Raw genomic sequence first — 54707 nt, forward strand, 5'->3', positions numbered from 1 at the left:
CCCTGGCGGCCAGGCGCGTGGCTGCCCTGACAACCGCAGTGGACAGGTTACAATTGCCCTTCCACAAGACCCGCGCCTGGCCGCCAGGGTCAATGAATCCTGCATTTTATCAGAGCACAGCCCATGAAATCGAAGATCAGAGCCCTCCTGGCCACCGCCCTGCTGAGCCTGCTGGCCACCACGGCGGCGCAGGTGCGGGCCGAGCCGGCGCGCGAATTCGTGCTGGCCAACGGCATGAAGGTGGTCGTCAAGGAAGACCGGCGCGCGCCCACTGCGGTGCAGATGGTCTGGTACAAGGTCGGCAGCATTGACGAACTCAACGGCACCACGGGGGTCTCGCATGCGCTGGAACACATGATGTTCAAGGGCACGAAGAACCACAAGGTCGGCGATTTCAGCCGCCTCGTGGCCGAGCTGGGCGGGCAGGAAAACGCCTTCACCGCCAATGACTTCACCGCCTACTTCCAGCAGATCGAAAAGAGCCACCTGGAAAAGGTGATGGCGCTCGAAGCCGACCGCATGGCCAACCTGCAATTCGACGCCAAGGAATTCGCCAAGGAAATCCGCGTCATCATGGAAGAGCGCCGCTGGCGCACCGATGACCAGCCCATGGGCCTGTTGAACGAAGCCCTGAACGCCGCCGCCTGGACCGCCCACCCCTATCACCACCCCGTGGTCGGCTGGATGGACGACCTGCAGCACATGACGGTGCAGGACATCGCCAACTGGTACCGCCAGTGGTACGCCCCCAACAACGCCACGCTGGTGGTGGCCGGGGATGTCGATGCCCAGCGCGTGCTGGCCCTGGCCAAAAAATATTTCGGCAAGATCCCGTCCCACCCCGTGCCCGTGGGCAAGCCGCAGAACGAGCCCGAGCAACTGGGCTTGCGCCGCGTCACCGTGAAGGCACCGGCCGAAAATCCCTATGTGGTGATGGCCTGGAAGGTCCCGGCCCTGCGCAATGTGGAAGCCGACCAGGAAGCCTACGCCCTGGATGTGCTCTCCGCCGTGCTGGACGGCTATGACAATGCCCGCCTGACCGCCAACCTGGTGCGCACCGCCAGCCAGGCCACCGCAGTGGGCGCCAGCTACAGCGGCGTGGCGCGCGGTCCGGTGCTGTTCACGCTGGAAGGCAGCCCGGCCAACGGCGTCACCACCGAACAGCTCGAAGGCCTGCTGCGCGCCGAGGTCCAGCGCATCGCCAGTGAAGGCGTCTCCGAGCAGGAACTGCAGCGGGTGAAGACGCAGCTGATCGCCTCCCAGGTCTACAAGCGCGATTCCGTCTTCGGCCAGGCCATGGAGATCGGCATGATGGAAACCACCGGCCTGGGCCAGAAGAACATCGACCGCATCATCGACCGCCTGAAAAGCGTGACCGCTGCCCAGGTGCAGGCGGTCGCCCAGAAATACTTCAAGGACGATACGCTCACGGTCGCCACGCTGGTGCCCCTGCCGCTGGACGGCAAGAAGCCCGCCGCGCCGCCACCGGGCTTGTTGCATTGAGGATTGACGTTTTTTGCACCATTAAGCCGGGCTCAATGCTGTATTGCATGGCATTAACGTCAGCTTAATGGTGTATCCAAGTCGCTGAGTTCTTCCTTTCCTGATCGATCGGCTTCTGTTCTTTACGGAGAAAACCATGCCCGTCATCGTCGTCGCCAATCCCAAGGGAGGCGTAGGCAAGACCACCCTGGCCACCAACCTGGCCGGTTATTTCGCAAGCCAGGGCCATGCCGTGATGCTGGGCGACATCGACCGCCAGCAATCTTCGCGCGCCTGGCTGTCGATCCGTCCGGAACAGGCGCGCCCCATCAGCACCTGGGACATCAGCGAGGACTACGTCGCCAAGCCGCCCAAGGGCAGCACGCACGTGGTGCTGGACACGCCCGCCGGGCTGCATGGCTGGCGCCTCAACGATACCCTCAAGCTGGCCGACAAGATCCTGGTACCGTTGCAGCCCTCGATCTTCGATATCCTCGCCACGCAGGATTTCCTGCGCCGCCTGGCCAATGAAAAGGCGGTGCGCGACGGCGAGATCGATGTCGGCATCGTCGGCATGCGGGTCGATGCCCGCACCCGCTCGGCCGAGCAGCTGCAGCGCTTCATCGAGGGTTTGAAGCTGCCGGTGCTGGGCCATCTGCGCGATACCCAGAACTATGTGCAGCTGGCCGCCCACGGCCTGACCCTGTGGGATATCGCGCCCTCGCGCGTGCAGCGCGATCTCGACCAGTGGCAGCCCATCCTGCAGTGGATAGGTGGGCAGCCTGTCCCTGCCCCTGAACAGAACGCATGACATCACGCTTGCCCCGTCGCTTTCGATTTCCGTTTCCATGAAAAACATCTTCTCGCTCCTGCTGTTCCCGCTGGCCTTGCTCTCCAGCGCACCCGCCTCGGCGGCCCTGGCCATCCAATCCTGGACCCAGCCCGATGGCGCGCGCGTGCTGTTCGTGGCCAATCATTCCATACCGATGCTGGATGTGAGCGTTCAGTTCGATGCCGGCCAGCGCCGTGATCCCGCCGCCAAGGCCGGCCTGGCCGAGCTGACCGTGGCCAGCCTCACGCGCGGCGTGGAGGCCGCCAACGGCGCCCCGGCACTGACCGAAGCCCAGATCCTCGACGGCTTTGCCGATGTGGCCGCCCAGCAGACCGGCGGAGCCGGGCAGGACCGTGCCGGCGTGAGCCTGCGCAGCCTGTCCTCACCCGCCGAACGCGATGCTGCGCTGGGTTTGCTGGCCCGCATGCTGGCCCATCCGGCCTTCCCGCAGGCGGGCCTGGAGCGTGACCGCGCGCTGGCCATCGCCAACCTGAAGGAAGAACTGACCAAGCCAGAAACCATCGCCGAGAAGGCCTTCATGGAAGCCGCCTACGGCAGCCATCCCTATGCCGTCGATGCCAGCGAAACCAGCCTGCAGGCCATCACCCGCGACGACCTGCTGGCCTTCCATCGCGCCCACTACGTGGCCAACCGCGCCGTCATCGCCCTGATCGGCGACATCACCGAAGCGCAGGCCCGCAGCATCGCCAGCGCCCTCACGCGCGACCTGCCGCAGGGCAGCGCCTTGCCGGCCCTGCCACAGGTGGCCGCACCCAAGGGCGTGGAGCGCCGCATCGCCCACCCGGCCTCGCAATCGCACATCCTCATCGGTGCCCCGGCCATCCAGCGCGGCGACAATGATTTCTTTGCGCTCACGGTCGGCAACTATGTGCTGGGCGGTGGCGGTTTCGTCTCGCGCCTGACCGATGAAGTGCGCGAAAAGCGTGGCCTCAGCTACAGCGTCTACAGCTATTTTTCGCCGCTGGCCCAGCCGGGGCCCTTCCAGATCGGCCTGCAGACCAAGAAGGAGCAGACTGCCGAAGCCCTGCGCGTGACCCGCGCCACGCTGGACAAATTCCTGCAGGAAGGCCCGACCGCCGCCGAACTGAAGGCCGCCAAGGACAACCTCGCCGGTGGTTTCGCCCTGCGCATCGACAGCAATGCCAAGCTGCTTGAGAATCTCTCGGTGATCGGTTTCTATGGCCTGCCGCTGGATTACCTCGATCACTGGATCGAGCGCATCCGCGCGGTGAGCGTGCAGGATGTGCGTGCGGCCTTCCGCAAGCATGTGCATCCGGACGCGTTGTCCACCGTCATCGTCGGTGAAGCTGCCGAGTAAATCATTTAGTTAGTTCATTTCATTCGAGAATCACGGGATCCCCCGGTCCCATCGACGGCCCCGCCGTCAGCAGCAAGGAAAGTCATGCGCAAGAGCAGTCCCCCCTCCCATGGCACGCCCTCCAAGGGCGGCAAGCCATCCCGGCCCGTCAACCGTGGCCCGCACCAGGTGCGCATCATCGGCGGCCAGTGGAAGCGCACGCCGCTGCCGGTGCTGGACGCCGAAGGCCTGCGCCCGACGCCCGACCGCGTGCGCGAGACGGTCTTCAACTGGATCACCCATCTCATCGATGGTGCCTGGGAGCAGGTGGCCTGCATGGACCTCTTCGCCGGCTCCGGCGCCCTCGGTTTCGAAGCGGCCAGCCGCGGTGCACGCCGCGTGGTGATGGTGGAAAACAGCGGCCCGGCCGTGCGCCAGCTGGAAGCCAACCGCGACAAGCTCAAGGCCGACAAGCTGGCCATCGTCCGCGGCGACGCCCTGGCCGCGGTGCAGAGCGCGGCCCAGCGCGAGCCGGGCGGCTACGGCCTGGTCTTCATCGATCCCCCCTATCACCAGGGCTGGCTGGAAAAAGTGTTGCCGGCGTGCATGCCTTTGCTCACCCCTTCCGGGCTGGTCTATGCGGAAGCTGAATATCCGCTCGATGGCGAGCAGGCCCCCGAATGGATGCAGGACTGGGAAGTGGTCCGCGCCGACAAGGCCGGCATGGTCTTCTATCATTTATTGCAACGCAAAAGCGGCACCCAAATTGAGGCATAATGCGCCTTCTGATTCAATAGCCGGAGAGGAGACACCATGGTCACAGCTGTATATCCGGGGACATTCGATCCGTTGACGCGCGGCCATGAGGACCTGGTCCGCCGCGCATCCGGATTGTTCGACAAGCTGGTCGTGGGCGTAGCCGACAGCAAGAACAAGAAGCCCTTCTTTTCGCTCGAAGAGCGCCTGTCGATTGCCAATGAAGTGCTGGGGCATTATCCGAACGTGCAGGTGGAGAGTTTCTCGGGTCTGTTGAAGGATTTCGTGCGCCAGAACAATGCGCGCGTCATCGTGCGCGGCCTGCGCGCGGTCTCGGACTTCGAATACGAATTCCAGATGGCCGGCATGAACCGCTACCTGCTGCCGGACGTGGAAACGCTGTTCCTGACCCCGTCCGACCAGTACCAGTTCATCTCCGGCACCATCGTGCGCGAGATTGCGCAGCTGGGCGGCGACGTGTCCAAGTTCGTGTTCCCGTCGGTGGAGAAGTGGCTCAAGGAAAAGATCGCCAAGCAATGAGGCTGGCGAGGCACAGGACGCAAGGCAAGCAAAAGGCAGGGCAATGATGTTTCAAGCAAGCGAGGTGCGGCAATGGCACTGATGATTACCGACGATTGCATCAACTGCGACGTCTGCGAACCGGAATGCCCCAACGAGGCCATTTACATGGGGCCGCAGATCTACGAGATCGATCCGGACAAATGTACCGAATGCGTCGGCCATTTCGAGGAACCGCAGTGCCAGCAGGTCTGCCCGGTGGCCTGCATCCCCTTCAACCCGGCCTGGCGGGAAAGCCGAGAGCAGCTGATGGACAAGTACGAACGCCTGCAGGCCGAGGCCAAGCGCAGCTGATCGACCGGCTGCGGCCGTGCTGCAAGTCAATGCCGTTCAGTGCTGCACTGAACGGCATTTTGATTTTGTTAATGCTCCTTCTGTCGAGCATTAAGCGTGGATTAATACCCGCTATCAGCGCCGGCCATCCATCCGTCTGCGGCTACGCAAGTACATTGGCTTACCTGCCGGATTGACCTACGCGCTTCCTCCTGAACAAGACATGCAACCCATTCCCAAATCCGCCGTCGCCGCCTTGCTGCTCAACACCTTCATCTGGGGCCTGTCCTGGACTGGCACGCGCGCGCTGGAAGGCATGGGCCTGCATCCGCTCTGGGCCACGGCCGCCATCTTCAGCGGCTGTGCGCTCTTGCTGCTGACCCTGCGCCATCGCGAACTGCCACTGCTGTGGCGCCATCCGGCCCTGCTGGGCGTGGGGCTGGCCACGGGCCTGACCAATGCCTCCTTCAACATGGCGGTGGCCTATGGCGACGTGGTGCGGGTGATCCTGCTGTTCTACCTGATGCCGGTATGGACCGTGATCCTGGCGCGCCTTGTGCTGCACGAGGCCATCACCCCGCGTTCGCTGGCGCGCGTGGCCCTGGGCCTGGGCGGCGCCTTCATCGTGCTGTACCAGCCGCGCCTGGGGCTGCCGCTGCCGCAGAGCCTGCCGGACTGGATGGCGGTGGCCTCGGGCCTGCTCTTTGCCGTGACCAACGTGCTGCTGCGCCGCCTGCACGGCTTCTCCGATGGTACGCGGGCCGTGGCGATGCTGGCCGGTAGCGGCGTCTTCGCCAGCCTGCTGGGCGTGGTGCTGTCGGCGGCCGGCATGGTGGCCTGGCCGCTGCCCCTGCCGATGGCGGCCGTACCCGTGGTGGCGCTGTGGGCGGTGCTGTTCCTGGTATCGAACCTGAGCCTGCAATATGGGGTGGCGCGCCTGCCGGCCAACATCGCGGCCGTCATCATGCTGGCTGAAATCCTGGTGGCGACCTTCTCGGCCTGGATGCTGGGCGCGGCTGAGCTGCGGCCGCAGGACCTCATCGGCGGCGTGCTTATCATCGCCGCGCCCTGGATCGTGCGCGATCGCCGTGTGGCCGCGCAGCCGGCCTGATCAGATGTTCAGTCGGCCGGTGCCAGCATGACGCGGTTGCGCCCGGCTTCCTTGGCCTGGTAGAGCGCCTGGTCGGCGGCCTTGAGCATGGCCTGCTTGACCTCGGCGGCGGGACGGCTGCGCTCCGGCGGTGACAGCGCGGCCGCGCCGATGGAGGCGCTGATGCGCAGCGGATCGCGCGAACCTTCGATCATCACGCCACGGCTGCAGATGCCGGCGCGGATGCGCTCGGCGATGCGTTCCGCGTCGTCCCGCGTGGCGTGCGTGAGCAGCACCACGAATTCTTCCCCGCCGAAGCGTCCCAGCGCATCCGAGAGACGCAGTTCCTTCTTGATGCGCGCGGCCACTTCACGCAGCACATCATCGCCGCTCTGGTGGCCGAACTGGTCGTTGACGCGCTTGAAATGGTCGATGTCGATGAACAGGCAAGACAGTGCCGAGCGGTCACGCTGGCTGCGCGCCACTTCTTCCTGCATGCGCTGCTCGATGTAGCGGCGGTTGTTCACGCCCGTGAGCGGATCGGTGAGGCCGATGTGCTTCAGGCGTTCGTTGTTGATGACGTTTTCCAGGCAGATGGCGGCGACAGTGGCCAGGCGCTGGATGAAGTCGGTGGCCAGGCTGCGGGTGAAGCGCTCGGCATAGGCGCTACCCAGCGACAGATAGCCCAGCAAGCGATGCTGGCGCACCAGCGGCAGCACCGCCACGCTCACCGGCTGGTAATTTGGGAACAGCGCGCCGTGCAGGGCCGGCACGTACTGGCCCAGGCGCGGCTTTTCATCTTCCAGCGGACCATCTTCGTCGATGAAATGCAGCGGGGCTTTCAGGAACAGCAGCTTGGGAAATTCGTTCACGCCGATCTGCAGGTCGCGCAGGATGCGCTGGATCGCGTAGTCGCCATCGATGAGAGACAGCGTCACCGTCTCCAGGCTGAACACGCCCGGCATGACGGTGAGGATGACGTCGATCAGCTCGCGGAATTCGCTGGCGCCGATCAGTTTCAGGTCGAAGGCCTGGTGGCGCTCGATGATGGACTGGTTGATGTGCGCCTGCTGCAGCAGCTCCTGCAGTTCGCTCCTCAGTTGCTCGTTGTCGGCAATCAGCGATTCCATATCGATGGTGGCTCTCATGTGCTCATCTGCATTTCCCGGCGTGCGGCCGGCCCCTTGCCCAATCCGGTTGCCCGGTCTCCCTGCGGCCAGTCACGCCAAGGGCGTGCGGCCGGACTGCCTGTGCTGCTGTGCTGCAATTGCCGTATTCCAATCCGATGTTATCGGCAGGGACGGCGGCAAATGAAGCCTGACCCTGTCATTCCTGTCCAGCAAGAAACGTTCCCGTCCGCTTGCCTGCTGGCGCCGGCTCAGGCGGCCAGGGGGGCGAAGAAGCGTTCGCCCATCTCTTCCAGCCCCAGCGTGCGCAGCACTTCCTGCAGGCGCTCGGCCGGGCGGCGGCGCGGCAGGTCGCGGTATTGCGCAATGATCAACTCGTTCTTCATCGAATGTTCCCAGCCCACCAGCTCGGTCACGCTGACCTTGTAGCCATGCGCTTCCAGCTGCAGGCAGCGCAGCACATTGGTGACCTGGCTGCCGAATTCGCGCGTGTGCAGCGGGTGGCGCCAGATCTCGGTGAGCGAATTGGCGAGCGACTTGCCCTTGTTGCGATTGAGCACCGAGGCCACTTCGGCCTGGCAGCACGGTACCAGCACGATGAAGCGCGCCTGTTTGGCCAGCGCGAAATGGATGGCGTCATCGGTGGCGGTGTCGCAGGCGTGCAGGGCGGTGACCACGTCGATCTTTTCCGGCAGGCTGGACGAGGTGGTGGAATCGGCCACCGACAGGTTCAGGAAGGACATGCCGCCAAAGCCCAGGCGTGCAGCCAGTTCTTCGGACTTGCGCACCAGCTCTTCGCGCGTTTCGATGCCATAGATGCGCGGTGCACCCTGCAGGCTTTTGAAGAACAGGTCGTAGAGGATGAAACCGAGATAGGACTTGCCCGCGCCATGGTCGACCAGGCTCACGTCGGGATGATCATCCAGCACTTCCTGCAGCAGCGGTTCGATGAACTGGTAGAGGTGGTAGACCTGCTTGAGCTTGCGGCGGCTGTCCTGGTTCAGCTTGCCGTCGCGCGTCAGGATGTGGAGTTCCTTGAGCAGTTCGATGGACTGGCCGGGGCGGATCTCATGCGCCTGCGGGGCGCTCTCGGCAGTGGGTTTGGCCCGGTTCGGCTGGCGGCCGGGGGCGCTGTTGGCTTGCTTGCTCATGGTGCTGCACTGGCGAAGGGCCGGCGCGCAGGCCGGCGGGGTGGATTCGGGGGCAGGGCGGCGAGCTCCGGAGCTCGGCAAAGGCCTGCCGTGGCCGGGCATTTTACCCGATCCCGATGTCAACTTCGTGAAGTGCTGCTGCCGTGCGCGGCATGTTGCAAGCCAGCAAACATGCGCGCACGGGCCGTTGCCGAGGCCTTACGCTACCCGTTCGATCACCAGCGCAATGCCCTGGCCCACGCCGATGCACATGGTGCACAGCGCATAGCGCCCACCGGTGCGCTCCAGCTGGTTGAGGGCGGTCGTCACAAGCCGTGCACCGGAAGCGCCCAGCGGGTGGCCGATGGCAATGGCGCCGCCATTCGGATTGACGTGCGCGGCATCGTCGGGCAAGCCGAGATCGCGCGTCACGGCCAGCCCCTGCGCGGCAAAGGCTTCGTTGAGTTCGATCACGTCCATCTGCGCCAGCGTCAGGCCGACTTGCGCCAGCACCTTGCGTGCCGCCGGTGCCGGGCCGAAGCCCATGATGCGCGGCGCCACGCCTGCCGTGGCCATGCCCAGCACGCGCGCACGGGGCTTCATGCGATACAGGTCGGCGGCCTTGGGCGAGGCCAGCAGCAGCGCGCAGGCCCCGTCGTTGACGCCGGAGGCATTGCCGGCCGTGACCGTGCCATCGGGACGCACCACGCCCTTGAGTTTGGCCAGCGTGGCCAGGGTAGTGTCCGGACGCGGATGTTCGTCGGTGGTGACGATGAGCGGATCGCCCTTCTTCTGCGGGATGGCCAGCGGTGCGATCTCGCCCGCGAAGAAACCGGCCTCCTGCGCTGCGGCCCAGCGTTGCTGGCTGCGCAGCGCAAAAGCATCCTGGTCGGCCCGGTTGATGTTGAAATCGGTGGCGACGTTTTCGGCCGTCTCGGGCATGGAGTCGATGCCGTACTGCGCCTTCATCAGCGGATTGACGAAGCGCCAGCCGATGGTGGTATCGAAGATCGCGGCACTGCGCGAGAAGGCCGATTCCGCCTTGCCCATCACGAAGGGCGCGCGCGTCATGCTCTCCACGCCGCCGGCGATCATCAGCTGCACCTCGCCCGACTTGATGGCGCGTGCGGCCATGCCCACGGCATCGAGGCTGGAGCCGCACAGGCGGTTGAGGGTCGTGCCCGGTACCTCGATGGGCAGGCCGGCCAGCAAACCGGCCATGCGGGCCACGTTGCGGTTGTCTTCGCCGGCCTGGTTGGCGCAGCCGTAGAGGATGTCGTCGACGCGGCTCCAGTCGACGCCGGGGTTGCGCTCCATGAGGCTGCGAATGGGCGCGGCCGCGAGGTCGTCGGCGCGTACCGCGCCGAGAGCGCCACCGTAGCGGCCGAAGGGCGTGCGGATGGCGTCACAGATCAATGCTTCCATAGGTCTCTTTCTTCCTGGATCAAGGGTTGCAGGGCCGGGCATCAGGCCGGAACGGCCGACGTGGCGGCGGCTTCGGCCTTCTTGCGATGGTCGATCACGCGCTTGGCCTTGCCCACCGAGGTGCGCTCGATCATGCCGGCCGGCACCACGGTCACCTTGGTCGAGATGCCGACATAGGTCTTGATGCTGTGCTGCAGTTCCTTCTCCAGCGCTTCCACGTGTTCGTTGGAGGCATCCTCGCGCAGCTCGGCGAAGACGCACATGCTGTCCATGTGGCCGTGGCGTTCGATCTGCAACTGGTATTGCGGGGCCAGTTGCGGCAGCTTCAGGATCAGCTCTTCGATCTGGGTCGGGAACACGTTCACGCCACGGATGATGAGCATGTCATCCGAACGGCCGGTGATCTTGCCGATGCGGCGCATCGAGCGCGAGGTCGGCGGCAACAGGCGCGTGAGGTCGCGGGTGCGGTAGCGGATCATCGGCAGCGCTTCCTTGGTCAGCGAGGTAAAGACCAGCTCGCCTTCCTCGCCATCGGGCAGCACTTCACCGGTATCCGGGTCGATGATCTCGGGATAGAAGTGGTCCTCCCAGATCACCGGGCCATCCTTGCTCTCGATGCATTCGCTGGCCACGCCCGGCCCCATCACTTCGGAGAGGCCATAGATGTCCACCGCATCGATGCCGGCGCGCTGCTGGATCTCGCGGCGCATGGCATCGGTCCAGGGCTCGGCACCGAAGATGCCGACCTTCAGCGAACTGGCCGCCGCATCCAGTCCCTGGCGCTGGAATTCCTCGATCACGTTGAGCATGTAGGAGGGCGTGACCATGATGATGCTGGGTTTGAAATCACGAATGAGCTGCACCTGTTTTTCAGTCTGGCCGCCCGACATGGGGATGACGGTGCAGCCCAGTTTTTCCGCACCATAGTGCGCGCCCAGGCCGCCGGTGAAGAGGCCATAGCCATAGGAAATCTGCACGATATCGCCACGCCGGCCACCGGCAGCGCGAATGGAGCGCGCCACCACGGTGGCCCAGGTGTCGATGTCGTTCTGCGTATAGCCCACCACGGTCGGCTTGCCGGTGGTGCCGCTGGAGGCGTGCACCCGCACCACCTGTTCGCGCGGCACGGCAAACATGCCGAAGGGATAGTGGTCGCGCAGGTCCTGCTTGGTGGTGAAGGGGAATTTGGAGAGATCCGACAGGCTCTTGAGGTCGTCCGGATGCACGCCGGCCTGGTCGAAGGCATTGCGGTAGTGCGCCACGTTGTCATAGGCGTGCTGCAAGGACCATTTCAGGCGTTGCAGCTGCAGCGCCTGCAGTTCGTCGCGGCTGGCGGTTTCGATGGGTTCCAGATCGCCGGGTTGTGGAGTGCGGGTGGTCATGGTGGTCTCCTGTCTCTGTTGGTATTGGTGTTCTTTTATGCGTGGCCCTGCTGCGCCGCCGGTAGTCCTGCGATCACCTCGCCCTTGATGCGATAGGACTTGCCCCGGAACAGCGCGATGACCTTGCCGTCCTGGTTGCTCACGGTGATGTCGTAGACGCCGGTGCGGCCGGCTAGCGTGCGCTCCTGCGCTTCTGCGGTGAGCACGTCGTCGCGCAGGGCAGGGGCCACGTAGTCGATGCTGCACCCCGATGCCACGGTGTTGAGATTACGGCTGTTGCAGGCAAATGCAAAGCTGCTGTCGGCCAGCGCGAAGATGAAACCGCCATGGCAGGTGGCGTGGCCGTTGAGCATGTCGCTGCGTACCAGCATGCTCAGGCGCGCGCGGCCGGGGCCGACTTCCAGCACCTTCATCCCCAGGGACTGGGAAGCGTTGTCGCGCGCGTACATGGCGCGCACCGTGGCCTCGGCCAGGGCTTGTGGATCCATCCCGGTGGATGGGAATGGCAAGGCGGTCTCACTCATGGAATTTCCTCCCGGAAGCTTGCAGTCGTTGGAGCAGGGGCGAGACGCGGTAGCGGTCTTCGCCATAGGTGGCACTGAGCTGGCGCAGCACGTTGGCCACCGTGTCGATGCCGATGGCATCGGCCCAGGCCAAGGGGCCGCGCGGATAATTGACGCCCTTCTGCATGGCCATGTCGGCGTCACTCCTGCTGCAGACGCCCTGGTTGACGGCGTCGGCAGCTTCGTTGACAAGCATGCAGACGGTACGCATGACCGCCATGCCCGGCACGTCCTGCAGGGGCGAGATGGCGAAGCCGCAGCTTTGCAGCACGCCTGCCACGGCCTGGTAGGCACGGTCGCGGCACTGGTCGGCGCGGGCCAGGCCCAGGCGGGGGGCCTGGCCATAGTCCAGGGCCAGGTCCACCAGCACCACGTCGGGCATGTTGTAGTCATAGGATTGCTGGGTGGCGGTGCGGCCCTCGGTGACGTAGAGGCGGCCGGGGCCGCCCTTCAAGAGCAGGTTGTCCGCGCGCGGCGCGCAGTATTCCACGCGCCCCTTGTAGCGGGCGCGGACCACTTCCACCAGGGGATGCGTGCCGAACAATTGCAGCGGCACCGTGGGGACGTCGAAGACCGGCTCGGTCGCGGGCGCTGGCGTGTCGGCTGCCTCGTCATAGCGATAGAAGCCGCGCCCGGTCTTGCGGCCCAGGTAACCGGCGTGCACCAGTTCCTGCTGGATCAGCGAAGGCGTGAAACGCGGATCGTTGAAGTAGGCCTGGAACACCGATTGCGTGACGGCGAAATTGACGTCATGCCCGATCAGGTCCATCAGCTCGAAGGGCCCCATGCGAAAGCCCCCCGCCTCCCGCAGGAGGGCATCGATGGTGGCCGGCTGCGCACCGCATTCGTTGAGCACGCGCAGGGCTTCGGCGTAGTAGGGGCGCGCCAGGCGATTGACGATGAAGCCCGGCGTCGAGCTGGCCAGCACCGGTACCTTGCCCCAGGCACGTGCGGTGTCCTGCACGCAGCGCGCCACGGCGCCATCGCTGGCCAGGCCGCGGATGATTTCCACCAGCGCCATCTGCGGCACCGGGTTGAAGAAGTGCATGCCCACCAGGCGCTCGGGATGGCGCAGCGTGGCGCCGATGTGGGTGATCGAGATCGAGGACGTATTGCTGGCCAGGATGCACTGCGCATCGACGATGGCTTCCAGCTTGCCGAACAGTTCCTGCTTGGCCGCAAGCTGTTCGACGATGGCTTCCACCACCAGGCGCGCGCCGCGCATCTCCTGCAGCGAGCCGGCCACTGCCAGGCGCTCGCTGGCGCCCTCGGCTTGCTCGGCGCTGATCTTGCCCTTGTTGGCCAGGCGGTCGAGGGTCGCGCGGATCTCGCCGATGGCCTTGGTGGCGGCCCCCTCGCGGCTGTCGTAGAGCTGCACCGGATGACCGGCCATGGCCGCCACCTGGGCAATCCCGGCACCCATGGTGCCACTGCCGATCACCGCCACCGCAGCGGTGGCGGGCAGGGCGCAGGTGTTCTCTGCTGCGCTCATGTCATTGCCCCGTGAATTGCGGTGCGCGCTTTTCCAGGAAGGCGCTCACGCCCTCGCGGTAATCGCGGCTGTGCCCGAGGGCGCGCATGGTGTCACGCTCCAGATCCAGCTGTTCGGGCAGCGTGTTGGCCGGGCTGGCATACAGGGTGGCCTTGGTGGCGGCCAGGCCCTTGGTCGGGGCGCGGGCGAAGTGCGTGGCCATGGCGTAGGCCTCTTCCATGAGCTTGTCGTCGTCCACGCACTTCCAGATCAGGCCCCAGCGTTCGGCCTGCTCCGCGCTGATCTTGTCGCCCAGCAGCGCCATGCCCATGGCGCGTGCCGTACCCACCAGGCGCGGCAGGAAGTAGGTGCCGCCGGTATCAGGGATCAGCCCCAGCTTGCAGAACACTTCCACGAAGCTGGCCGAACGCGCGGCCAGCACGATGTCGCAGGCCAGCGGCAGGTTCGCGCCCGCACCGGCGGCCACGCCATTGACGGCGCAGATCACCGGGAAGGGCAGCGCCCGCAGCGACTTCACCAGCGGACCGTAGTACTTGTCGATGGATTCGCCCAGGTCGACGGCGCCATCACCGGGTTTGACGGCGCGGTCGCCCAGGTCCTGGCCGGCGCAGAAGCCCCGTCCGGCGCCGGTGAGCAGCAGCACCCGCACGCTGGTGTCGGCCTGCAGCGCGGCGATGGCCTCGCGCAACTCCAGGTGCATGGCCACGGTGAAGCTGTTGAGCTTGTCGGGACGGTTCAGGGTGATGACGGCGATGCCGTCATGGTTCTCGAAGAGGATGGAGGAGTCGCTCATGGGCTCGGGAAAGTTCTGGGGCTGATCAAAGGGAGGGCAGCATCGTGCGGACGTGGCCGCCTCAGTTGTCCTGGTCGAAATCCAGCAGCAGCTTGTCGCTGACCGGGAAGGACTGGCAGCTCAAGACGAAGCCGCGCGCAATCTCGTAGTCTTCGAGCGCGTAGTTGGCATCCATGTCGACCTTGCCCTCGACCACCTTGCAGCGGCAGGTGGCGCACACGCCCCCCTTGCAGGAGTAGCGCAGGTCGATGCCGTGCTTCAGGCCTGCGTCGAGCACGGATTCCTTTTCCTTGTCCATGGTGAAGACGTTGTGATACCCGTCGACGATCACCGTGACCTCGCATTCCTTCTTGCCCACCACCGGGCGCGAGGCATGCGCGCGTGTCGGCGCGCTGGCGGCGAACAGTTCGGTCTTGATCTGCGCCTTGGGCATGCCATGCGCCTGCAGCGAGTCGGAGACGGCCTGCACCATCTCTTCCGGGCCGCACAGGAAGGCGGCGTCCACATCCTTGATATCGATCCAGGAGTCGAAGAAGGCATCGCACTTGCTGCGGTCGATGCGGCCGTTGAACAGTTCCACGTCCTGCTGCTCGCGGCTCATCACCCAGATCACGTTGAGGCGTTCGAGGTAGGCATCCTTGAGGTCGGTGATTTCTTCCTTGAAGATCACCGAGGAGGAAGCACGATTGGCATAGACCAACGTGAAACGGCTGTCCGGTTCGGCCAGCAGCGTGGTTTTGATGATGGAGATCATCGGCGTGATGCCGCTGCCGGCGGCAAAGGCCAGGTAGTGCTTGCGGTTGGCCGCATCCAGCGGGACGTTGAAGTGGCCCATGGGCGGCATCACCTCGATGCTTTGTCCCGGGACAAAGGATTCATTGGCCCAGTTCGAGAACAGCCCGCCCGGTACGCGCTTGATGGCCACGCGCAACTGCTTTTCCTGGGTCGCCGCGCAGATGGAATAGGAGCGGCGCAATTCCTCGCCCTCGATATGCGAGCGCAGCGTCAGGTGCTGGCCTTGCTGGTAGGAAAACGTGTCCTGCAATTCGGGCGGGACGGCGAAGGAGACCACGATGGTATCGCGCGTTTCCTGCTTCACGCCCGAGATGGTCAGTGGATAGAATTTGCTCATGATCTTGTGCCTTTGTTCTGGGACATTGAGCGCGGCTCAATGCGCCTTGAAGTAATCGAACGGCTCGCGGCAGTCCTTGCACTGGTACAGCGCCTTGCAGGAGGTGGAGCCGAACTGGCTCACGCAGACCGTCTGCATCGAACCGCAATGCGGGCATTGCACCCGGGGTGCTGCCTGTGGCCGCAGGCTGATGCCGCGAATGTCGATGACCTGCTGCGCCGGGGGCGCGATGCCGTATTGCTGCAGGTTGCTGCGGCCTTTCTCGCTCATCCAGTCGGTGTTCCAGGCCGGTGCCAGCTGCGTGCGGATGGCCACCTCGGCCAGGCCGTGCTGCTTGAGGGCGGTGCTGATGTCCTGTGCGATCACGCCCATGGCCGGGCAGCCGGAATAGGTGGGGGTGATGACCACGGTGCAGCGTGCTGCCTCGGCATCCGCCTCGGAGACCTCGACGGCGCGTACGATGCCCAGGTCGACCACCGAGATGACCGGAATCTCCGGATCGGGAATGGCTTCCAGCCATTCCCAGATGCTCGCCTGCAGGGTCTGCGCGCGGGAGGCCAGCTCGCTCACCAGCTCGCTCCCGGATAGGTGCGCTGCAGGAACTGCATCTCCGCCAGCAGGTAGCCCAGGTGTTCGGTATGCCGGCCCTGCTTGCCGCCGCCCTGCATCCACAGTCCGGACGCAGGCAGCTGCAGCGTGGCTTCGCGCATCACCTCGGTGACGTGCTGCTGCCACTTCTGCTGCAGCTCTCCGAGGTCCGGCGCGATGCCGTTGGCCTGCATGACCTGGTCCAGCGCGTCGGCAGTGAACAGTTCGCCGGTGTACATCCACAGCGCATCGATGGCGTCCTGCATGCGTCGGTGGCTTTCCTCGGTGCCGTCCCCCAGGCGGATCATCAGGTCGGTGCTGCGACGGACGTGATAGGTGACTTCCTTGAAGCACTTCTGCGCGATCTCGGCGATGCGGGCATCGCTGCTTTCGCACAGGCCTTCGAGCAGGAAGTAATGCCAGACATCGAAGAGGAACTGGCGCGCCAGCGTATCGGCATAGCTGCCATTGGGCAGCTCCACCAGCAGCAGGTTGTGGAACTGATGGGCATCGCGCAGGAAGGCCAGCTGGTCTTCGTTGCGTCCTGCACCTTCCAGTTCGGCGGCGTAGGCCAGCCAAAGGCGCGCCTGGCCGATCAGGTCCAGCGAGACGTTGATCAGGGCCATGTCTTCTTCCAGGGCCGGGCCCTTGCCACACCATTCGGAGAGGCGCTGCGAGAGCACCAGGACGTTGTCGCCCAGGCGTCGCACGTAATCGGTTTTATCGGTCATGGTGCGCCTCTTACAGGTTCTTCAGTTCAGCCGGCATGGGGAAGAAGGTCGGATGGCGATACACCTTGCTGTTGGCCGGTTCGAACAGCGGCGCCTTGTCGCCGGGGCTGGAGGAGACGATGTCGGCGGCACGGACCACCCAGATGCCCACGCCTTCATTGCGGCGCGTGTAGACGTCGCGCGCATTGTTGATGGCCATCTCGCCATCGGGGGCATGCAGGCTGCCGACGTGTTTGTGGGCCAGACCGTGCTGGCTGCGGATGAAGACTTCCCAGAGAGGCCATTCCTTGCTCATGATGCGTTTCCTTGTTGGCGGGCCACCCGGTGAGGTCGGGCGGCCACTGGCAGGTTGTGAGATGAAGCGATCCAGATATGCGCGGCCGGCGAATCACGCCGCCTTGCGCGCGGCACGCTTGTCGGCATGCGCCACCAGCGCATCGCGGAACCAGGCACCGTCGTCATAGGCTTTCTTGCGGGTGGCCAGGCGTTCGCGGTTGCAGGGGCCGTTGCCGCGCAGGACGTTGTGGAATTCGTCCCAGTTGATGTCACCGAAGTCGTAGCGGCCACGTTCTTCGTTCCACTTGAGGTCGGGGTCGGGAACGGTGAGGCCCAGGTATTCGATCTGCGGGATGGTCTGGTCGACCATGCGCTGGCGCAGTTCGTCATTGGAGAAGAGCTTGATGCGCCATTGCATCGACTGGGCGCTGTTGACCGATTCCGCATCGGAGGGGCCGAACATCATCAGCGCCGGCCACCACCAGCGGTTCAGCGCATCCTGCGCCATCTGCTTCTGTTCCGGCGTGCCACGGCACAGCGCCAGCATGATGTCGTAGCCCTGGCGGGCGTGGAAGGATTCCTCCTTGCACACACGCACCATGGCGCGCGAGTAGGGACCATAGGAACAGCGGCACAGCGGGATCTGGTTGATGATGGCCGAGCCATCCACCAGCCAGCCGATGGCCCCCATGTCGGCCCAGCTCAGGGTCGGGTAGTTGAAGATGCTGGAGTACTTGGCCTTGCCCGCATGCAGGTCGCCCAGCAGGGCGTCGCGCGACACGCCCAGGGTTTCTGCGGCGCTGTAGAGGTAGAGGCCGTGCCCGGCTTCGTCCTGGATCTTGGCCAGCAGGATGGCCTTGCGCTCCAGGGTCGGGGCGCGCGTGACCCAGTTGGCCTCGGGCAGCTGGCCGACGATTTCCGAGTGGGCGTGCTGCGAGATCTGGCGCACCAGGGTCTTGCGATAGGCCTCGGGCATCCAGTCCTTGGGCTCGATCTTGACGCCCGCATCGATGCGCGCCTGGAAGGCCTGTTCTTCGGGGGACATGTCGTCGGCGCTGCGCACCTTGGCCAGTCCGGTTTCTACGAGTTGTGCATACATGCTGCTTCTCCATGAAGTGGATCACGCCGGCGCTGGACGAACGCGGTCCTTGCCGCAGGGACCGGCCCTGCGTCTGCGTGATGTAAAAGCGTGAATCTTGAAACTGAAAAAAATGTGTTGCCGCCTGCTAAGCCCGTTTGGCCGCGATCAGCGGTTCGACGAAGGGCGCGGCCAGGCTCGGCCGGTTTTCTTCGATCTGCGCCAGGGGGCTGACCTCCCGCAGGCTCTTCAGGCTGCGCTTGGCAAGGTCGTGATACGTCTCGGTACCGGCCCGTTTCCAGGCCATCTCTTCTTGCGTCAGGTCGCGCACCACCTTGGCCGGCAAACCGGCCACCAGGGTGCGCGGGGGAATCTGCATGCCCGCCCGCACGAAGGCGCAGGCGGCCACGATGGATTGTTCGCCCACCACCGCTTCATCCATCACCACCGCATTCATGCCCACCAGCGCATCGCGCTCGACCGTGCAGCTGTGCAGCACCGCACCGTGGCCGATATGGCCGTTCTCGCCCACCACCGTGGCGTGGCCCGGAAAGCCGTGCACCACGCAGGTGTCCTGCACGTTGGCACCACGCTCCAGCACGATGCGGCCGAAGTCGCCGCGCAGGCAGGCCGCCGGGCCGACGTAACAATCGGGGCCGACGATGACGTCGCCGATCAGCACCGCCGTGGGATGGACATAGGCGGCCGGGTCGACCACCGGGATCACGCCTTCGATCGAGTAACAGGGCACAGCGTCTCCTTGGCCAGCGCATCCCTGCAGGCGCGCCAGCAGCTTGTGGTTGCAGCGTGCTGAAGCTTTGCTTGTCTTTCCCGGTTGAAACGCATGGAAAAAAGCATTTGCCTGCCGCTGTTTTTTGAGGAATAATAATTTCGACCGACCGGTTGGTCAATAATGTTTTGAAGATTTTTTCTGACCGTGTTCAGCAGGCAGGGAAATTGAGGCAGGGCAGGGAGGCTGGCAGGGCAGGATGTCTCCGATAGATGTTTCGTAAGAGTTTTGATTTACGGCACAATCATGACTTTGCGGAAATATCGACGAGGAAGCATTTATGCCACGCAAGCGAGCAGCGGGATACGACAACCAGCGCGAGACCATCATCGAACAGGCGGCAGCCTTGTTCGCGCGCAATGGTTTCGTGGGCACATCGATGAATGAGGTGGCGCTGGCGTGTGGCCTGTCCAAGGCGTCGCTGTATCACTACTTTGCCGACAAGCACCAGCTGTTGATGCACATCTGCGAAGACCACATCGACCGCCTCTGTGCGCTGGTCGATGAAGTCGCGCAGCAGGAGCTGGACCCGGAGCCGCGCTTGCGCCTCTTGATCCAGCGCTTCGTGGAGGAATACCGCGATGCGCAGAACGAGCATCGCGTCCTGACCGAGGACGTGCGTTTCCTGGAACCGGGAGACCAGAAGCGCATCCTCACCGGCGAGCGCAAGGTGGTCAAGGCAGTAGCCGACGCCATGTGCGCGGTGCGCCCTGAACTGGATCGCAGCCGCATGGCCAAGCCGCTGGCCATGCTGTTGTTCGGCATGATCAACTGGATGTTCATGTGGTTGAAGCCCGATGGCGAACTGACGCATGAACGCATGGCCGTGGTCGTGTCCGATTTGTTGTTTGGCGGGATCGGTGCCGTCAGCCTGGAAGGCACCGGAAAGAAGAAACGATGACGTGAGCCCTTGATCGGTAGCGTCATTGCAGGCACGCAGCACCACAATGACAAAATCATCAAGGAGACCTCCATGCAGTTTGCTCGCCCTTTGCTGGCGCTGGCCCTGGCCGGCTGCGCGCTCGTCGCACACGCTGACATCAACGTCGGCGTCACCGTATCCACCACTGGCCCGGCCGCTTCGCTGGGCATCCCCGAAAAGAACACCATCGCGCTGCTGCCGGCCACCATCGCCGGGCAGAAGATCAACTACATCGTCCTCGACGACGCCTCCGACACCACGCAGGCGGTCAAGAACGCGCGCCGCTTCGTTTCTGAAAACAATGTGGATGTGATCGTCGGCTCATCGGTCAGCCCCAACTCGATCTCGATGATCGAAGTGGCCGCCGAAGCACAGACGCCGATGATCTCGCTGGCCGCCGCCGCACGCATCGTCGAACCCATGGATGCCAAGAAGAAGTGGGTCTTCAAGACACCGCAGAACGACATCATGATGTCGCTGGCCATCGCCAAGGACATGGTGGCGCGCGGCTACCAGCGCATTGCCTTCATCGGTTATTCCAACGCCTATGGAGAAGGCTGGTACGAAGAATTCAAGAAGGCCGCCGGCCTCAAGAAACTGGAACTGGTCGCCAACGAGCGCTTCGCTCCCAATGACACATCGGCCACGGCGCAAGCCCTGAAGCTGGTGGCAGCCAAGCCGGATGCCATCCTCATCGCCGCCTCCGGCACCCCGGCCGTGGTGCCGCAGCGGGCGTTGAAGGAGCGCGGTTTCAAGGGCCAGATCTACCAGACCCACGGCGTGGCCAATGCCGACTTCCTGCGCGTGGGCGGCAAGATGCTGGAGGGCACCCTGCTGCCGGCCGGCCCCGTGCTGGTGGCGGCGCAACTGCCGGCTGCCAACCCCATCCGCAAGGTGGCGCTGGACTACACCGCCAAGTATGAGGCGGCCCATGGCAAGGACAGCGTCTCGCTCTTCGGCGGCTATGCCTGGGATGCAGGCGTGCTGCTGCAGTCGGCCATTCCGGTGGCGTTGAAGCGCGCCAAGCCGGGGACACCGGAATTCCGCGCGGCCCTGCGCGATGCGCTGGAAGCCACCAAGGAAGTCACCGGTGTGCATGGCGTCTACAACATGTCGGCCACCGATCACCTGGGCCTGGACCAGCGTGCTTCGGTGATGGTCAAGATCGTTGACGGCGCCTGGCAGTACCAGCCCTGATCCACCTTCTCTTCAACGCTGCGTGGCTTCACTGCCCGCAGCGCTGCGTCCCCACGATTACAGGAGTCTCCGATGTCCGCCCGTCCACCCTTGCTCCAGAGTTTCATCGCTGGCCGCTGGTTCGGTGAAAGCCCGGCCCAGGCACTGCACAGCGCAGTCAACGGCCATACCGTCGCCAGCACGCACCAGGAATCCATCGACTTCGGCGAAGCGCTGGAACATGCCCGCAAGAAGGGCTTGCCGGCGCTGATGCAGCTGGACTTCCAGCAGCGTGCCGCGATCCTCAAGGCGCTGGCCAAATACCTGGTCGAGCACAAGGAAACGCTCTACGCCGTCTCCGCCCACACGGGCGCGACCCGCACCGACAGCTGGATCGATATCGAAGGCGGCAGCGGTACGCTGTTCACCTATGCCAGCATCGGCACCAATGAATTCCCTTCGTCCAACCTGGTCCATGAAGGCCCGGCCATCTCGTTGGGCAAGCAGGGCCGCTTCGCCGGGACGCACATCCTGGTGCCGCGCGGTGGCGTGGCAGTGCACATCAATGCCTTCAACTTCCCGGTCTGGGGCATGCTGGAAAAATTCGCCCCGACCTTCCTGGCCGGCATGCCTTGCATCGTCAAGCCCGCCACCGCCACCAGCTATCTGGCTGAAGCGGCAGTGCGCCTGATCCAGCAATCCGGCCTGCTGCCCGAGGGCAGCCTGCAGCTGGTCATCGGCAGCACCGGCGACCTGCTCGATCGCCTGCAGGCGCAGGACGTGGTGACCTTTACCGGCTCGGCCGATACGGCGGCCAAGCTGCGTGCGCATCCCAACCTGATTGCCAACTCCATTCCCTTCAATGCCGAAGCCGATTCGCTGAACTGCGCCATCCTCGGTCCCGACGTCAACGTTGACGATGAGGAATTCGATCTCTTCGTCAAGGAAGTGGCGCGCGAGATGACCACCAAGGCCGGCCAGAAATGCACGGCCATCCGCCGCGCCATCGTGCCGCGCCAACACTTGGATGCAATTTCGGAAAAACTCGCCGCGCGCCTGTCGAAAACCGTCATTGGTGATCCGGCGCTGGAGTCGGTGCGCATGGGGCCGCTGGCGTCACGCGCGCAACAGCGCGACGTGGAAGAGCGCGTGGCCCTGTTGAAACAAAGTGCCGAACTGATTCTGGGTGCCGGCAGCCACTTCCAGCCGCAAGGCGAAGGCGTGGGTGAAGGTGCGTTCTTCGCGCCGACCCTGCTGCTGGCGCGCGATACCTCAGCGGGCAGCCCGGTGCATGAAGTGGAAGCCTTCGGTCCGGTCAGCACGCTCATGCCCTATGACGACCTCGATGAAGCCTTGGCGCTGGCCGCACGTGGACGCGGCAGCCTGGTGGCCAGCCTGGTCACGCGCAGCCCGTCGGTGGCGGCGCGCGCCATTCCTGTGGCCGCTGCATGGCATGGCCGCCTGCTGGTGCTCGACCGCGAAGCCGCACCGGAATCCACCGGCCACGGTTCGCCCCTGCCGCAGCTCAAGCACGGTGGCCCTGGCCGCGCCGGTGGCGGTGAGGAACTGGGCGGTTCGCGCGCCGTGAAGCATTACTTGCAACGCACGGCAGTGCAGGGTTCGCCGACCATGCTGGCCGCAGTCGTCGGCGAACATGTGCGCGGTGCCAAGGTGCGCGAATCGGATATCCATCCCTTCCGCCACTACTTCGAGGACCTGCAGATCGGCGACTCGCTGGCCACGCACCGCCGTACCGTCACCGAAGCCGACATCGTCAATTTCGGCTGCCTCTCGGGCGACCATTTCTACATGCACTTCGACGACATCTCGGCACGCCAGTCGCCGTTCGGCAAGCGCATTGCACATGGCTACTTCGTCTTGTCGGCAGCGGCCGGCCTGTTCGTCTCGCCTGCGCCGGGTCCGGTGCTGGCCAACTACGGGCTCGATACGCTGCGCTTCGTCAAGCCGGTCGGCATCGGCGACACCATCTCGGCACGCCTGACCTGCAAGCGCAAGATCGACCGCAACAAGAAGGATGCCAACGGCCAGGGGCAGGGCGTGGTGGCCTGGGATGTGGAGGTGAGCAACCAGGACGGCGAACTGGTGGCGTCCTACGACATCCTGACCCTGGTGGCCAAGAAGCCGGAGGCTTGAGCCATCGGCCTGTTTGCAGAAAGCTTCATGCCCCATCCGGTCATCCGCGCCAGACACTAGAAAGCAGCCCCAAAGGTTCATCCCTGACAAGAACCGGGCCTATCCCGGCCAGTCGCAGCCCGATCTGCGGCGGCCGGCATCAACAGGAGGAGACAAGTGGATACCAGCATTCTGACCGTGCTGATCCAGGACGGCTTCACGACCGGCGCCATCTATGCGCTGCTGTCGCTGGCGCTGGTCCTGGTATTTTCAGTGACACGGGTGATTTTCCTGCCGCAGGGCGAGTTCGTCGCCTTCGGCGCATTGACCCTGGCGGCCATCCAGAACGGCCATGCCCCCGGTACCGCCTTGCTGCTGGTGGCGCTGGGCGGCGTGACGCTGGCCGTGGAAGGCGGCACCGCCATGCGCCTGGCCGCGAGCCGCGCGCGTTTCCTGCGCCGGCTGCCGCCGCTGCTGGCCACGCACATCGGCCTGCCGCTGGTGCTCTACGCACTGACGCGGTATGTGGACCTGCAAGCGCTGGCCATGCCCTGGCAGATCCTGCTGACACTGCTGATCGTGGTGCCGATGGGACCGATGATCTATCGCGTGGCGTATCAGCCGCTGGCGCATTCGAGCGTGCTGGTGTTGCTGATCGTCTCACTGGGTGTGCATCTGGCCATGGTCGGTTTGGGATTGCTGATGTTCGGCCCCGAGGGGACCAATACCAAGCCCTTCACCGAGATGCAGTTCACCCTGGGCGAGAGCCCGGTCTCGGGACAGAGCGTGATCGTGCTGGTGACGGTGGCCGCCCTGATCGCCGTGATCTATGTCTTCTTCGAACGCACGCTGACCGGCAAGGCCTTGCGTGCCACTGCCGTCAATCGTCTCGGTGCGCGGCTGGTGGGGGTGGGCATCAACCAGGCGGGCAAGCTGTCCTTCGCGATGTCGGCGGGCATCGGTGCGCTGTGCGGCATCCTGATTGCGCCCTTCACCATCGTCAACTATGAGTCCGGTTTCATCATCGCCCTGAAAGGCTTCGTGGGCGCCATCTTCGGCGGACTGGCCAGTTATCCCATCGCGGCGCTGGGCTCGGTATCGGTCGGGCTGATCGAGAGTTTTTCCTCCTTCTGGGCCAGTGCCTTCAAGGAACTGATCGTCTTCACGGTCATCATCCCCATCCTGCTGTGGCGCTCGCTGACCAGCCACCACATCGACGAAGAAGCCTGAGGACGCCGCCATGACTGCATTCACATCGCATCGCGCCGCCTTGCCGGTGCTGTTCTTCGCCATCGTGCTGGTGCTGCCGCAATTGGGCCTGCCACCGTTCTGGGTCACGCTGCTGTCCTATGTCGGGCTGTATGCCATCGTCGCGCTGGGGCTGGTGCTGCTGACCGGCGTGGCGGGATTGATCTCGTTCGGGCAGGCGGCATTTGTCGGCATCGGCGCCTACACGACCGCGTATCTCACGACGCAGTTCGGACTCTCGCCCTGGGTCGGATTGCTGGCGGGGATCGGGCTGACGGGCTTGTCGGCTTTCCTGATCGGCACGCTCACCATGCGCATCTCCGGGCACTATTTGCCGTTGTCCACGATTGCCTGGGGCCTGTCGCTGTACTACCTGTTCGGCAACCTGGAGATGCTGGGCAAGCATGACGGCATCAACGGCATCCCGCCGATTGCCATCGGCCAGTTCACCTTCGGCAATGGGGCGTCGATGTATCTCCTCATCTGGGCCGTGGTGATCCTGGCACTGGTATCGGTGGTCAATTTCCTGGATTCGCGGGCCGGGCGCGCGGTGCGTGCGCTCAAGTTCGGCACGGTCATGCCGGAGGCCATGGGGGTCGATACGGCCCGGCTGAAGATCGTCATCTTCGTCTACGCAGCCGTGCTGGCGGGCATTTCCGGATGGCTGTACGCGCACCTGCAACAGGCGGTCAATCCCACGCCCTTCGGCTTGAAATACGGCATCGATTACCTGCTGATGGTGGTGGTCGGTGGTGCCGGCCATGTGTGGGGAGCGATCCTCGGTGCGGGCCTGCTGGCGGTGCTGAGCAATTTCCTGCAGGAGTGGTTGCCGGGTGTGCTGGGTACCGGCGGCAATTTCGAGGCCATCGTCTTTGGCATCGCGCTGGTGATCTTCCTGCAGTTCGCCAACGAGGGCTTGTGGCCGCGTCTGCAGGCGCGTTTCGGGCGGCGCCTGCCGCGCCAGTTGCCTGCGGATGCTGCGCCGTTGACGCAGATTCCCAAGCCGGCGCGGGGCGAAGTGATCCTTGAAGTGGAGGCAGCACGCAAGCAGTTCGGTGGACTGGTGGCGGTCAATGATGTGAGCTTTTCGGTGAAGGCCGGGGAGATCGTGGGACTGATCGGGCCCAATGGCGCGGGCAAGTCGACCACCTTCAACCTGGTGACCGGTGTGCTCTCCATTACCAGCGGCAAGCTCAATTATCGCGGGCAGTCGCTGGCGGGATTGTCCTCGCGCGAGATCTCCAGCCGTGGCATTGCGCGCACTTTCCAGCATGTGCGGCTGGTGCCGGGGATGAGCGTGCTGGAGAACGCGGCCATGGGCGCGTTCCGGCGCGGCGAGTTCGCGCCCCAGCGTGGCATCCTGGCCAGCCTGGCGCGGGCCAATCGCAAGGAGGAAGCGCGCATCCTCAGCGAAGCGCGGCGGCAGCTGGAGCGTGTCGGCCTGGGCGATCTGGTGGACCGGCCTGCAGGTAGCCTGGCGCTGGGCCAGCAGCGCATCCTGGAGATTGCGCGCGCGCTGTGCTGTGATCCGGCGCTGTTGTTGCTGGATGAACCGGCGGCCGGTCTGCGCCTGAAGGAGAAGCAGGCGCTGGCGGCATTGCTGGACAAGCTGCGCGGCGAGGGCATGGCGGTGCTGCTGGTGGAGCACGACATGGACTTCGTGATGCAATTGACCGACCACATCGTGGTCATGGAATTCGGCACCAAGATTGCCGAGGGCACGCCGGCGCAGATCCAGGTCCACCCGGCGGTGCTGGAAGCCTATCTGGGAGGAGCCCAATGATGACTGCAGCAACCATGATGACCCCTGCCAGCGTGGAACCTGAAGTGCGCGCGGTGAGCGCGCCGCTGTTGCTGGAAGTCAGCGGGCTCTCGGCGCGCTATGGCAAGGTGCCGGCGTTGACCGAGGCGGCGCTGTCGCTGCGGGCCGGACAGATCGTGACCGTCATCGGGCCCAATGGCGCGGGCAAGTCGACCTTGCTCAATGCCATGATGGGCGCGATGCCGGCGGGCGCGGCAGCCAGTGGGCGGATCGCTTTCCAGGGCGAGGATGTGAGCCAGATGGAGGTGGAGGAGCGCGTGGCGCGCGGGCTGTCGCTGGTGCCGGAAAAGCGTGAATTGTTTACCTCCATGAGCGTGGAGGACAACCTGCTCCTGGGCGCGTACAAGCGGCGGCGCAATGGCGAATCCGCTTATCTGGATCAGCAGGAGTTTGTCTATGCCTTGTTCCCGCGCCTGAAGGAGCGGCGCAAGCAGGCGGCCGGGACGCTGTCCGGTGGCGAGCGCCAGATGCTGGCGGTAGGGCGCGCCTTGATGGCCAAGCCGCAGGTGCTGATGCTGGATGAGCCCAGCCTGGGCCTGGCACCGCTGATCACCAAGGAAATCCTTTCCATCATCAGCCAGCTGCGCAGCACTGGCGTGGCCACCTTGCTGGTGGAGCAGAATGCGCGCGCGGCCTTGCAGGTGGCCGATTACGGGTATGTGCTGGAGATGGGGGAGATCGTTTGTGAAGGGCCGGCGGGGGTGCTGGCGGCGGACAAGAAGATTGTGGAAAGTTATCTGGGGGTGGCGCGGGAGCCGGTGGAGCTGATTCAGCGAAGCGCGGTTTCCTAGCGGACCAGTTGCCCGGCAGCCCGAGAGCACAGGTCATTCGGACATCAAAAAAGGGCAGCCATGGCCGCCCTCGTGTTGCGCAGGAACGCAATCACTTCGCCGTCTGCCAGGTCTTGCCCGCGCGTCCCCGCTGCTGCCACAAGGCATACACCCCCATTGACGCCACGAAGGTCAGCGGTGCCGACAGCGATGGCCAGAAGCCCGTCATTTCCATCAGCACGAAGCCCGGTACCACGCCGCAGAACCACGCTCCCAGGCCGACACGGTTGATGCCGGCCGAGCCTTCGCCGGTGCCAGCGTGATCGGGTACGGTGAGAATATGCGCCAGCGCCACGCCCACCCAGGCGACCACGAACACGCCCTGATAGGCCAGTGCCTTGAGCAGGTAGCAGAACACGTCCGCCAGCATCAGCGCATAGACCACTGCGCCGACCACCACCGACCACACCAGGCGCGAGGCGCGCAGGCCCAGCAGGTTGCCGAAGAAGGCCTGCATGTTGACCGTCGCCAGATAGTAGTTGGCGGTATTGATGCGCGTCTGCGTGACCCATACGAAGAGCAGTCCCCAGAACCCCATCAGCTTGAGGATGGCCATCACCACCGATACCTCGGACAGCGGGCCATCCTGCGGAATGCTGCTGGCCAGGTAGATGCCGGCAGCACCATTGAGCAGGATGGTGACCAGGTAGAAGGGCATCCCGAAATTGAAGCGGCCGTGATACGTCGCATCTTCCGGCTTGCCGAAGCGGGCGTAGTCGAAGGTGAACATCATCAGTACCCACACGCCCATGTAATACGTGAAGCAGCTCCACCAGCCGTCCGCCGGCGGCACCGCCGGGCCGAAGTCCAGCCACTGCGGCTGGTAGCCATACTGGCTCACCGCCAGCACCAGCGCCATCAGCAGGCCCAGCAGATAGAACGGCAGCAGCACGCCGTTGAACTTGTCCAGCCAGTTCTGCACGCTGCCAAACACCAGCGGCACGCTGTAGAGCACCACGATCAGCGCCGCGACCGGATAGAGCAGCGAGGGATACAGATGATGCAGGGCCACTGCGATCACCGAGCCCTCGAAGACGGCGTAGTAGATCGCGGTGGAAAAGAAGATCAACGTCGCCAGCGAGGCCCCGAGCCGGCCGAACAGGATGCGCGAGAACAGGGCCACCGACAGGCCGGTGCGCATGGCGTAGCGGCTGATGCAGGCATTGATGAGTCCGTAGCTGATGACCGAGAGCACCATGCCGATCAGGGCATTGCGCGCCCCATAGGTCAGCGCCAGCGATGCTCCCACGACGATGTAGAAGATCGCGCTGCAGACGGCCCACCAGGCCATCGTCAGCGACAGTTTTCCCATGCGCGCGCTGGCGGGGACGCTGTGGGTGGAGAGATCGGTTTCCTTGTTCTGTGTGTGTGATAGGCCGGCCATGTCAGTTTCTCCAGAGACGTTGAAGCAATGATTCAATGAGGCGGATGAGAGGCAAGAAGGACGTTCCAACAAGTTGCTGCAAGTTGCTGCGAGTGCGAGTACGAGTACGAAAGCGAAGGCAAAGCCGGGGCCGGCCCCAGGGCAGCCGCTCGTGCGGACTGGCCTGGGGACAAGCGTCAAACGCGGTGCAATGCGTGCGGAAGTGTCAGCTGCCCAGCAGGCTGCTCAGGCGCTGGAAGCGCTGCTGGTACTGGCGGCGGGCCTCCAGGGCCTGCTCCAGCGTCACCCGCACGAACTGGGCTTTGTGGTTGGGCTGCAGTTGCCCGATCAGGTCGAGGTCGGCGCTGATGACCGTGCCGATGGTGGCGTAGCCGCCACCGGAGACCGCATCCCGCAACAGGACGATAGGTTCCAGGCCCCCGGGGATCTGGATCGAGCCGATGGGATAGCAGGCATCGACGATGTTGGAGGGATCCGAACCGGCGCCGAAGGGCTGTTCCCGTGGCTTGAACTGCATCGCCTGGCCGCCCTTGAAGCGGTAGCCGATACGGTCTGCTTCCGAGCCCACGGTCCAGGTATCGGCAAAGAAGCGTTCCACGGCGTCCTCGGTGAGACGATGTATATACAGCCCCGGCACCACGCGCAGCGTGGCTTCGCGATCGAAGACCGGCACCAGCGACAGCGGCAGGGCGCGCCCCTCGGCAGCCTTCGACGCGGCCCGGCCCAGCGGCAGTTCATCGTCCTTGGCCAGCTTGCGTCCCTGCCACCCGCCCAACGCGCCCAGCGCATAGGTGGAACGGCTTTCCAGCACCACCGGCACATCGATGCCACCGGCGATGGCGAGATAGCTGCGCGCGCCCGCTTTCGGATAATCGAAGCTCAGGACCTGGCCGCTGCGCACCATGAACGCAGTATCGAGGGGGCGTTCGCTGCCATCCACACGCGGCTGCATGCGCGCTCCAGTGACGGCAACCAGGGCGTCAGACTGGAATTCCAGTTGCGGCCCGAGCAGGCTGCATTCCAGCGCGGAGGTGGTGGGGTGGTTGCCGACCAGCAGGTTGGCGCTGCGCAGGGCGTATTGGTCCAGCGCGCCCGAGGGCGGGATGCCCAGATGGTAGTAGCCTTCCCGGCCACCGTCCTGCACCGAGGTCGCCAGGCCGGGCTGTTTTACCTTAATCGTCATGGAGGGCCTCCTTGAGAGCGTGGATGCAGGCCTGGGGATCGGTTTGGAACGCATCGAGATCAAACCGCACGGGACGGATGCGCAGGTCGAAATGACCGGCATCGACGGCTTCGACGGCGGCGTCATACGCGCTGCGATCGATGGCCTTGAATTGCACGATGTCGCCAGCGCGGAAGAACACCATCGATTCCTGCAGGTAGGGCAGGCCCTGTTGCGGATCGTAGATCGGGGCGGGCGTGACGCCGAACATCTGGTAACCACCCGCACCGCGTACCGAGTAAATGCAACCGAAGCAGCCACCGTGTCCCAGTGTCAGCTTCGGCGTGTCGGTGCGCGGACGCAGGTACTTGGGGACTTGCAGTTGCCGGTCCTGTTCGACCATCTGGTACATGAAGGGAAGGCCGGCCACGAAGCCGACCATGGAGACGAACCACGGCGTGCCGCTGTGGGCGGCGATGAAGGCCTGTACTTCCTCGTAGCCATTGATGCGCGCCGCGTATTGCAGGTCGGTGGAAGCAGGATCCTGGTGACGGTCGCGGAAGCGCGCCTGTGTTTCATTGGTCCAGGGATCGTCATACAGCACGGGGACTTCGATGATGCGCGTGTCGATGCGCCGCTCGGCCGTGGTACTGCTCTCCAGCGCCTTGACCTGTTCCAGCAGGGCCAGCGGATGGATCAGGTCGGGATTGAAGCGGATCTGGAAGGAGGCGTTGGCCAGGCAGACATCGAGGACGCCGGGCAATGCCAGCTTCTCCACTGCGCGTGTGATGGCCATGGCGCGGAAGAAGGCTTCCAGGGACATCGATTCCGAAACTTCGGCAAAGAGGTGTTCGTCGCCCGCAATGCTGTAACGGATGGGCGAGGCCGGTACGGCTTGTGTGCGGTTCATCTCAGGCCTCCTCAAGTTGCGCGGCGCGCGCGGCGGCACGTTCGGCCAGCCAGGTTTCCAGTGCACCGGTATCGAAGCGGGCAGCCTGTACGCGGGCATCGGCCAGCAACCACTGGTGCAGTGGCAAGGTGGTGGCCATGCCGGTGATGCGCGTGGCAGTGAGCGCTGCCCGGGCGCGGGCGATGGCCTGTGCGCGGTCCTTGCCATGGACCACCAGCTTGGCCAGCAGCGAGTCGTAATACGGCGGGATGCGATAGCCCGCATAGAGATGGCTCTCCACGCGCACGCCCTCACCCTGCGGCCACTGCAGCTCGGCGACCGTGCCGGGGCAGGGGAAGAAATTGCGCTCGGGATCTTCGGCATTGATGCGCATCTCCAGCGCCGCACCCTGCATGCGGATATCGGACTGCTGCAGGCCCAGCGGCTCGCCACCGGCGATGCGCAACATGGCCTGGACCAGATCGATGCCGGTGATCGTCTCGGTGACCGGATGCTCGACCTGGATGCGGGTATTCATCTCGATGAAGAAGAACTCGCCGCTCTCGTCGTCGAAGAGGTATTCCAGCGTGCCCGCGCCGCGATAGTGCAGCTGTTCGGCCAACCGCACCGCACTCTCGCACAGGGCTTGCCGCTGTGAGGGCGTGAGCACGGGCGAGGGGGCTTCTTCGAAGACTTTCTGGCGACGCCGTTGCAGCGAGCATTCGCGTTCGAACAGGTGAACGGCACGCTGGCCATCGCCCAGGATCTGCACTTCGATGTGGCGTGCACGGCGGATGAAGCGCTCCAGATACACCGCACCGGAACCGAAGGCGGCCTGGGCCTCGCCTTGCGCCAGCGGGAATTCCCTTGCCAGTTCGGCGGCATCGCGCGCCATGCGGATGCCGCGACCGCCGCCTCCGGCCGAGGCCTTGATGAGCAGCGGATAGCCGATCTCGTCGGCACAGGCCAGCGCTGTTGCGAGATCCTTCAGTTCACCCGCCGAGCCCGGCACCACTGGCACCCCGGCGGCGGCTGCGGTACGACGCGCTTCGGCCTTGTCGCCCATGCGGCGGATGGTATCGGCCTCCGGTCCCACGAAGATCAATCCGGCGGCGCTGACGGCCTCGGCGAAGGTGGCGTTCTCGGAGAGGAAACCATAGCCAGGATGGATGGCATCGGCACCACTGTCGCGTGCCGCCTTGAGCAAGGCGTCCACATTGAGATAGCTGCGGTCGGCGCGGGCCGGGCCGATGAGCTGGACTTCGTCGGCCATGCGCGCGGCCAGCGAATCGGCATCGGCTTCGCTGCAGGCAGCTACCGTCTTGATGCCCAGGGCTTGCGCGGCACGAATGATGCGCACCGCGATCTCGCCGCGATTGGCGATGAGGAGTTTGCGCAGGGAAGTCGTCATGATGCCGGCCTCAGTCTGCGGTCTCGATCACGGCGACCAGCTGGCCGGGTTCGACCGGGTCGCCGTTGCCGACGTGGAAGGCCAGCAGCTTGCCGCCGTGCTCGGCCTGCAATTCCGTAAATTGTTTCATCACTTCGATCAGGCCGATCACGCCGCCGGCTTCGATGACGTCGCCTGCCTCTGCATAGGGTGGGGCATCGGGACTGGACCGGCGATAGAAGGTACCGGGCAAGGGGGAGTGCACTTCGTGGACTGCCATGACTTTTCTCCTTCGGAACGAATGGGGGGATCAGCGCGGCGCGGCGATGGCGATGTCGGCCGCTTCCAGGCTCTTGCGCGTGGCCTGCACCAGCGCCAGCGCGCCGGGGGTATCGCTGTGGATGCAGACGGAGTCGAAGGCGATGAGGATGTCGTGTCCTTCGACCGTACGCACCACGCCTTCGCGACACGCCCGCAGCACCTTGGCTGCCACCTGGGCCGGATCGAGCGCACCGACGCGGCGGGTGAAGACGATGGAGCCGCTGTTGTCGTAATCGCGGTCGGCATAGAACTCGCAGACCACCGCCTGCTGCAGTTCCTGCGCCACGCGCCAGACCGCTGAGCCGTGCATGCAGAAGAGAAGCAAGTTCGGGTCCAGCTGGCGCAGCGTCTGCACGAAGACGCGGGCGGCCTCCTCATCGCGGGCCAGGTGCATGTAGAGCGCGCCGTGCGGCTTGATGTGCTGCAGGGACATGCCGTTGAGGCGGGCGAACTCACGCAGGGCACCGAGCTGATAGAGCATGTCGTTGACCAGTTCGATGGCCGGCGCGTTGAGATGGCGGCGGCCGAAGCCGACCAGGTCGCGAAAGCCGGGATGTGCGCCGATGGCAACGCCGTGTTGCCGGGCCTGCTCCACCGTACGCCGCATGGTGTTGGGATCGCCCGCGTGAAAGCCGGTGGCGATGTTGGCTGAACTGATCAGGGGCAGGATGGCCGCATCGACGCCATCGCCGATGGTCCAGGGGCCGAAGCCTTCGCCCATGTCCGAATTCAGGTCGATTGTTTTCATCTGGTGGTCTCCGGTGCTGTCGGAATCAGCACGTGAAACCGAGTATAGAAATCGTCAACGGTATTGGACAGATGTATTATCAGAGGGCTTGATATCGAAAAATCCGATAGCTTATGAAGGGCATCAAACATGGCCATCACCCTCCGGCAGATTCGTTATTTCGTGGCCACTGCGGAAGTGGGGCAGATTTCGCAGGCGGCGATCCATCTGCATATTTCGCAATCGTCCGTCACCAGTGCCATCCAGGAACTGGAGGCCTTGCTGGGGGCACCGCTGTTCATCCGCTCGCCGCAGGGGATGATCCTCACCGACAGCGGGCGGCATTTCCTCAACCATGCGTATTCGATCCTGCGCAGCGTGGACGATGCGATGAAGAGCCCCTTGCCCGACAACACGGCCAGCGGCAGTTTGCGGGTGGCGGCCAGCTATACGGTGCTGGGATATTTCTTGCCGCACCATCTGCAGCGGCTGTCGCAGTCCTATCCGGGCATCAAGATCCACGTGCATGAGAAGGAGCGCGCGGAGATCGAGCAGAGCCTGGTGGAGGGCGAGATCGACATGGCGGTGGTGCTGACATCCAATTTGCGTCACCGCGAGATCGCCTACGAGACCTTGTTCGGATCAGTGCGCCGACTGTGGCTACCGGCGCGTCATCCGCTGGGCGAGCGCTCGGTGGTGAATCTCTCGGAGGTAGCCAATGAGCCCTTCATCCTGCTGACGGTGGACGAGGCCGACAAGACCGCGCTGCGGTACTGGAATCAAAGCGGACGCAAGCCCAACATCATCATGCGGACCAGTTCCATCGAGGCGGTGCGCAGCATGGTGGCCAATGGGTCGGGGGTGGCGATCTTGTCGGACCTGGTGTATCGCCCGTGGTCGCTGGAAGGATTGCGCATCGAGACGGTGCTGCTGATGGATCATGTGCCGGCCATGAATGTGGGGCTGGCCTGGCGCAAGGGGGTGACGTTTACGCCGGCCATGGAGGCGGTGCGGGAGTATTTCAGGCAGTCGTTTTTGACGCCGCAGTTGAGTAGTGGGAGGCGGTGAGAACTTGATTCGCGGCTGTGGAGAATCACTTCATCGTTGCTGGCCGAGGCCGTTGCTTTGGCCGCTGCAGCAAGCGTTGCGGCTGCCAGTCATTGGCACGCAGGGCGGCAATGCGCTGTTCGGCGTTGTTGCGCTTGATGCGGCAGATTGTCATGAAAGCACGGAAGATGCTGCCCAAAGTGCCGGCGCTGATCATAGTTGAAACCCGTCATTCATTGAATGCTGGTCATTCAGGCGATCGCTTGAATGCCTTTCTTTTCCACCACCGTCAGCAGACGCAAAGCTGGGCCACCGGGTTTCTTGATGCCGCGTTCCCAGTCGGAGACCAGATTCCTGCTCACGTTCAAATAGAGTGCAAAGATCGGTTGCGACAGGTGCTCACGCTCCCGCAGCGCGCGGATACGTTCAGGCGGCATCGGTTGTATCGGCGTAAGACAGCTTTCGTCGAACTCGCGCATGGTCTGCTTGTCGATGGCGCCGATTTCGTGCAACGCTTCCATCGTTTCGTGAATCGCCGCATAGGCTTGGCTACGATATTTCTTGGCCATATCCATTTACCTCCGTCAATTGCCTCTGGTCGATCAGTGCGGCAAGCTGCTTTTCCGATAGCTTGAGCACATGCAGAGCCGCTCTTTTGAACGTGGCCTCTTCATCACCATCGATATTGTCGCGGTCGCTCTTTTCGAACCCATAGATGAAAAAGGCTCGCTCACTCGTCCGATACAACACGATGGTGCGGATACCACCTGATTTTCCTTGTCCGGCTCGCGCAACGCGCTGCTTGATGACGCCGCCTCCAAGGTCTGCATCAACGAGCCCGCGCTCGGCTCGGGCGATGGCGTCCAGGAGTGCCGTATTCGTGATGCCGTGTTTGCGGCTGAACCGCTCGAACCAGGCGTTCATGAAAATGCGCATGCAGTTGCCTTATCAATAAAATATAACACAAAGTATTATATTTTTAGATAAAGCTCGGGAATACGTCCGCTACGCGCAACGGCGTACAACGGCGGCGAATAATAAAAAACCCCGAAATAATTCGGGGTTCAGGGGAGAGGGCTTGATTGAATCTGGGTTCAGACGTTGAACAAGAAATTCATCACATCCCCATCCTTGACCACATACTCCTTGCCTTCCGCGCGCATCTTGCCCGCTTCCTTGGCACCGGCCTCACCCTTGAAGGCAATGAAGTCCTCAAAGGCAATGGTCTGCGCACGGATGAAGCCGCGTTCGAAGTCGGTGTGGATCACGCCAGCCGCCTGCGGGCCGGTCGCGCCCACCGGCACCGTCCAGGCACGCACTTCCTTGACGCCAGCGGTGAAGTAGGTCTGCAGGCCCAGCAGCCTGAAGGCCGCGCGGATCAGGCGATCCAGGCCCGGCTCTTCCATGCCCATGTCGGCCAGGAAGTCAGCCTTGTCGGCGTCGTCCAGGTCGGCGATCTCGGCTTCGATGGCGGCGCAGATGGCCACGATGGGCGCGTTCTGCTCCTTGGCGTAGGCGGTCAGCTGGTCCAGCAGCGGGTTGTCGGTGAAACCGCTATCCGACACGTTGGCCACGTACATCGCCGGCTTGGCCGTGATCAGGCACAGCGGCTTGATCAGCAGCATCTCTTCGGCATCCAGGCCCAGCGCGCGCACCGGCTTGGCTTCGTCCAGCGCCGGCATGATGCGCTCCAGCAGGGCCACCAGCTTGGCGGCATCCTTGTCGCCGGAACGGGCCTTCTTCTGTTCGCGGTGGATGGCCTTCTCGACCGTGCCCATGTCGGCCAGCGCCAGTTCGGTCTGGATCACGGCGATGTCGTCCAGCGGGCTCACGCGGCCGGCCACGTGGATCACGTTCGGATCTTCGAAACAACGCACCACGTTGACGATGGCGTCCGTCTCGCGGATGTGCGACAGGAACTGGTTGCCCAAACCTTCACCCTTGGAGGCACCCGCCACCAGGCCGGCGATGTCCACGAATTCCACCGTCGCCGGCAGGATGCGCTCGGGCTTGACGATCTCGGCCAGCGCCTTCAGACGCGGATCGGGCACTTCCACGATGCCGACGTTGGGCTCGATGGTGCAGAACGGATAGTTCTCGGCGGCGATGCCCGCCTTGGTCAGCGCGTTGAAAAGAGTGGACTTACCGACGTTGGGCAGACCCACGATGCCGCATTTGAGGCTCATGACAGATTCTTCCGAAAGCAAAACCGACATTGTAGCAAGCCGCACGCCCCAAGCCCCAGCTTTGCGATGCATCCTTCCGCAACCCCGCCCTGTGGTATCTCCCCATCACTGTTACCATGCGAGCCTTGATTCGCTTACCAGGTATTGCATGCAATGCAGCATTTCGTTGCAGGCGCGCCACGCAATGAGAATTTATTTTCATATGCAATATATCACTGACTCATTCGTCATCTAGTTGGCGGCAGGAAATAGTGGCTATTTGTAGTGAACCTGCTGCTAACTTGTAAAGAACGGGGCTTTTCGGCGGCTGTGATTTGCAGGCTGTATTGCCTTCTTGAAAGCGATTTGTAAAATTTGCTCTACAATGTCGGTTTTCCCAAATCCTCAAAGAATCCCTTTGCCTGCTTTGACTAATATCGTCGAAATCCGCGATCTGCATTTCCGTTATGGCGACCGGCCTATCCTGACCGGTCTGCAGATGGACTTCCCGCGCGGCAAGGTGGTGGCAGTGATGGGCGGTTCCGGTTCCGGCAAGACCACCATCCTGCGCCTGATCGGCGGGCAGCTGCAGCCGCAAGAGGGCAGGGTGGAAGTCGATGGCGAGAACGTGCCTTCGCTGGCGACCCGACAACTGTACGTGTTGCGCCGCAAGATGGGCATGCTGTTCCAGAACGGCGCGCTCTTTACCGACATGACGGTGTTCGACAACGTGGCCTTCCCGCTGCGCGAGCATACAGACCTGGATGAAACGCTCATCCGCGACCTGGTGCTGATGAAGTTGAACGCCGTGGGCCTGCGCAATGCCGCCTCGCTCAAGCCCGCCGAGATCTCCGGCGGCATGGCGCGCCGCGTGGCGCTGGCACGTGCCATCGCGCTCGATCCGGCCCTGATCATGTATGACGAACCCTTCGCCGGGCTCGATCCGATTTCCATGGGCGTGACCGCCAACCTGATTCGCCGGCTCAACGATGCCCTGGGCTCGACCTCGATCCTGGTGTCGCACGATGTCAACGAGTCCTTTGCCATTGCCGACTATGTGTATTTCCTGTCGGCCGGCAAGATCGTGGCGCAGGGCACACCCCAAGAGATGCGCGAATCCACCGATCCCTATGTGAAGCAATTTGTCCATGCCCAGGCCGATGGCCCGGTGCCCTTCCACTATCCCGGCAAGTCGCTGGCCGAGGACCTGGGCCTGGGAGGTGCAGCGTGATCGCCGGTTTCGTCAGCGGCTTGGGCCGCAGCGTGCGCGAGTTCGTGGTCGGCGTGGGTTTTGCCGCGCGCATGTTCATCAACATGCTGGGCGCGTCCCTGGGCCTGCTGCGCCGCCCGCGCCTCATCACCGACCAGATCCACTTCATCGGCAATTATTCGCTGGTGATCATCACGGTATCGGGCCTGTTCGTGGGCTTCGTGCTGGGTCTGCAAGGGTATTACACGCTTAACAAGTATGGTTCGGAACAGGCCCTGGGCCTGCTGGTGGCCCTGTCGCTGACCCGTGAGCTGGGTCCGGTGGTGACGGCCCTGCTCTTTGCCGGCCGCGCCGGGACCTCGCTGACCGCCGAAATCGGCCTGATGAAGGCCGGCGAGCAACTCTCGGCCATGGAAATGATGGCGGTGAACCCGCTGCAACGCGTGGTGGCCCCGCGCTTCTGGGCTGGCGTGATCGCCATGCCGGTGCTGGCGGCCATCTTCAGCGCCGTCGGTGTGCTGGGCGGCTATGTGGTCGGCGTGCTGCTGATCGGCGTGGATGACGGTGCGTTCTGGTCGCAGATGCAGGGCGGCGTGGATGTGTGGAATGACATCGCCAATGGCGTGTTGAAGAGCATCGTCTTCGGTATCGCCGTCACCTTCGTGGCGCTGTTCCAGGGTTATGAAGCCCAGCCGACGCCCGAAGGCGTGGCCCGGGCTACGACCCGGACCGTGGTGATCGCCTCGCTGACCGTGCTGGGCCTGGATTTCCTGCTGACGGCGCTGATGTTCAGCTGAGTCGCCGCAGTACTTGGACAAGCGCCCGCTCGGGGCGCAATGATGTGAATAAAAGGGTAGAAAAAGGGTTCAATATGCAACGTAAATCTCTGGATGCCTGGGTAGGAATCTTCGTGCTGGCCGGTGTGGCCGCGCTGGCGTTCCTGGCGCTGAAGGTCGGCAACATGAGCTCGATGTCCTTCGGCCAGAAGACCTATGCCCTCAAGGCCAATTTTGACAACATCGGCGGCCTGAAGTCGCGCGCGGCCGTCAAGAGCGCCGGGGTGGTGGTGGGCCGTGTCGATTCGATCCGCTTCGATGACCAGACCTTCCGCGCGGTGGTCACGCTGAACATGGACGAGGGGTACAAATTCCCCAAGGACAGTTCGGCCAAGATCCTGACCTCCGGTCTGTTGGGTGAACAATACATCGGCATCGAGCCAGGCGGCGATACTGCTAACCTGGCCTCGGGCGATACGATTAAGATGACACAATCCGCTATCGTGCTGGAAAACCTGATCGGTCAATTCCTGTACAGCAAGGCGGCAGAGGGAAAGGATGATTCCAAATGAATCAAATGAATAAAAAAACCATCAACACCGCCTATGCAGGTCGTCTCGGCGCCTTCGCCCTGGCCGCCGCCGCCCTGACGGGCTGCGCCAGCACCGCCAACAATGCGAATGATCCACTGGAAGGCTTCAACCGCACCATGTTCAGCTTCAACGACACGGTCGACAAAGTCGCCCTGAAGCCGGCCGCCCAAGCTTACGACACCGTGGTGCCGACCCCGATCCAGCATGGCGTGGGCAACTTCTTCGGCAACATCGGCGATGTCTGGTCGTCCATCAACCAGCTGCTGCAGGGCCGTATCGAACAGGGTGTCTCGACCTTCATGCGCGTGGCCATCAACACCACCTTCGGCCTGGGTGGCGTGCTGGACGTGGCGACCGAAGCCCGCCTGCCGCGTGAGAAATCCGATTTCGGCCAGACCCTGGGCAAGTGGGGCGTAGGCTCCGGTCCCTACGTGGTGCTGCCGTTCTTCGGCCCGTCCACCCTGCGCGACACCGCCGGCATGCCGGTGGACCTGTACGGCGACCTGTGGACCTACAAGCGTCCGGTCCGCTGGCGCAACGTCGGTGCGGTGGTGCGCATCGTCGACCGCCGTGCCCAGTTGCTGGATGCCTCGACCCTGCTGGAAGATGCTGCGCTGGACAAGTACGACTTCGTGCGCGATGCCTATCTGCAACGCCGCCAGAGCCAGATCGACGGTGCCTCCGGCGGCCGCGAGCAGAAGGAAGAAGCCATCAAGCCTTGATGGCCGATGGCTTTCCCCCGCCGTGCGGGGGGGAGGCCGCGGTTGCACCTGCGGCGCTGCAGTCTGGTCTTGAAATGCGGGCCAACTGCCCAATCTGCGCTGTCTGCCCAGTTTTTCTGTCCTCTCCGGACAATCTGTAACATCCGTGCCGAACTGTGACGGCGCGGGAACCCCGCTCCCGGGCGGGTTTCGAAGGACTTGCCGGCTGCCGTCGGCGCGCTGTACTGCGCGGCGCCCTTGGCGGCCCCGGCACCTCCTGCTGACTCGAATGGAAAACCGACTTATGAAGATGCTTACCAAACTTTTCGCCATTGCCGCCCTGGCTGTTCCCGCGCTGTTCTTCTCGGGCGCCGCGTCCGCCCAGGAAGCCCCGGATGCGCTGGTCAAGCGCATCAGCTCGGAAGTGCTGGATACCGCCAAGAACGACAAGGATATCCAGGCCGGCAACAACGCCCGCATCATGCAGCTGGTGGAACAGAAGATCCTGCCCTACGTCGACTTCGAGCGCATGACCCAGCTGGCCGCCGGCCGCTACTGGCGCCAGGCCACCCCGGAACAGCAGAAGCAGCTGATCACCCAGTTCCGCAGCCTGCTGGTGTTCACCTACTCCGGCGCGCTGTCGCAGGTGCGTGACCAGAAGATCGAATTCAAGCCGCTGCGCGCCGCCCCCACCGATACCGAAGTGGAAGTGAACTCGCAGGTGATCTCCTCGCGCGGTGGCGAGCCCATCCAGCTGAGCTATCGCCTGGAAAAGAAGGCCGACGGCTGGAAGCTTTATGACGTTAACGTGCTGGGCGCCTGGCTGGTGGAGGCCTATCGCGGTACCTTCTCCAACGAGATCAACAAGGGCGGCATCGACGGCCTGATCAAGGCGCTGACCGACAAGAACCAGCAGCTGGCCGCACGCGGTAACGGCAAGAAGTAAGCCGGAAACAAGCCGTTATCGTTCATCGACCCATCTCCCGAACCGAAAGAACGCATCATGTTCAAGCCCGGCGCCTCGCTGACCTTCTCCAATGCCAGTACCGTCCTGCGCGAGGGCCTCTCGGCCATCGCCGCCGGCCAGGCCAGCATTGATGTCAGCGAGGTGGCCGTGGTCGATTCCTCGGCCGTGGCGACCCTCCTGGCCTGGCGGCGTGCCGCCGCAGGCCGTGGTGCCGCACTGGATTTCGGCCCCTTGCCGGCCAACCTGCAGAGCCTGGCTGATCTCTACGGCGTGACCGCCCTCTTGCAAGGTGCAGCCGCGCCGACCTCCGCTACCGATCGACATCACTGATCGCCTTTCCCTTGCGGCCCGGGCTCCCGGGTACCGGGAAGCCTGTGCTGCGGCGGCCCGGAATATCGAATTCCCCTATAATCGAAGGTTTTGCAGGCGCGCTGGCGGCGTTGGCACGCGGATTCCGTTTCCGCCAGGTACTCTCCCGCCCGTCGACATCAGCAAGACTTTCCGGCTATTTCATAGCACAACGACAACATGACTGCGCCCCATGCTTCCCCTGTTGGGAGTGGCGCGGCCAAGGCGAGGCGGACAGCGGATTCCCTGGTGGAACTCCTGGCTCCTTATTTCTTTCAGGCAAGTAACGTATTGAACGGGCGAGGCAATGGCCGCTCTCCAAATCACAGACATCAAGAAGCGCTACCAGTCCCTGCAGGCGCTGGGTGGCGTGTCGCTGGCAATCGAAGAAGGTGAATTCTTCGGTCTGCTCGGCCCCAACGGCGCCGGCAAGACCACGTTGATCTCCATCATCGCGGGCCTCAACCGGGCCGATTCCGGTTCGGTCACCATTCACGGACATGACGTGGTCAGCGACTATCGCGGGGCCCGCATGAACCTGGGCGTGGTACCGCAGGAACTGGTCTTCGATCCCTTCTTCACCGTGCGCGAGACCTTGCGCATGCAGTCCGGCTATTTCGGCCTGACCAACAATGACAAGTGGATCGACGAGGTCATGGAAAACCTCGACCTCACCAACAAGGCCGATACCAACATGCGCGCGCTCTCCGGCGGCATGAAGCGGCGCGTGCTGGTGGCCCAGGCGCTGGTGCACAAGCCGCCGGTCATCGTGCTCGATGAACCGACTGCCGGGGTGGACGTGGAACTGCGCCAGACCCTGTGGCAGTTCATCGGCCGCCTCAACCGCGAGGGGCATACCATCGTGCTGACCACGCACTACCTGGAAGAAGCCCAGGCCCTGTGCAATCGTATTGCCATGCTCAAATTCGGCAAGGTGGTGGCGCTGGATTCGACCGATGCGCTGATCCGCCGCATCTCCGGTTCGCAGATGGTGCTGCGCCTGAAGCGCGGCAGCCTGCCCGATGGCTTGAAGGCGCTGGTCACCCATCCCGAAGAGCTGCTGGCCGGCAATGCCGCCAACAAATACACGCTGCGCGTGAATGACTACAAGGAAGTCGAACCCATCCTGGCCACGCTGCGCGCCTCGGGCGCGGAGATCGACGATCTGCAATTGCAGCAGGCCGACCTGGAAGACGTCTTCATCCAGATCATGGGAGATGAAAAATGATCGGTTTCCGTACCCTGTTCTACAAGGAAATCCTGCGTTTCTGGAAGGTCGCCACCCAGACCATCACGGCACCCATCGTCACGGCCCTGCTGTACCTGCTGATTTTCGGCCACGTGCTGCAGGACCGCGTGCAGGTCTATCCGGGCGTGAACTACACCGGCTTCCTGGTGCCGGGCCTGGTGATGATGAGCGTGCTGCAGAATGCCTTTGCCAACAGCTCGTCCTCGCTGATCCAGTCCAAGATCACCGGCAACCTGGTGTTCGTGCTGCTGACCCCGCTGTCGCACTGGGAGCTGTTCGGCGGCTACGTGCTGGCGGCCGTGGTGCGCGGCCTGATGGTCGGTGCCGGTGTCTTTGTGGTGACCGTCTGGTTCGGCCACCTGGACTTCGTGGCGCCCCTGTGGATCCTGGTGTTCGCTCTCCTCGGCGCCGGCATCCTGGGCACCATGGGTTTGATCGCCGGCATCTGGGCCGAGAAGTTCGACCAGCTGGCGGCGTTCCAGAATTTCCTGATCGTGCCGCTGACCTTCCTGGCCGGCGTGTTCTATTCGATACACTCGCTGCCCCCGTTCTGGCAGGCGGTATCGCATTTCAACCCGTTTTTTTATATGATCGACGGTTTTCGCTACGGCTTCTTCGGCCAGTCCGACATTCCCCCCATGACCAGCCTCGGTATCGTCGCCGTGTTCTTCGTGGCGCTGTCGACCCTGGCCGTACGCATGCTCAAGAGCGGCTACAAGCTGCGCGCAGGTTCGCATTGAATACGCCGCGCCCCGCCATCTCCCCCATTCCCGTGAAGAGCCTCAACATGCTACCCACACCTGAACTCGTCAAAAGCTATATCGCCGCCGGCCTCGACTGCCAGCACCTGGAAGTGGAGGGTGATGGCCAGCACTTCACCGCCGTCATCGTCGCCGAGGCTTTCGCCGGCAAGCGCCTGATCCAGCGCCATCAGCTGGTCTATGCCGCCCTGGGCGACCGCATGCGTGAAGAAATCCATGCCTTGTCGATGAAGACCCTGACCCCCGAAGAATTCCAGAAATAAGGCAACACGATGGACAAGCTTTTGATCCGTGGCGGCAAGCGCCTCTCCGGTGACGTCACCATTTCCGGTGCCAAGAACGCCGCCCTGCCCATCCTGTGCGCAGGCCTGCTCACCGATGGCGACCTGGTGCTCTCCAATGTGCCGCACCTGCAGGACGTGGTCACCATTACCAAGCTGATGAGCCAGATGGGCCTGCGCGTGCGCGAGAACGGCGAGCAGCTGGTCCTGAACGGCAACGACATCACCCGCCCGGAAGCGCCGTATGAGCTGGTCAAGACCATGCGTGCCTCGATCCTGGTGCTGGGCCCCTTGCTGGCGCGCTTCGGCCAGGCCAAGGTATCGCTGCCCGGCGGTTGCGCTATCGGTTCACGTCCGGTGGACCAGCACATCAAGGGACTGCAGGCGATGGGCGCGGAAATTCACATCGAGGCCGGCTACATCCATGCCAAGGCCAAGCGCCTGAAGGGCGCGCGCATCGTCACCGACATGATCACCGTGACCGGCACCGAGAACCTCTTGATGGCCGCCGCCCTGGCCGATGGTGAAACCGTGCTGGAAAACGCCGCGCGCGAGCCGGAAGTGGGCGACCTGGCCCACCTGCTGGTGAAGATGGGCGCCAAGATTGAAGGCATCGGTACCGACCGCCTGGTGATCCAGGGGGTGGAGAAGCTGCACGGCGCCGAGCACGAAGTCATCGCCGACCGTATCGAGACCGGCACTTTCCTGTGCGCTGTCGCGGCCACCGGCGGCGACGTGACCCTGCACCGCACCCGCGCCGGATTGCTGGATGCCGCCATGGACAAGCTGCGCGATGCCGGTGCCATCCTCACTTCAGGTGAAGACTGGATCCGTATCCAGATGGCGCGGCGTCCCAAGGCGGTGAGCTTCCGTACCACCGAATATCCGGGCTTCCCGACTGACATGCAGGCGCAGTTCATGGCCTTGAACTGCCTGGCCGAAGGCACCAGCCACGTCACCGAAACGATTTTCGAGAACCGCTTCATGCACGTCCAGGAATTGAATCGCCTGGGTGCGGCCATCGATGTGGAAGGCAATACCGCCATCGTCAGCGGCGTGGAAAAATTCCTCGGTGCACCCGTGATGGCGACCGACCTGCGCGCTTCGGCCTCGCTGGTCATCGCCGGCCTGGCTGCGCAAGGCGAGACCGTGGTGGAGCGCATCTACCACCTCGACCGCGGCTATGACCGCATGGAAGCCAAGCTGTCGGCCATCGGTGCCGATATTGAACGCATCAAGTAATTGACGGACCCCAGAAAACGCACACCATCATGACCCAACAACTGACGCTGGCGCTGTCCAAGGGCCGTATCTTCGAAGAGACCCTGCCGCTGCTCAAGGCTGCCGGCATCACCGTGGCCGAGGATCCCGAATCTTCGCGCAAGCTGATCCTGCCGACCAATGACCCCGACGTGCGCGTCATCATCGTGCGCGCCTCGGACGTGCCGACCTACGTGCAATACGGCGCGGCCGATTTCGGCGTGGCCGGCAAGGATGTGCTGATGGAACACGGCGGTGAAGGCCTGTACCAGCCCATCGACCTCAACATCGCCAAATGCCGCCTGTCGGTGGCGGTGCAGGAAGGTTTCGACTACGCCAATGCGGTGCGCCAGGGTGCGCGCCTGCGCGTGGTGACCAAGTACGTCAACACCGCGCGCGAGCACTTCGCCGCCAAGGGCGTGCACGTGGACCTGATCAAGCTGTATGGCTCGATGGAACTGGGCCCGCTGGTGGGCCTGTCGGACGCCATCGTCGACCTGGTCAGCACCGGTGGTACGCTGCGTGCCAACAAGCTGGTGGAAGTCGAGCACATCATCGACATCTCTTCGCGCCTGGTGGTGAACCAGGCTGCGCTGAAGTTGAAGCGCGAGCGCCTGCAGCCGATTCTCGATGCCTTCGAGAAGGCCTCCAAGGCCAAGTAATCCCACGACCCCAGATATCTTCGCAGAGCAGGTGAGACCATGAGCATTGCCATCCGAAAACTCGATTCCGCCGAAGCCGGCTTCCGTGAAAAGCTGTCGGCCGTGCTGGCCTTTGAAGCCAGTGAAGATGAGGCCATCGATCGCGCTGCAGCGACCATCCTGGCCGACGTGAAGGCGCGCGGCGATGTCGCCGTACTGGAATACACCCAGCGCTTCGACCGCCTGCAGGCCGCTTCCGTGGCTGGCCTGGAAATCGGCAAGGATGCCCTGCAAGCCGCACTGGCCGGCCTGCCCGAGGCACGCCGCCATGCGCTGCAGACCGCCGCCGACCGCGTGCGCGCTTATCACGAGCGCCAGAAGAAGGAATGCGGCTCGGATGGTTTCCTGTATCGCGAAGCCGATGGCACCGAACTGGGCCAGAAGGTCACGCCGCTGGATCGCGTGGGCATCTACGTGCCGGGCGGCAAGGCCGCCTATCCTTCGTCGGTATTGATGAATGCTATTCCGGCCAAGGTGGCCGGTGTGCAGGAAGTCATCATGGTCGTGCCGACCCCGGATGGCGTGAAGAATGAACTGGTGCTGGCCGCAGCCGCCATTGCCGGCGTGGACCGTGTCTTCACCATCGGTGGTGCGCAAGCCGTGGGTGCGCTGGCCTATGGCACCGCCACCATCCCGCAGGTGGACAAGATCGTCGGGCCCGGCAATGCCTACGTGGCCGCCGCCAAGCGCCGCGTGTTTGGCGTGGTCGGCATCGACATGATCGCCGGACCTTCGGAGATCCTGGTGATCTGCGATGGCGCCACCGATCCCGACTGGATCGCCATGGACCTGTTCTCGCAAGCCGAGCACGACGAGCTGGCGCAATCCATCCTGCTGTGCCCGGATGCGGATTACATCGCCAAGGTGGAAGCCTCGATAAACCGGCTGCTGGAAGACATGCCGCGCAAGGACGTGATCCGCACGTCGCTCACCGACCGGGGCGCCCTGGTCAAGGTGCGCGACATGGAAGAAGCCTGCGAGATCGCCAACATGATCGCCGCCGAGCACCTGGAGATCTCCGCCCAGGAGCCGCAGCAGTGGGCGGACCGGATCCGTCACGCCGGTGCCATGTTCCTGGGGCGCTTCTCCTCCGAATCGCTGGGCGACTACTGCGCCGGTCCCAACCACGTGCTGCCAACTTCGCGCACGGCACGCTTCTCCTCGCCGCTGGGCGTGTATGACTTCCAGAAGCGTTCGAGCATCATCCGCGTCTCGGAAGAGGGCGCGCAGACGCTGGGCAAGATCGCCGCCGAGCTGGCCTACGGTGAAGGCTTGCAGGCCCACGCCCGCTCGGCCGAACTGCGGCTCAGGAAGTGACATGATGACCGCCGCCACCGACTCCCTCGCAGGTGCCGGCTGGCTGGACCGCGTATTCTGCGAGGATGCGCTCTCGGCCACCGCTGGCCTGGCGCGCATTCCCGATGGCAGCATCGACCTGATGATCGCCGATCCGCCCTATGGGCTGGGCAAGGATTACGGCAACGATTCCGACAAGCTCGATACCGCTGCTTACCTGTCGTGGACAGAACAGTGGATCGATGCCGCGCTGCCCAAGTTGAAGCCCAATGGCAGTCTCTATATTTTCCTGACCTGGCGCAATTCGCCGGAAATCTTCGTGATGCTCAAGCAGCGCATGACCATGGTCAACGAGATCATCTGGGATCGCCGCGTGCCCTCCATGGGCGGCAGCACCCGGCGCTATTCCTCGGTGCATGACACCATCGGTTTCTTCGCGCGGGCCAAGGATTATTTCTTTGATCTCGATGCCATCCGCATTCCCTACGATGCCCAGACCAAGAAGGCGCGTTCACGCTCCATCTTCGTCGGGGCCAAGTGGCTGGAAATGGGCTACAACCCCAAGGATGTGTGGAGCGTCTCCCGCCTGCATCGCGAACATAAAGAGCGCGCCGACCATCCCACGCAAAAACCCCTGGAAGTGGTGGAGCGCATGGTCAAAGCCTCATGCCCGCCCGGCGGCGTGGTGCTCGATCCCTTCATGGGCAGCGGCACCACGGCCGTGGCAGCGCGCCGTTGCGGGCGCCACTTCACCGGGTTTGAACTCAATCCCGATTATTGCGAACTGATCCGCCAGCGTCTCGACGCTCTCGATGCGCCGGCGCCTGCGAGCCTAGATGATGAATCCCTCCAAGCCTGAGACCGTGGACGAGCTGGTAGCCAACGTGATCCGCCCGCTGGTGCGCGGCTGGCAGTCCTATCACGTGCCATCGGCCGACGGGATGGTCAAGCTCGATGCCATGGAAAATCCCTACCTGCTGCCACCGGCCTTGCGTGAGGAACTGGCGCAGCGGCTGGCCGCACTGGAACTGAACCGCTATCCGGTGCCGTCCTATACCCGCCTCAAAGCCGCCATCTGCGCGCAACTGGGTGTGCCTGCGGGCTATGACGTCCTGCTGGGCAATGGTTCGGATGAGCTCATCACCATGCTCTCGGTGGCCTGTGCCATCCCGGGGCGGACCATCCTGGCGCCGGAACCGGGCTTCGTCATGTATGGCGTCTCCGCAAAAATGGCCGGGCTGGATTATGTGGGCGTGCCATTGCGTGCGGACCTGACGCTGGACCTGCCCGCGATGCTGGGGGCCATCGAGGCGCACAAGCCGGTCATCACCTGGCTGGGCTATCCCAACAATCCGACCGGCACGCTCTATCCGATGGCCGACGTGCTGCGCATCATCGAAGCGGCCGCGCCCTATGGCCTGGTGGTGGTGGACGAGGCCTACCAGCCTTTTGCCGCCTCCACGCTCATGCCGGCATTGCCGCAGCACAACAACCTGGTGGTGATGCGCACCGTCTCCAAGCTGGGGCTGGCGGGCATCCGCCTGGGCTACCTGTCGGCGGCCCCGGCGCTGTTGCGCGAATTGGACAAGGTACGTCCGCCCTACAACATCAACATGCTCACCGAAACCGCGGCGCTGTTCGTGCTGGAGCACCTGCAGGTACTGGAGGCGCAGGCGGCGCAGCTGCGTGAGGCGCGCAGCGTGCTGGCGGCCGAACTGGCGGCGCTGGAGGGGGTGGAGGTGTTCCCTTCGGCGGCCAATTTCAGCCTGATCCGCGTCCCGGATGCCGATAAAGTCTGCGCCGCCTTGCTGGCGCGCAGGGTACTTGTCAAAAATGCCGGTAGAATGCACGTATTGCTGCAAAACTGTTTGCGCATTACCGTCAGCACGGATGAAGAAAACGCCATCTTCCTGACGGCCCTGAAAGATGCACTGCGCGAGCAGTGAAGGTTTGAAGGTCCACCGCAGGCAAGCAGGCATCACGCATTACCAACGATAGAACCCCGTCCAACCCCGACCATGTCTACACCGAGAACCGCCGAAGTCGTCCGCAATACCAACGAGACGCAGATCCGCGTTGCGATCAACCTGGATGGCACCGGCCAGCAGAAGCTGGATACCGGCGTGCCCTTCCTGGATCACATGCTGGACCAGATCGCCCGCCACGGCCTGATCGACCTGGACATCCACGCCAAGGGCGACCTGCACATCGACGCGCACCATACGGTGGAAGACGTGGGCATCACCCTGGGCATGGCGTTTGCCAAGGCCATCGGCGACAAGAAGGGCATCCGCCGCTACGGCCACGCCTACGTGCCGCTGGACGAAGCCCTGTCGCGCGTGGTGATCGATTTCTCCGGCCGTCCCGGCCTGGAATACCACATTCCCTTTACCCGCTCGATGATCGGTTCCTTCGATGTGGACCTGACCAGCGAGTTCTTCCACGGTTTCGTCAATCATGCGCAGGTGACCCTGCACGTGGACAACCTGCGTGGCGTGAATGCCCACCACCAGGCCGAAACCGTGTTCAAGGCCTTCGGCCGCGCGCTGCGCATGGCCGTGGAACTCGATCCGCGCGCTGCGGGTACGATTCCGTCCACCAAGGGCAGCCTGTAAAACGCAGGGTATCGCTAACTCATCTGGGTTTTCCGGCGCGCGAGCGCCGTTCAATGTCGCCATGAATAAAATTGTTGTAGTCGATTACGGCATGGGCAACCTGCGCTCGGTGGCGCAGGCGCTGCGCCATGTCGCGCCTGAAGCCGACGTGCGCATCTCCGGCGAGGTCGCCGATATCCGCGCCGCCGACCGCGTGGTCCTGCCCGGCCAGGGTGCCATGCCCGATTGCATGCGCAGCCTGCGTGAATCGGGCGTGCAGGATGCGGTCCTGGAAGCGTCCCGTACCAAGCCGCTGTTCGGTGTGTGCGTGGGCGAGCAGATGCTGTTCGACTGGAGTGAAGAAGGCGACACGCCCGGCCTGGGCCTGTTGCCCGGCAAGGTCGTACGCTTCGAGCTCGAAGGCGTGCGCCAGGATGATGGATCGCTGTTCAAGGTGCCGCAGATGGGCTGGAACCATGTGCACCAGACCAGCGCCCATCCGCTGTGGGAAGGGATCGCCGATAACGCCTTCTTCTATTTTGTCCACAGCTATTACGCCGTCCCGGCCGAATCGTCGCAGATCGTTGGGCAGACTCCCTATGGCCGTGACTTCGCCTGTGCCGTGGCCCGCGATAATATCTTTGCAACCCAGTTCCACCCGGAAAAAAGTGCCTCGGCGGGTTTGCAGCTGTATCGGAATTTCGTACACTGGAAACCTTGATTTTTTGCCTTTCAGGCAAGAACCTCGCCGCAGACCGTCGCCAACCCTTCTTTTTTACTGACTAGTCATCCCCTAGCCATGCTGCTCATACCCGCCATCGACCTGAAAGACGGTCATTGCGTACGCCTCAAACAAGGTGATATGGACCAAGCCACCGTTTTCTCCGAAGATCCGGCGGAAATGGCCCTGCACTGGCTCAAGCAGGGCGCGCGCCGCCTGCACCTGGTGGACCTCAACGGTGCCTTCGCCGGCAAGCCCAAGAACGAGGCGGCGGTCAAGGCCATCTTGAAGGCGGTCGCCAGCTTCGCCGAAGAGAACGACGTCGAGGAAATCCCGGTGCAACTCGGTGGCGGCATCCGCGACCTGGACACCATCGAACGCTACCTGGACGACGGCCTCTCCTACATCATCATCGGCACCGCCGCGGTGAAGAATCCCGGCTTCCTGCATGACGCCTGCAGCGCTTTCCCCGGCCAGATCATCGTGGGCCTGGATGCCAAGGACGGCAAGGTTGCCACCGATGGCTGGAGCAAGCTGTCCGGCCACGAAGTGGTGGACCTGGCGCAGAAGTTCGAAGGCTATGGCTGCGAAGCCATCGTCTACACCGACATCGGCCGCGACGGCATGATGGGCGGCGTCAACATCGAGGCCACGGTGCGCCTGGCCCAGGCCGTGACCATTCCCATCATCGCCTCCGGCGGCGTGCACCATGTGGGCGACGTCGAGGCGCTGTGCCGGGTCGAGGATGAAGGCATCGAAGCCGTCATCTGCGGCCGCTCCATCTACGAAGGAACGCTGGACCTGCGCAGCGGCCAGGATCGTGCGGATGAACTGACGCGCGAACTGGAAGCCAACCGCCTGTCCGGCAGCAAATAACATGGCCCTTGCAAAACGCATCATCCCTTGCCTGGACGTGACCGCGGGTCGCGTGGTCAAGGGCGTCAACTTCCTGGAGCTGCGCGATGCCGGCGATCCGGTCGAGATCGCGCGCCGCTACGATGAGCAGGGTGCCGATGAGCTGACCTTCCTCGACATCACCGCGTCCTCCGATGGCCGCGACCTGATCCTGGACATCATCGAAGCCGTAGCCTCGCAGGTCTTCATCCCCCTGACGGTGGGTGGGGGCGTGCGCGCGGTGGAAGATGTGCGTCGCCTGCTCAACGCCGGCGCCGACAAGGTCGGCATCAATACCTCGGCCGTGACCAATCCGCAGCTGGTGGCCGATGCCGCCAACAAATATGGCTCGCAATGTATCGTGGTGGCCATCGACGCCAAGCGTGCCGGCGACGGCAAGTGGGAGGTCTACACCCACGGCGGGCGCAAGGCCACTGGCCTGGATGCGGTCGAATGGGCGCGCAAGATGGCGCAGCTGGGTGCGGGCGAGATCCTGCTGACCAGCATGGACCGTGACGGCACCAAGAGCGGCTTCGACCTCGACCTGACCCGGTCGGTCTCGGAAGCGGTCAGCATCCCCGTGATTGCTTCGGGTGGCGTGGGCGGCCTGCAGGACCTGGCCGACGGCATCACCAAGGGCAAGGCCGATGCGGTGCTGGCCGCCAGCATCTTCCACTATGGCCAGCACACCGTGCAGGAAGCCAAGCGCTTCATGGCCGACCAGAACATTTCCATGAGGCTGGCATGAGCATCAGCGCCAAATGGCTCAACAAGGTCAAATGGGACGAAGTCGGCCTGGTGCCGGTGATCGCCCAGGAAGTCGGATCCAATGATGTGCTGATGTTCGCCTGGATGAACCGCGAGGCGCTGGCGCGCACCGTGGAGATCGGCCAGGCGGTCTACTGGAGCCGCTCGCGCAAGAAGCTCTGGCACAAAGGTGAAGAATCGGGTCATTTCCAGAAAGTGCACGAAATCCGCCTGGACTGCGACGAAGATGTGGTGTTGCTCAAGGTCGAGCAGGTGGCCGGGATTGCCTGCCATACCGGCCGTCATTCCTGCTTCTTCCAGAAATTCGAAGGCAGCGCCGACAGCGGCGAATGGGTCACGGTGGAGCCGGTCCTGAAGGATCTGCCGCCCGGCGCCGGTGGCGGTCCCGCGACCGCAGCGGCCGCTGAGCCGGCTGCCAAGCCCAAGCGCGTGCGCAAGACGATCCCCAAGCCCGTGGACAGCGACAAGACCCCATCATGAGTGAAACCCTGAAGCGACTGGCCGACGTCATCGAGTCGCGCAAGCTGGCCAACGGCGGCAATCCCGAGAAATCCTACGTCGCCAAGCTGTTCTCCAAGGGCGATGACGCCATCCTCAAGAAGATCGGCGAGGAAGCCACCGAAACGGTGATGGCCGCCAAGGATGCCCGCGTCTCGGGCGACAAGTCCAAGGTGCTCTACGAGTGCGCTGACCTGTGGTTCCATTCCATGGTCCTGCTGGCGCAGTTCGAGCTGAGCCCGCAGGATGTGCTCAACGAACTGGCGCGCCGCGAAGGCCTCTCGGGCCTGGAAGAAAAGGCTGCCCGCAAGGACTGAACGTCCTGCGCACTTCCCCATCCCCTTGTTTCCCAGGAGTACGGCGTTGGATAATTGTATTTTCTGCAAGATCGCAGCAGGCCAGATTCCCTCGAAGAAGATCTACGAGGACGAGGACCTGATCGCCTTCCACGACATCAACCCGGCCGCGCCGGTGCATTTCCTGATCGTTCCGCGCCAGCATGTGGCAACGCTGGCCGATTGCGGTGAGCAGCATGCCGCCTTGCTGGGCAAGATGCTGGCCCTGGCGCCGCGCCTGGCGGCCGAGCAGGGCTGCGGTTATGGGGTTGACGCCGAAGGCAAGCCCACCGGCGGTTTCAAGACCTTGGTCAACACCGGACCGGATGGTGGCCAGGAGGTGTACCATCTGCACATGCACGTGATTGGCGGCCCGCATCCCTGGCGGGTACGGTTCGTGCAACAATAAGGATTCGCCGGCCCGGGGGCTGGCAGGTTTCACTTGTACACAGGGCAGGGATGTCCGCTTAGGAGAAGAGAATGGGTTCGTTCAGTATTTGGCATTGGCTGATTGTTCTGGTGATCGTGATGCTGGTCTTCGGCACCAAGAAGCTCGGCAACATGGGTTCCGACCTGGGCAAGGCAGTCAAGGGCTTCAAGGATGGCGTCAAGGGTGGCGAGGAAGATCCGGCCAAGAAGGACCCGGCCATTGACGTGCAGGCCAAGGAAAAGGACAAGTCCGGCAGCTGATCAGGCCGCCCGCCAGCCCTCCTGGCGGGCATGCATGGGCCCGCATCATGATTTGCAGCGGGCACTCCCGTCTTCAAGCGCATGGCGCGCCCGCGTTGTCCTCTTAATGTCCACACAGACTCATGATTGATATCGGCCTTACCAAGCTGGCCTTGATCGGCGTGGTCGCGCTGGTCGTGATCGGCCCCGAGCGCCTGCCCAAGGTGGCGCGCATGGCCGGCACCCTGTTCGGCCGCGCCCAGCGCTACATCAACGACGTCAAGTCGGAAGTCAGCCGCGAGATGGAGCTCGACGAGCTGCGCAAGATGCACAAGGATGTGCAGGACGCCGCCAGCGACGTCAGCAACAGCATTCACAAAAGCATGTCCGATACGGAAGCGTCGATCAATGACGCCTGGAACGGCGGCGACGATTCCCCGGTGTCCGACAGCAGCAGTGCCGGCAACAGCTGGACCCGCACGCCCGACCCCTCCCTGCATGCGATCAAGGCCAAGGCCTTCCGCCGCAAGAAGCTCTCGCGCACCACCGGCGTGCCGGCCTGGTACAAGCACCAGAGCGGCCACAAGACCCGCGTGATCTCGGCCTCGGCACGGGTGGCCAAGTATCGCCGTCCGGTCGGTGTGGGCAAGTCGGCAGGTTTCTTCTAATTTGGCGCAGCGCGTCTCACTTCATCAGAATTCCGACCCCATGGCTGAAGAAAACACCCAGGCCGAAGACACCTTCATCTCGCACCTGATCGAATTGCGCAGCCGTATCGTCAAGGCGGCCGCGGTGGTGCTGGTGGTGTTCCTCTGCCTGATGCCGTTCGCGGCCCACATCTTCGACGTGCTGGCCGCGCCGATGATCCATGCGCTGCCCGCCGGCAGCAAGATGATCGCCACCGGCGTGATCACCCCCTTCCTGATCCCCATCAAGGTCACCATGCTGGTGGCCGTGCTGATCTCCTTGCCCTGGGTGCTGTACCAGCTGTGGGCCTTCGTGGCGCCCGGCCTGTATGCGCACGAGAAGCGCCTGATCGCGCCGCTGGTGATCTCGTCCTCGCTGCTGTTCGTGGCCGGGGTGGCGTTCTGCTACTTCTTCGTCTTTGGCGTGGTCTTCCCGTTCATCAACAACTTTGCGCCCAAGTCGGTCTCGGTGGCACCGGACATCGACAGCTACGTCGACTTCGTGCTGACCATGTTCGTGGCTTTCGGCGTGACCTTCGAGGTGCCGGTGATCGTGATCGTGCTGGTGCGCATGGGCCTGGTGCCGCTGGCCAAGTTGAAGCAGATCCGTCCCTACGTGATCGTCGGTGCCTTCATCATCGCCGCCGTCGTCACGCCGCCGGACGTGATGAGCCAGCTGATGCTGGCCGTGCCGCTGGTACTGCTCTACGAAGTGGGCCTGCTGGTGGCACCGATCTTCGAGCGTGCCACGCGTGCACCGGATGCGGAACCTGGCAGTTCCGTGCCTACCGAATAAGCCTGGCGACTCCCGAATAAACAAAGCCCGCTCGATGATGAGCGGGCTTTGTTGTTTCTGGCGTCAGCAGAGGCTGCCGGATGAAACCTTCACTCTTCCATGGTCACCAGCGGAATTTCGCGCAGCCATTGCACCAGCGGATAGGCATCCTTGAAGCCTTCCAGCACCTGCTTTCCAAGGTCGGCCGGAATCTTCTTGCGGATGTCTTCTTCGGTCCAGACGATGAAGCTCTTGAGCTTCACATACTCGATATTGGGGGTGTCCGGATCGAAGCCCTTGGGCGGGCGCTGCAGTTTGCCTTCTTCCTGCAGGTCGCAATATCTCGCAACAAGCTTCTTGTTCTTGCGCATCTTGGTGAAGCCCGCTGCATCCTCCACCACGCGATTGCGGATGGCGCGCAGGCGCGGCGTCGGCGGCAGGTATTCGCCGCCGGCGATGAGCAGTTGTCCCGCTTCATTGATGTGGAAGTAGTAAGCCGGACCACCGCCCTGGCTGGGCTTCTTCAATCCGCTGGCAGTGATGGCCGCCGAGAAGTGGGTCTTGTACGGGC

General features: G+C 63.7%; 62 protein-coding genes (1 of these 62 running past the window's edge). 38 read left to right on the forward strand and 24 right to left on the reverse strand.

Translation table 11 applies throughout. The features are described from left to right. Positions 1–123 precede the first annotated feature (123 nt). The 7 genes from FYB76_RS13805 (at position 124) to FYB76_RS13835 (ending at position 6351) form a co-directional block, all read left to right on the forward strand. Entirely contained in the window at positions 124–1503 is a 1380-nt protein-coding gene (locus tag FYB76_RS13805) for a pitrilysin family protein (RefSeq protein WP_154134003.1), read from the forward strand. Positions 1504–1639: 136 nt separating this feature from the next. Then, positions 1640–2293: a ParA family protein gene (locus tag FYB76_RS13810; protein WP_154134004.1), complete on the forward strand. Its 654-nt coding sequence runs from the start codon at positions 1640–1642 to the stop codon at positions 2291–2293. 37 nt (positions 2294–2330) lie between these two features. Further along, the gene (locus FYB76_RS13815; RefSeq protein WP_154134005.1) at positions 2331–3653 is read left to right on the forward strand and encodes a pitrilysin family protein; all 1323 of its coding nucleotides are present in this window, start codon (positions 2331–2333) and stop codon (positions 3651–3653) included. Between the two features lie 84 nt (positions 3654–3737). Continuing rightward, on the forward strand, positions 3738–4409 hold the full coding sequence (rsmD, locus tag FYB76_RS13820) for a 16S rRNA (guanine(966)-N(2))-methyltransferase RsmD (protein WP_154134006.1): 672 nt from the start codon (positions 3738–3740) through the stop codon (positions 4407–4409). Between the two features lie 36 nt (positions 4410–4445). Next, complete coding sequence (gene coaD / locus FYB76_RS13825) at positions 4446–4928, forward strand: pantetheine-phosphate adenylyltransferase (protein ID WP_006461533.1); 483 nt, start codon at positions 4446–4448, stop codon at positions 4926–4928. 72 nt (positions 4929–5000) lie between these two features. After that, entirely contained in the window at positions 5001–5261 is a 261-nt protein-coding gene (locus FYB76_RS13830) for a YfhL family 4Fe-4S dicluster ferredoxin (RefSeq protein ID WP_034330680.1), read from the forward strand. A gap of 202 nt (positions 5262–5463) precedes the next feature. Further along, positions 5464–6351, forward strand: coding sequence for a DMT family transporter (locus tag FYB76_RS13835; protein ID WP_154134008.1), 888 nt, complete (start codon positions 5464–5466; stop codon positions 6349–6351). Positions 6352–6359: 8 nt separating this feature from the next. Here the strand turns inward: FYB76_RS13835 and FYB76_RS13840 are convergent, their stop codons facing one another. The 13 genes from FYB76_RS13840 to FYB76_RS13900 all read right to left on the reverse strand — a co-directional run bounded on the left by FYB76_RS13840 (position 6360) and on the right by FYB76_RS13900 (position 18798). Further along, positions 6360–7478 carry a sensor domain-containing diguanylate cyclase gene (locus FYB76_RS13840; protein ID WP_154134009.1) on the reverse strand — a complete coding sequence of 373 codons (1119 nt, stop codon included), beginning with the start codon at positions 7476–7478 and terminating at the stop codon, positions 6360–6362. Positions 7479–7708: 230 nt separating this feature from the next. Beyond that, a complete protein-coding gene (locus FYB76_RS13845) occupies positions 7709–8608 on the reverse strand; it encodes an SAM-dependent methyltransferase (protein WP_154134010.1) in 900 nt (299 codons plus the stop codon). Positions 8609–8806: 198 nt separating this feature from the next. Beyond that, positions 8807–10012 (reverse strand): 3-oxoadipyl-CoA thiolase, encoded by a 1206-nt coding sequence (pcaF, locus tag FYB76_RS13850; protein WP_154134011.1) that lies wholly within the window; start codon positions 10010–10012, stop codon positions 8807–8809. Between the two features lie 41 nt (positions 10013–10053). Continuing rightward, on the reverse strand, positions 10054–11394 hold the full coding sequence (paaK, locus tag FYB76_RS13855; protein WP_088756853.1) for a phenylacetate--CoA ligase PaaK: 1341 nt from the start codon (positions 11392–11394) through the stop codon (positions 10054–10056). 35 nt (positions 11395–11429) lie between these two features. Beyond that, on the reverse strand, positions 11430–11918 hold the full coding sequence (gene paaI, locus FYB76_RS13860; RefSeq protein WP_154134012.1) for a hydroxyphenylacetyl-CoA thioesterase PaaI: 489 nt from the start codon (positions 11916–11918) through the stop codon (positions 11430–11432). Then, entirely contained in the window at positions 11911–13449 is a 1539-nt protein-coding gene (locus tag FYB76_RS13865) for a 3-hydroxyacyl-CoA dehydrogenase (protein WP_154134013.1), read from the reverse strand. The genes paaI and FYB76_RS13865 overlap by 8 nt, the downstream gene beginning before the upstream one ends. A gap of 1 nt (position 13450) precedes the next feature. Further along, positions 13451–14242 (reverse strand): 2-(1,2-epoxy-1,2-dihydrophenyl)acetyl-CoA isomerase PaaG, encoded by a 792-nt coding sequence (gene paaG, locus FYB76_RS13870; RefSeq protein WP_154134015.1) that lies wholly within the window; start codon positions 14240–14242, stop codon positions 13451–13453. 61 nt (positions 14243–14303) lie between these two features. After that, on the reverse strand, positions 14304–15374 hold the full coding sequence (gene paaE, locus FYB76_RS13875) for a 1,2-phenylacetyl-CoA epoxidase subunit PaaE (protein ID WP_154134016.1): 1071 nt from the start codon (positions 15372–15374) through the stop codon (positions 14304–14306). 36 nt (positions 15375–15410) lie between these two features. Next, positions 15411–15944, reverse strand: coding sequence for a 1,2-phenylacetyl-CoA epoxidase subunit PaaD (gene paaD / locus FYB76_RS13880; protein ID WP_088756858.1), 534 nt, complete (start codon positions 15942–15944; stop codon positions 15411–15413). Beyond that, positions 15941–16693 (reverse strand): 1,2-phenylacetyl-CoA epoxidase subunit PaaC, encoded by a 753-nt coding sequence (paaC, locus tag FYB76_RS13885; protein WP_088756859.1) that lies wholly within the window; start codon positions 16691–16693, stop codon positions 15941–15943. Before paaC ends, paaD begins: the two co-directional genes overlap by 4 nt. Before the next feature lie 10 nt (positions 16694–16703). Beyond that, complete coding sequence (gene paaB, locus FYB76_RS13890) at positions 16704–16988, reverse strand: 1,2-phenylacetyl-CoA epoxidase subunit PaaB (RefSeq protein ID WP_008332574.1); 285 nt, start codon at positions 16986–16988, stop codon at positions 16704–16706. Positions 16989–17081: 93 nt separating this feature from the next. Further along, the gene (gene paaA, locus FYB76_RS13895) at positions 17082–18068 is read right to left on the reverse strand and encodes a 1,2-phenylacetyl-CoA epoxidase subunit PaaA (protein WP_088756860.1); all 987 of its coding nucleotides are present in this window, start codon (positions 18066–18068) and stop codon (positions 17082–17084) included. A gap of 127 nt (positions 18069–18195) precedes the next feature. Then, positions 18196–18798, reverse strand: a complete 603-nt coding sequence (locus tag FYB76_RS13900) for a phenylacetic acid degradation protein PaaY (protein ID WP_088756861.1) — start codon at positions 18796–18798, stop codon at positions 18196–18198. A gap of 319 nt (positions 18799–19117) precedes the next feature. Here FYB76_RS13900 and FYB76_RS13905 point away from each other — a divergent pair, with 319 nt between their 5' ends. From FYB76_RS13905 to FYB76_RS13930, 6 genes are all read left to right on the forward strand, one after another. Beyond that, on the forward strand, positions 19118–19738 hold the full coding sequence (locus FYB76_RS13905; RefSeq protein WP_154134019.1) for a TetR/AcrR family transcriptional regulator: 621 nt from the start codon (positions 19118–19120) through the stop codon (positions 19736–19738). A gap of 72 nt (positions 19739–19810) precedes the next feature. After that, positions 19811–20956 carry an ABC transporter substrate-binding protein gene (locus tag FYB76_RS13910; RefSeq protein ID WP_154134021.1) on the forward strand — a complete coding sequence of 382 codons (1146 nt, stop codon included), beginning with the start codon at positions 19811–19813 and terminating at the stop codon, positions 20954–20956. Positions 20957–21028: 72 nt separating this feature from the next. After that, on the forward strand, positions 21029–23089 hold the full coding sequence (gene paaZ, locus FYB76_RS13915) for a phenylacetic acid degradation bifunctional protein PaaZ (protein WP_154134023.1): 2061 nt from the start codon (positions 21029–21031) through the stop codon (positions 23087–23089). 156 nt (positions 23090–23245) lie between these two features. Next, positions 23246–24298 carry a branched-chain amino acid ABC transporter permease gene (locus tag FYB76_RS13920; protein ID WP_370516349.1) on the forward strand — a complete coding sequence of 351 codons (1053 nt, stop codon included), beginning with the start codon at positions 23246–23248 and terminating at the stop codon, positions 24296–24298. A gap of 10 nt (positions 24299–24308) precedes the next feature. After that, positions 24309–26099, forward strand: coding sequence for an ATP-binding cassette domain-containing protein (locus FYB76_RS13925; protein WP_154134024.1), 1791 nt, complete (start codon positions 24309–24311; stop codon positions 26097–26099). Then, entirely contained in the window at positions 26096–26929 is an 834-nt protein-coding gene (locus tag FYB76_RS13930) for an ABC transporter ATP-binding protein (protein ID WP_187697721.1), read from the forward strand. Before FYB76_RS13925 ends, FYB76_RS13930 begins: the two co-directional genes overlap by 4 nt. Before the next feature lie 91 nt (positions 26930–27020). Here FYB76_RS13930 and FYB76_RS13935 read toward each other — a convergent pair whose 3' ends face one another. The 6 genes from FYB76_RS13935 to FYB76_RS13960 form a co-directional block, all read right to left on the reverse strand. Beyond that, entirely contained in the window at positions 27021–28352 is a 1332-nt protein-coding gene (locus tag FYB76_RS13935; protein ID WP_154134025.1) for a cytosine permease, read from the reverse strand. A 205-nt stretch (positions 28353–28557) separates the two neighbouring features. Continuing rightward, the gene (locus FYB76_RS13940; RefSeq protein ID WP_154134027.1) at positions 28558–29535 is read right to left on the reverse strand and encodes a biotin-dependent carboxyltransferase family protein; all 978 of its coding nucleotides are present in this window, start codon (positions 29533–29535) and stop codon (positions 28558–28560) included. Next, a complete protein-coding gene (locus FYB76_RS13945; RefSeq protein WP_154134029.1) occupies positions 29525–30424 on the reverse strand; it encodes an allophanate hydrolase subunit 1 in 900 nt (299 codons plus the stop codon). Before FYB76_RS13945 ends, FYB76_RS13940 begins: the two co-directional genes overlap by 11 nt. Position 30425: 1 nt before the next feature. After that, positions 30426–31814, reverse strand: a complete 1389-nt coding sequence (locus FYB76_RS13950; protein ID WP_154134031.1) for an acetyl-CoA carboxylase biotin carboxylase subunit — start codon at positions 31812–31814, stop codon at positions 30426–30428. 10 nt (positions 31815–31824) lie between these two features. After that, entirely contained in the window at positions 31825–32073 is a 249-nt protein-coding gene (locus FYB76_RS13955; RefSeq protein ID WP_088756871.1) for an acetyl-CoA carboxylase, read from the reverse strand. A gap of 30 nt (positions 32074–32103) precedes the next feature. Then, positions 32104–32862: a 5-oxoprolinase subunit PxpA gene (locus FYB76_RS13960; protein WP_154134033.1), complete on the reverse strand. Its 759-nt coding sequence runs from the start codon at positions 32860–32862 to the stop codon at positions 32104–32106. 129 nt (positions 32863–32991) lie between these two features. Between FYB76_RS13960 and FYB76_RS13965 the strand changes: the two genes are divergently transcribed. Then, positions 32992–33909 (forward strand): LysR family transcriptional regulator, encoded by a 918-nt coding sequence (locus tag FYB76_RS13965; protein WP_154134035.1) that lies wholly within the window; start codon positions 32992–32994, stop codon positions 33907–33909. A gap of 25 nt (positions 33910–33934) precedes the next feature. Here the strand turns inward: FYB76_RS13965 and FYB76_RS13970 are convergent, their stop codons facing one another. The 4 genes from FYB76_RS13970 to ychF all read right to left on the reverse strand — a co-directional run bounded on the left by FYB76_RS13970 (position 33935) and on the right by ychF (position 36074). Next, entirely contained in the window at positions 33935–34105 is a 171-nt protein-coding gene (locus FYB76_RS13970) for a hypothetical protein (RefSeq protein ID WP_154134036.1), read from the reverse strand. A gap of 34 nt (positions 34106–34139) precedes the next feature. After that, complete coding sequence (locus FYB76_RS13975) at positions 34140–34457, reverse strand: DNA-binding transcriptional regulator (RefSeq protein ID WP_154134158.1); 318 nt, start codon at positions 34455–34457, stop codon at positions 34140–34142. Further along, complete coding sequence (locus FYB76_RS13980) at positions 34438–34824, reverse strand: type II toxin-antitoxin system RelE/ParE family toxin (RefSeq protein ID WP_154134038.1); 387 nt, start codon at positions 34822–34824, stop codon at positions 34438–34440. The genes FYB76_RS13975 and FYB76_RS13980 overlap by 20 nt, the downstream gene beginning before the upstream one ends. Positions 34825–34982: 158 nt before the next feature. Then, positions 34983–36074: a redox-regulated ATPase YchF gene (gene ychF, locus FYB76_RS13985; RefSeq protein ID WP_069374935.1), complete on the reverse strand. Its 1092-nt coding sequence runs from the start codon at positions 36072–36074 to the stop codon at positions 34983–34985. A gap of 406 nt (positions 36075–36480) precedes the next feature. Here ychF and FYB76_RS13990 point away from each other — a divergent pair, with 406 nt between their 5' ends. From FYB76_RS13990 to tatC, 24 genes are all read left to right on the forward strand, one after another. Then, complete coding sequence (locus FYB76_RS13990) at positions 36481–37284, forward strand: ABC transporter ATP-binding protein (RefSeq protein ID WP_187697722.1); 804 nt, start codon at positions 36481–36483, stop codon at positions 37282–37284. Next, positions 37281–38060, forward strand: a complete 780-nt coding sequence (gene mlaE / locus FYB76_RS13995) for a lipid asymmetry maintenance ABC transporter permease subunit MlaE (protein WP_088756878.1) — start codon at positions 37281–37283, stop codon at positions 38058–38060. The genes FYB76_RS13990 and mlaE overlap by 4 nt, the downstream gene beginning before the upstream one ends. A gap of 74 nt (positions 38061–38134) precedes the next feature. Continuing rightward, the gene (gene mlaD, locus FYB76_RS14000) at positions 38135–38611 is read left to right on the forward strand and encodes an outer membrane lipid asymmetry maintenance protein MlaD (RefSeq protein ID WP_088756879.1); all 477 of its coding nucleotides are present in this window, start codon (positions 38135–38137) and stop codon (positions 38609–38611) included. A 5-nt stretch (positions 38612–38616) separates the two neighbouring features. Next, positions 38617–39354 carry a VacJ family lipoprotein gene (locus tag FYB76_RS14005; RefSeq protein WP_088756880.1) on the forward strand — a complete coding sequence of 246 codons (738 nt, stop codon included), beginning with the start codon at positions 38617–38619 and terminating at the stop codon, positions 39352–39354. A 283-nt stretch (positions 39355–39637) separates the two neighbouring features. After that, positions 39638–40279: a phospholipid-binding protein MlaC gene (locus FYB76_RS14010; protein WP_154134039.1), complete on the forward strand. Its 642-nt coding sequence runs from the start codon at positions 39638–39640 to the stop codon at positions 40277–40279. A 57-nt stretch (positions 40280–40336) separates the two neighbouring features. Beyond that, complete coding sequence (locus FYB76_RS14015; protein WP_088756882.1) at positions 40337–40630, forward strand: lipid asymmetry maintenance protein MlaB; 294 nt, start codon at positions 40337–40339, stop codon at positions 40628–40630. Between the two features lie 325 nt (positions 40631–40955). Next, positions 40956–41876: an ABC transporter ATP-binding protein gene (locus FYB76_RS14020; RefSeq protein ID WP_088756883.1), complete on the forward strand. Its 921-nt coding sequence runs from the start codon at positions 40956–40958 to the stop codon at positions 41874–41876. After that, complete coding sequence (locus FYB76_RS14025) at positions 41873–42637, forward strand: ABC transporter permease (protein WP_034330737.1); 765 nt, start codon at positions 41873–41875, stop codon at positions 42635–42637. Before FYB76_RS14020 ends, FYB76_RS14025 begins: the two co-directional genes overlap by 4 nt. Before the next feature lie 47 nt (positions 42638–42684). Continuing rightward, positions 42685–42921: a BolA family protein gene (locus FYB76_RS14030; RefSeq protein ID WP_017453768.1), complete on the forward strand. Its 237-nt coding sequence runs from the start codon at positions 42685–42687 to the stop codon at positions 42919–42921. 9 nt (positions 42922–42930) lie between these two features. Then, positions 42931–44181 carry a UDP-N-acetylglucosamine 1-carboxyvinyltransferase gene (gene murA / locus FYB76_RS14035; protein ID WP_088756884.1) on the forward strand — a complete coding sequence of 417 codons (1251 nt, stop codon included), beginning with the start codon at positions 42931–42933 and terminating at the stop codon, positions 44179–44181. A 29-nt stretch (positions 44182–44210) separates the two neighbouring features. Beyond that, complete coding sequence (gene hisG / locus FYB76_RS14040) at positions 44211–44861, forward strand: ATP phosphoribosyltransferase (protein ID WP_008332468.1); 651 nt, start codon at positions 44211–44213, stop codon at positions 44859–44861. Positions 44862–44900: 39 nt separating this feature from the next. Beyond that, on the forward strand, positions 44901–46217 hold the full coding sequence (gene hisD, locus FYB76_RS14045) for a histidinol dehydrogenase (RefSeq protein WP_154134040.1): 1317 nt from the start codon (positions 44901–44903) through the stop codon (positions 46215–46217). A 1-nt stretch (position 46218) separates the two neighbouring features. Then, on the forward strand, positions 46219–47055 hold the full coding sequence (locus FYB76_RS14050) for a site-specific DNA-methyltransferase (protein ID WP_154134041.1): 837 nt from the start codon (positions 46219–46221) through the stop codon (positions 47053–47055). Continuing rightward, the gene (gene hisC / locus FYB76_RS14055; RefSeq protein WP_154134160.1) at positions 47036–48142 is read left to right on the forward strand and encodes a histidinol-phosphate transaminase; all 1107 of its coding nucleotides are present in this window, start codon (positions 47036–47038) and stop codon (positions 48140–48142) included. Before FYB76_RS14050 ends, hisC begins: the two co-directional genes overlap by 20 nt. A 72-nt stretch (positions 48143–48214) precedes the next feature. Further along, positions 48215–48811, forward strand: coding sequence for an imidazoleglycerol-phosphate dehydratase HisB (hisB, locus tag FYB76_RS14060; protein WP_013235995.1), 597 nt, complete (start codon positions 48215–48217; stop codon positions 48809–48811). A gap of 61 nt (positions 48812–48872) precedes the next feature. Further along, complete coding sequence (hisH, locus tag FYB76_RS14065) at positions 48873–49511, forward strand: imidazole glycerol phosphate synthase subunit HisH (protein WP_039783852.1); 639 nt, start codon at positions 48873–48875, stop codon at positions 49509–49511. A gap of 78 nt (positions 49512–49589) precedes the next feature. Then, positions 49590–50387: a 1-(5-phosphoribosyl)-5-[(5-phosphoribosylamino)methylideneamino]imidazole-4-carboxamide isomerase gene (hisA, locus tag FYB76_RS14070; RefSeq protein WP_034330777.1), complete on the forward strand. Its 798-nt coding sequence runs from the start codon at positions 49590–49592 to the stop codon at positions 50385–50387. Position 50388: 1 nt separating this feature from the next. Next, the gene (hisF, locus tag FYB76_RS14075; protein ID WP_034330780.1) at positions 50389–51153 is read left to right on the forward strand and encodes an imidazole glycerol phosphate synthase subunit HisF; all 765 of its coding nucleotides are present in this window, start codon (positions 50389–50391) and stop codon (positions 51151–51153) included. Further along, positions 51150–51653: a phosphoribosyl-AMP cyclohydrolase gene (gene hisI, locus FYB76_RS14080; RefSeq protein WP_154134042.1), complete on the forward strand. Its 504-nt coding sequence runs from the start codon at positions 51150–51152 to the stop codon at positions 51651–51653. The genes hisF and hisI overlap by 4 nt, the downstream gene beginning before the upstream one ends. Then, complete coding sequence (locus FYB76_RS14085; protein ID WP_008332436.1) at positions 51650–51988, forward strand: phosphoribosyl-ATP diphosphatase; 339 nt, start codon at positions 51650–51652, stop codon at positions 51986–51988. The genes hisI and FYB76_RS14085 overlap by 4 nt, the downstream gene beginning before the upstream one ends. Positions 51989–52034: 46 nt before the next feature. Then, entirely contained in the window at positions 52035–52415 is a 381-nt protein-coding gene (locus tag FYB76_RS14090) for a histidine triad nucleotide-binding protein (protein ID WP_034330788.1), read from the forward strand. Between the two features lie 71 nt (positions 52416–52486). Beyond that, positions 52487–52696: a Sec-independent protein translocase subunit TatA gene (gene tatA, locus FYB76_RS14095; RefSeq protein ID WP_039783860.1), complete on the forward strand. Its 210-nt coding sequence runs from the start codon at positions 52487–52489 to the stop codon at positions 52694–52696. Between the two features lie 122 nt (positions 52697–52818). Continuing rightward, positions 52819–53343, forward strand: coding sequence for a Sec-independent protein translocase protein TatB (gene tatB / locus FYB76_RS14100; protein ID WP_154134043.1), 525 nt, complete (start codon positions 52819–52821; stop codon positions 53341–53343). A gap of 40 nt (positions 53344–53383) precedes the next feature. After that, on the forward strand, positions 53384–54157 hold the full coding sequence (gene tatC, locus FYB76_RS14105) for a twin-arginine translocase subunit TatC (RefSeq protein WP_034330794.1): 774 nt from the start codon (positions 53384–53386) through the stop codon (positions 54155–54157). An 89-nt stretch (positions 54158–54246) separates the two neighbouring features. On the opposite strand, the gene FYB76_RS14110 is transcribed toward tatC, so the two are convergent. Continuing rightward, positions 54247–54707, reverse strand: the 3' portion of a protein-coding gene (locus tag FYB76_RS14110; protein WP_154134045.1) for a DUF2461 domain-containing protein. Its footprint extends 229 nt past the window's final position; the window shows 461 of its 690 coding nt (coding positions 230–690); its start codon lies off the right edge, out of view; it ends in the stop codon at positions 54247–54249.

It is taken from the genome of Herbaspirillum sp. CAH-3 (assembly GCF_009668275.1).
Taxonomy (GTDB): Bacteria; Pseudomonadota; Gammaproteobacteria; order Burkholderiales; family Burkholderiaceae_D; genus Herbaspirillum; species Herbaspirillum aquaticum.

Bases quoted from the DNA above. Each gene is read 5' to 3' on its own strand.
- FYB76_RS13865 (WP_154134013.1), bottom strand. From the start codon at position 13,449: ATGAGCGCAGCAGAGAACACCTGCGCCCTGCCCGCCACCGCTGCGGTG.
- paaI (WP_154134012.1), bottom strand. From the start codon at position 11,918: ATGAGTGAGACCGCCTTGCCATTCCCATCCACCGGGATGGATCCACAA.
- hisA (WP_034330777.1), top strand. From the start codon at position 49,590: ATGCTGCTCATACCCGCCATCGACCTGAAAGACGGTCATTGCGTACGC.
- FYB76_RS14020 (WP_088756883.1), top strand. From the start codon at position 40,956: ATGGCCGCTCTCCAAATCACAGACATCAAGAAGCGCTACCAGTCCCTG.
- tatA (WP_039783860.1), top strand. From the start codon at position 52,487: ATGGGTTCGTTCAGTATTTGGCATTGGCTGATTGTTCTGGTGATCGTG.
- FYB76_RS13930 (WP_187697721.1), top strand. From the start codon at position 26,096: ATGATGACTGCAGCAACCATGATGACCCCTGCCAGCGTGGAACCTGAA.
- tatB (WP_154134043.1), top strand. From the start codon at position 52,819: ATGATTGATATCGGCCTTACCAAGCTGGCCTTGATCGGCGTGGTCGCG.
- paaZ (WP_154134023.1), top strand. From the start codon at position 21,029: ATGTCCGCCCGTCCACCCTTGCTCCAGAGTTTCATCGCTGGCCGCTGG.
- FYB76_RS14030 (WP_017453768.1), top strand. From the start codon at position 42,685: ATGCTACCCACACCTGAACTCGTCAAAAGCTATATCGCCGCCGGCCTC.
- FYB76_RS13960 (WP_154134033.1), bottom strand. From the start codon at position 32,862: ATGAAAACAATCGACCTGAATTCGGACATGGGCGAAGGCTTCGGCCCC.
- paaK (WP_088756853.1), bottom strand. From the start codon at position 11,394: ATGACCACCCGCACTCCACAACCCGGCGATCTGGAACCCATCGAAACC.
- rsmD (WP_154134006.1), top strand. From the start codon at position 3,738: ATGCGCAAGAGCAGTCCCCCCTCCCATGGCACGCCCTCCAAGGGCGGC.
- FYB76_RS13910 (WP_154134021.1), top strand. From the start codon at position 19,811: ATGCAGTTTGCTCGCCCTTTGCTGGCGCTGGCCCTGGCCGGCTGCGCG.
- hisF (WP_034330780.1), top strand. From the start codon at position 50,389: ATGGCCCTTGCAAAACGCATCATCCCTTGCCTGGACGTGACCGCGGGT.
- FYB76_RS13945 (WP_154134029.1), bottom strand. From the start codon at position 30,424: ATGAACCGCACACAAGCCGTACCGGCCTCGCCCATCCGTTACAGCATT.
- ychF (WP_069374935.1), bottom strand. From the start codon at position 36,074: ATGAGCCTCAAATGCGGCATCGTGGGTCTGCCCAACGTCGGTAAGTCC.
- paaC (WP_088756859.1), bottom strand. From the start codon at position 16,693: ATGACCGATAAAACCGATTACGTGCGACGCCTGGGCGACAACGTCCTG.
- FYB76_RS13965 (WP_154134035.1), top strand. From the start codon at position 32,992: ATGGCCATCACCCTCCGGCAGATTCGTTATTTCGTGGCCACTGCGGAA.
- FYB76_RS13815 (WP_154134005.1), top strand. From the start codon at position 2,331: ATGAAAAACATCTTCTCGCTCCTGCTGTTCCCGCTGGCCTTGCTCTCC.
- FYB76_RS13980 (WP_154134038.1), bottom strand. From the start codon at position 34,824: ATGCGCATTTTCATGAACGCCTGGTTCGAGCGGTTCAGCCGCAAACAC.
- FYB76_RS13950 (WP_154134031.1), bottom strand. From the start codon at position 31,814: ATGACGACTTCCCTGCGCAAACTCCTCATCGCCAATCGCGGCGAGATC.
- FYB76_RS13975 (WP_154134158.1), bottom strand. From the start codon at position 34,457: ATGGCCAAGAAATATCGTAGCCAAGCCTATGCGGCGATTCACGAAACG.
- FYB76_RS13905 (WP_154134019.1), top strand. From the start codon at position 19,118: ATGCCACGCAAGCGAGCAGCGGGATACGACAACCAGCGCGAGACCATC.
- FYB76_RS13845 (WP_154134010.1), bottom strand. From the start codon at position 8,608: ATGAGCAAGCAAGCCAACAGCGCCCCCGGCCGCCAGCCGAACCGGGCC.
- FYB76_RS13970 (WP_154134036.1), bottom strand. From the start codon at position 34,105: ATGATCAGCGCCGGCACTTTGGGCAGCATCTTCCGTGCTTTCATGACA.
- hisB (WP_013235995.1), top strand. From the start codon at position 48,215: ATGTCTACACCGAGAACCGCCGAAGTCGTCCGCAATACCAACGAGACG.
- hisC (WP_154134160.1), top strand. From the start codon at position 47,036: ATGAATCCCTCCAAGCCTGAGACCGTGGACGAGCTGGTAGCCAACGTG.
- paaE (WP_154134016.1), bottom strand. From the start codon at position 15,374: ATGAGCAAATTCTATCCACTGACCATCTCGGGCGTGAAGCAGGAAACG.
- paaB (WP_008332574.1), bottom strand. From the start codon at position 16,988: ATGAGCAAGGAATGGCCTCTCTGGGAAGTCTTCATCCGCAGCCAGCAC.
- FYB76_RS13935 (WP_154134025.1), bottom strand. From the start codon at position 28,352: ATGGCCGGCCTATCACACACACAGAACAAGGAAACCGATCTCTCCACC.
- FYB76_RS14025 (WP_034330737.1), top strand. From the start codon at position 41,873: ATGATCGGTTTCCGTACCCTGTTCTACAAGGAAATCCTGCGTTTCTGG.
- FYB76_RS14050 (WP_154134041.1), top strand. From the start codon at position 46,219: ATGATGACCGCCGCCACCGACTCCCTCGCAGGTGCCGGCTGGCTGGAC.
- FYB76_RS13805 (WP_154134003.1), top strand. From the start codon at position 124: ATGAAATCGAAGATCAGAGCCCTCCTGGCCACCGCCCTGCTGAGCCTG.
- FYB76_RS13955 (WP_088756871.1), bottom strand. From the start codon at position 32,073: ATGGCAGTCCACGAAGTGCACTCCCCCTTGCCCGGTACCTTCTATCGC.
- FYB76_RS13810 (WP_154134004.1), top strand. From the start codon at position 1,640: ATGCCCGTCATCGTCGTCGCCAATCCCAAGGGAGGCGTAGGCAAGACC.
- FYB76_RS13925 (WP_154134024.1), top strand. From the start codon at position 24,309: ATGACTGCATTCACATCGCATCGCGCCGCCTTGCCGGTGCTGTTCTTC.
- FYB76_RS14015 (WP_088756882.1), top strand. From the start codon at position 40,337: ATGTTCAAGCCCGGCGCCTCGCTGACCTTCTCCAATGCCAGTACCGTC.
- hisG (WP_008332468.1), top strand. From the start codon at position 44,211: ATGACCCAACAACTGACGCTGGCGCTGTCCAAGGGCCGTATCTTCGAA.
- tatC (WP_034330794.1), top strand. From the start codon at position 53,384: ATGGCTGAAGAAAACACCCAGGCCGAAGACACCTTCATCTCGCACCTG.
- FYB76_RS13940 (WP_154134027.1), bottom strand. From the start codon at position 29,535: ATGACGATTAAGGTAAAACAGCCCGGCCTGGCGACCTCGGTGCAGGAC.
- mlaD (WP_088756879.1), top strand. From the start codon at position 38,135: ATGCAACGTAAATCTCTGGATGCCTGGGTAGGAATCTTCGTGCTGGCC.
- FYB76_RS13835 (WP_154134008.1), top strand. From the start codon at position 5,464: ATGCAACCCATTCCCAAATCCGCCGTCGCCGCCTTGCTGCTCAACACC.
- paaG (WP_154134015.1), bottom strand. From the start codon at position 14,242: ATGAGCGACTCCTCCATCCTCTTCGAGAACCATGACGGCATCGCCGTC.
- hisD (WP_154134040.1), top strand. From the start codon at position 44,901: ATGAGCATTGCCATCCGAAAACTCGATTCCGCCGAAGCCGGCTTCCGT.
- FYB76_RS13830 (WP_034330680.1), top strand. From the start codon at position 5,001: ATGGCACTGATGATTACCGACGATTGCATCAACTGCGACGTCTGCGAA.
- murA (WP_088756884.1), top strand. From the start codon at position 42,931: ATGGACAAGCTTTTGATCCGTGGCGGCAAGCGCCTCTCCGGTGACGTC.
- FYB76_RS14085 (WP_008332436.1), top strand. From the start codon at position 51,650: ATGAGTGAAACCCTGAAGCGACTGGCCGACGTCATCGAGTCGCGCAAG.
- hisI (WP_154134042.1), top strand. From the start codon at position 51,150: ATGAGCATCAGCGCCAAATGGCTCAACAAGGTCAAATGGGACGAAGTC.
- FYB76_RS13840 (WP_154134009.1), bottom strand. From the start codon at position 7,478: ATGAGAGCCACCATCGATATGGAATCGCTGATTGCCGACAACGAGCAA.
- coaD (WP_006461533.1), top strand. From the start codon at position 4,446: ATGGTCACAGCTGTATATCCGGGGACATTCGATCCGTTGACGCGCGGC.
- FYB76_RS14005 (WP_088756880.1), top strand. From the start codon at position 38,617: ATGAATAAAAAAACCATCAACACCGCCTATGCAGGTCGTCTCGGCGCC.
- pcaF (WP_154134011.1), bottom strand. From the start codon at position 10,012: ATGGAAGCATTGATCTGTGACGCCATCCGCACGCCCTTCGGCCGCTAC.
- paaA (WP_088756860.1), bottom strand. From the start codon at position 18,068: ATGTATGCACAACTCGTAGAAACCGGACTGGCCAAGGTGCGCAGCGCC.
- hisH (WP_039783852.1), top strand. From the start codon at position 48,873: ATGAATAAAATTGTTGTAGTCGATTACGGCATGGGCAACCTGCGCTCG.
- FYB76_RS14010 (WP_154134039.1), top strand. From the start codon at position 39,638: ATGAAGATGCTTACCAAACTTTTCGCCATTGCCGCCCTGGCTGTTCCC.